The 56,636-nt window shown below is 67.1% G+C and carries 52 protein-coding genes and 1 pseudogene (1 of these 53 running past the window's edge); 31 read left to right on the top strand and 22 right to left on the bottom strand.

Annotated features, from left to right (window positions below):
- Positions 1-1,252, bottom strand: partial view of a serine--tRNA ligase gene (gene serS, locus AC3A3W_RS18500; protein WP_487444452.1) — the 5' portion only. 29 nt of this gene lie to the left of the window's left edge; only the first 1,252 of its 1,281 coding nucleotides appear in the window; the start codon lies at positions 1,250-1,252; its stop codon lies off the left edge, out of view.
- 66 nt (positions 1,253-1,318) lie between these two features.
- Here serS and AC3A3W_RS18495 point away from each other — a divergent pair, with 66 nt between their 5' ends.
- Positions 1,319-2,398: a diacylglycerol/lipid kinase family protein gene (locus AC3A3W_RS18495; protein ID WP_487444450.1), complete on the top strand. Its 1,080-nt coding sequence runs from the start codon at positions 1,319-1,321 to the stop codon at positions 2,396-2,398.
- Here the strand turns inward: AC3A3W_RS18495 and AC3A3W_RS18490 are convergent.
- The 3 genes from AC3A3W_RS18490 to AC3A3W_RS18480 all read right to left on the bottom strand — a co-directional run bounded on the left by AC3A3W_RS18490 (position 2,395) and on the right by AC3A3W_RS18480 (position 4,074).
- The gene (locus tag AC3A3W_RS18490; protein WP_487444448.1) at positions 2,395-2,613 is read right to left on the bottom strand and encodes a hypothetical protein; all 219 of its coding nucleotides are present in this window, start codon (positions 2,611-2,613) and stop codon (positions 2,395-2,397) included. The two genes, AC3A3W_RS18495 and AC3A3W_RS18490, sit on opposite strands and share 4 nt — an antisense overlap.
- 93 nt (positions 2,614-2,706) lie before the next feature.
- Entirely contained in the window at positions 2,707-3,687 is a 981-nt protein-coding gene (gene pheA / locus AC3A3W_RS18485; protein WP_487444446.1) for a prephenate dehydratase, read from the bottom strand.
- Between the two features lie 60 nt (positions 3,688-3,747).
- Complete coding sequence (locus AC3A3W_RS18480; RefSeq protein WP_487444444.1) at positions 3,748-4,074, bottom strand: rhodanese-like domain-containing protein; 327 nt, start codon at positions 4,072-4,074, stop codon at positions 3,748-3,750.
- A 113-nt stretch (positions 4,075-4,187) separates the two neighbouring features.
- On the opposite strand from AC3A3W_RS18480, the gene AC3A3W_RS18475 reads away from it, so the two are divergent.
- Positions 4,188-5,690, top strand: a complete 1,503-nt coding sequence (locus AC3A3W_RS18475) for an amidase (protein ID WP_487444443.1) — start codon at positions 4,188-4,190, stop codon at positions 5,688-5,690.
- 75 nt (positions 5,691-5,765) lie between these two features.
- Positions 5,766-6,626 (top strand): phosphotransferase, encoded by an 861-nt coding sequence (locus AC3A3W_RS18470; protein ID WP_487444441.1) that lies wholly within the window; start codon positions 5,766-5,768, stop codon positions 6,624-6,626.
- 24 nt (positions 6,627-6,650) lie between these two features.
- Here AC3A3W_RS18470 and AC3A3W_RS18465 read toward each other — a convergent pair whose 3' ends face one another.
- On the bottom strand, positions 6,651-7,121 hold the full coding sequence (locus tag AC3A3W_RS18465) for a DUF4190 domain-containing protein (RefSeq protein ID WP_487444439.1): 471 nt from the start codon (positions 7,119-7,121) through the stop codon (positions 6,651-6,653).
- 124 nt (positions 7,122-7,245) lie between these two features.
- Positions 7,246-8,046, bottom strand: coding sequence for an NERD domain-containing protein (locus AC3A3W_RS18460; RefSeq protein WP_487444437.1), 801 nt, complete (start codon positions 8,044-8,046; stop codon positions 7,246-7,248).
- Between the two features lie 321 nt (positions 8,047-8,367).
- On the opposite strand from AC3A3W_RS18460, the gene pgm reads away from it, so the two are divergent.
- Positions 8,368-10,029, top strand: coding sequence for a phosphoglucomutase (alpha-D-glucose-1,6-bisphosphate-dependent) (gene pgm / locus AC3A3W_RS18455; RefSeq protein ID WP_487444436.1), 1,662 nt, complete (start codon positions 8,368-8,370; stop codon positions 10,027-10,029).
- Positions 10,030-10,195: 166 nt separating this feature from the next.
- On the opposite strand, the gene AC3A3W_RS18450 is transcribed toward pgm, so the two are convergent.
- The gene (locus tag AC3A3W_RS18450; RefSeq protein WP_487444434.1) at positions 10,196-10,801 is read right to left on the bottom strand and encodes a malonic semialdehyde reductase; all 606 of its coding nucleotides are present in this window, start codon (positions 10,799-10,801) and stop codon (positions 10,196-10,198) included.
- Between the two features lie 262 nt (positions 10,802-11,063).
- Between AC3A3W_RS18450 and AC3A3W_RS18445 the strand changes: the two genes are divergently transcribed.
- On the top strand, positions 11,064-12,425 hold the full coding sequence (locus AC3A3W_RS18445) for a uracil-xanthine permease family protein (RefSeq protein WP_487444433.1): 1,362 nt from the start codon (positions 11,064-11,066) through the stop codon (positions 12,423-12,425).
- Positions 12,426-12,593: 168 nt separating this feature from the next.
- Here the strand turns inward: AC3A3W_RS18445 and AC3A3W_RS18440 are convergent, their stop codons facing one another.
- Together AC3A3W_RS18440 and AC3A3W_RS18435 are read right to left on the bottom strand one after the other, a co-directional pair.
- Entirely contained in the window at positions 12,594-13,109 is a 516-nt protein-coding gene (locus tag AC3A3W_RS18440) for a hypothetical protein (RefSeq protein WP_487444431.1), read from the bottom strand.
- Between the two features lie 52 nt (positions 13,110-13,161).
- Complete coding sequence (locus AC3A3W_RS18435) at positions 13,162-14,061, bottom strand: SDR family oxidoreductase (RefSeq protein ID WP_487444429.1); 900 nt, start codon at positions 14,059-14,061, stop codon at positions 13,162-13,164.
- Positions 14,062-14,238: 177 nt separating this feature from the next.
- Between AC3A3W_RS18435 and AC3A3W_RS18430 the strand changes: the two genes are divergently transcribed.
- Positions 14,239-14,736: a DUF6328 family protein gene (locus AC3A3W_RS18430; RefSeq protein ID WP_487444427.1), complete on the top strand. Its 498-nt coding sequence runs from the start codon at positions 14,239-14,241 to the stop codon at positions 14,734-14,736.
- Between the two features lie 34 nt (positions 14,737-14,770).
- Here the strand turns inward: AC3A3W_RS18430 and AC3A3W_RS18425 are convergent, their stop codons facing one another.
- Together AC3A3W_RS18425 and AC3A3W_RS18420 are read right to left on the bottom strand one after the other, a co-directional pair.
- On the bottom strand, positions 14,771-15,895 hold the full coding sequence (locus AC3A3W_RS18425; protein ID WP_487444426.1) for a glycerate kinase: 1,125 nt from the start codon (positions 15,893-15,895) through the stop codon (positions 14,771-14,773).
- Between the two features lie 122 nt (positions 15,896-16,017).
- Complete coding sequence (locus tag AC3A3W_RS18420) at positions 16,018-16,245, bottom strand: DUF6480 family protein (protein WP_487444425.1); 228 nt, start codon at positions 16,243-16,245, stop codon at positions 16,018-16,020.
- A 143-nt stretch (positions 16,246-16,388) separates the two neighbouring features.
- On the opposite strand from AC3A3W_RS18420, the gene AC3A3W_RS18415 reads away from it, so the two are divergent.
- A complete protein-coding gene (locus AC3A3W_RS18415; protein WP_487444423.1) occupies positions 16,389-16,790 on the top strand; it encodes a hypothetical protein in 402 nt (133 codons plus the stop codon).
- A 30-nt stretch (positions 16,791-16,820) separates the two neighbouring features.
- Here the strand turns inward: AC3A3W_RS18415 and AC3A3W_RS18410 are convergent, their stop codons facing one another.
- Entirely contained in the window at positions 16,821-17,573 is a 753-nt protein-coding gene (locus tag AC3A3W_RS18410; protein WP_487444614.1) for a glycerophosphodiester phosphodiesterase family protein, read from the bottom strand.
- 61 nt (positions 17,574-17,634) lie between these two features.
- Positions 17,635-18,453 carry an HAD family hydrolase gene (locus AC3A3W_RS18405; protein ID WP_487444422.1) on the bottom strand — a complete coding sequence of 273 codons (819 nt, stop codon included), beginning with the start codon at positions 18,451-18,453 and terminating at the stop codon, positions 17,635-17,637.
- A 178-nt stretch (positions 18,454-18,631) separates the two neighbouring features.
- Between AC3A3W_RS18405 and AC3A3W_RS18400 the strand changes: the two genes are divergently transcribed.
- The 10 genes from AC3A3W_RS18400 (at position 18,632) to AC3A3W_RS18355 (ending at position 31,127) form a co-directional block, all read left to right on the top strand.
- Positions 18,632-19,675, top strand: a complete 1,044-nt coding sequence (locus tag AC3A3W_RS18400; protein ID WP_487444420.1) for an NAD(P)-dependent alcohol dehydrogenase — start codon at positions 18,632-18,634, stop codon at positions 19,673-19,675.
- A 136-nt stretch (positions 19,676-19,811) separates the two neighbouring features.
- Complete coding sequence (locus tag AC3A3W_RS18395; protein WP_487444418.1) at positions 19,812-20,879, top strand: LCP family protein; 1,068 nt, start codon at positions 19,812-19,814, stop codon at positions 20,877-20,879.
- 211 nt (positions 20,880-21,090) lie between these two features.
- On the top strand, positions 21,091-22,677 hold the full coding sequence (locus AC3A3W_RS18390; protein WP_487444417.1) for an FG-GAP-like repeat-containing protein: 1,587 nt from the start codon (positions 21,091-21,093) through the stop codon (positions 22,675-22,677).
- A 105-nt stretch (positions 22,678-22,782) separates the two neighbouring features.
- Positions 22,783-24,186, top strand: a complete 1,404-nt coding sequence (locus tag AC3A3W_RS18385) for an MFS transporter (RefSeq protein WP_487444416.1) — start codon at positions 22,783-22,785, stop codon at positions 24,184-24,186.
- A gap of 281 nt (positions 24,187-24,467) precedes the next feature.
- Positions 24,468-25,703 (top strand): CaiB/BaiF CoA transferase family protein, encoded by a 1,236-nt coding sequence (locus AC3A3W_RS18380; RefSeq protein WP_487444415.1) that lies wholly within the window; start codon positions 24,468-24,470, stop codon positions 25,701-25,703.
- A gap of 1 nt (position 25,704) precedes the next feature.
- Positions 25,705-26,580, top strand: coding sequence for a hydroxymethylglutaryl-CoA lyase (locus tag AC3A3W_RS18375; protein ID WP_487444413.1), 876 nt, complete (start codon positions 25,705-25,707; stop codon positions 26,578-26,580).
- A gap of 84 nt (positions 26,581-26,664) precedes the next feature.
- Positions 26,665-28,098 (top strand): 2-hydroxycarboxylate transporter family protein, encoded by a 1,434-nt coding sequence (locus tag AC3A3W_RS18370; protein WP_487444411.1) that lies wholly within the window; start codon positions 26,665-26,667, stop codon positions 28,096-28,098.
- Between the two features lie 90 nt (positions 28,099-28,188).
- Positions 28,189-28,728, top strand: a complete 540-nt coding sequence (locus AC3A3W_RS18365) for a gamma carbonic anhydrase family protein (RefSeq protein WP_487444410.1) — start codon at positions 28,189-28,191, stop codon at positions 28,726-28,728.
- A 34-nt stretch (positions 28,729-28,762) separates the two neighbouring features.
- Positions 28,763-30,451, top strand: coding sequence for a thiamine pyrophosphate-binding protein (locus AC3A3W_RS18360; protein ID WP_487444409.1), 1,689 nt, complete (start codon positions 28,763-28,765; stop codon positions 30,449-30,451).
- Between the two features lie 22 nt (positions 30,452-30,473).
- Complete coding sequence (locus AC3A3W_RS18355; protein ID WP_487444408.1) at positions 30,474-31,127, top strand: IclR family transcriptional regulator; 654 nt, start codon at positions 30,474-30,476, stop codon at positions 31,125-31,127.
- On the opposite strand, the gene AC3A3W_RS18350 is transcribed toward AC3A3W_RS18355, so the two are convergent.
- Complete coding sequence (locus AC3A3W_RS18350) at positions 31,124-32,101, bottom strand: LacI family DNA-binding transcriptional regulator (RefSeq protein ID WP_487444612.1); 978 nt, start codon at positions 32,099-32,101, stop codon at positions 31,124-31,126. The genes AC3A3W_RS18355 and AC3A3W_RS18350 overlap by 4 nt on opposite strands.
- A 196-nt stretch (positions 32,102-32,297) precedes the next feature.
- Between AC3A3W_RS18350 and uriH the strand changes: the two genes are divergently transcribed.
- Genes uriH through AC3A3W_RS18335 form a run of 3 tightly spaced genes read left to right on the top strand, consistent with a single transcriptional unit; the run spans position 32,298 to position 35,764 of the window.
- Entirely contained in the window at positions 32,298-33,350 is a 1,053-nt protein-coding gene (uriH, locus tag AC3A3W_RS18345) for a uridine-preferring nucleoside hydrolase UriH (RefSeq protein ID WP_487444406.1), read from the top strand.
- Positions 33,351-34,778, top strand: coding sequence for a uridine transporter UriT (uriT, locus tag AC3A3W_RS18340; protein ID WP_487444404.1), 1,428 nt, complete (start codon positions 33,351-33,353; stop codon positions 34,776-34,778).
- Entirely contained in the window at positions 34,775-35,764 is a 990-nt protein-coding gene (locus AC3A3W_RS18335) for a ribokinase (RefSeq protein ID WP_487444403.1), read from the top strand. Before uriT ends, AC3A3W_RS18335 begins: the two co-directional genes overlap by 4 nt.
- A 30-nt stretch (positions 35,765-35,794) precedes the next feature.
- Here the strand turns inward: AC3A3W_RS18335 and AC3A3W_RS18330 are convergent, their stop codons facing one another.
- The 4 genes from AC3A3W_RS18330 to xylA all read right to left on the bottom strand — a co-directional run bounded on the left by AC3A3W_RS18330 (position 35,795) and on the right by xylA (position 41,052).
- Positions 35,795-37,282 (bottom strand): NCS1 family nucleobase:cation symporter-1, encoded by a 1,488-nt coding sequence (locus AC3A3W_RS18330; protein ID WP_487444402.1) that lies wholly within the window; start codon positions 37,280-37,282, stop codon positions 35,795-35,797.
- 693 nt (positions 37,283-37,975) lie between these two features.
- Positions 37,976-38,242 carry a hypothetical protein gene (locus AC3A3W_RS18325; protein WP_487444400.1) on the bottom strand — a complete coding sequence of 89 codons (267 nt, stop codon included), beginning with the start codon at positions 38,240-38,242 and terminating at the stop codon, positions 37,976-37,978.
- A gap of 93 nt (positions 38,243-38,335) precedes the next feature.
- On the bottom strand, positions 38,336-39,757 hold the full coding sequence (locus AC3A3W_RS18320) for a xylulokinase (RefSeq protein WP_487444398.1): 1,422 nt from the start codon (positions 39,755-39,757) through the stop codon (positions 38,336-38,338).
- Positions 39,758-39,864: 107 nt separating this feature from the next.
- Entirely contained in the window at positions 39,865-41,052 is a 1,188-nt protein-coding gene (gene xylA, locus AC3A3W_RS18315; RefSeq protein ID WP_487444396.1) for a xylose isomerase, read from the bottom strand.
- A 159-nt stretch (positions 41,053-41,211) separates the two neighbouring features.
- Here xylA and AC3A3W_RS18310 point away from each other — a divergent pair, with 159 nt between their 5' ends.
- Positions 41,212-42,402, top strand: a complete 1,191-nt coding sequence (locus AC3A3W_RS18310) for an ROK family transcriptional regulator (RefSeq protein ID WP_487444395.1) — start codon at positions 41,212-41,214, stop codon at positions 42,400-42,402.
- Positions 42,403-42,426: 24 nt separating this feature from the next.
- Here the strand turns inward: AC3A3W_RS18310 and AC3A3W_RS18305 are convergent, their stop codons facing one another.
- Positions 42,427-43,461, bottom strand: a complete 1,035-nt coding sequence (locus tag AC3A3W_RS18305) for a LacI family DNA-binding transcriptional regulator (RefSeq protein WP_487444394.1) — start codon at positions 43,459-43,461, stop codon at positions 42,427-42,429.
- Positions 43,462-43,755: 294 nt separating this feature from the next.
- On the opposite strand from AC3A3W_RS18305, the gene AC3A3W_RS18300 reads away from it, so the two are divergent.
- The 7 genes from AC3A3W_RS18300 (at position 43,756) to AC3A3W_RS18270 (ending at position 51,057) form a co-directional block, all read left to right on the top strand.
- The gene (locus AC3A3W_RS18300) at positions 43,756-45,078 is read left to right on the top strand and encodes an extracellular solute-binding protein (protein WP_487444393.1); all 1,323 of its coding nucleotides are present in this window, start codon (positions 43,756-43,758) and stop codon (positions 45,076-45,078) included.
- Between the two features lie 4 nt (positions 45,079-45,082).
- The gene (locus AC3A3W_RS18295; protein WP_487444391.1) at positions 45,083-45,985 is read left to right on the top strand and encodes a carbohydrate ABC transporter permease; all 903 of its coding nucleotides are present in this window, start codon (positions 45,083-45,085) and stop codon (positions 45,983-45,985) included.
- Positions 45,982-46,884 (top strand): carbohydrate ABC transporter permease, encoded by a 903-nt coding sequence (locus tag AC3A3W_RS18290; protein WP_487444611.1) that lies wholly within the window; start codon positions 45,982-45,984, stop codon positions 46,882-46,884. The genes AC3A3W_RS18295 and AC3A3W_RS18290 overlap by 4 nt, the downstream gene beginning before the upstream one ends.
- An 87-nt stretch (positions 46,885-46,971) precedes the next feature.
- Positions 46,972-48,174: a Gfo/Idh/MocA family protein gene (locus AC3A3W_RS18285; RefSeq protein ID WP_487444390.1), complete on the top strand. Its 1,203-nt coding sequence runs from the start codon at positions 46,972-46,974 to the stop codon at positions 48,172-48,174.
- Between the two features lie 27 nt (positions 48,175-48,201).
- Entirely contained in the window at positions 48,202-49,206 is a 1,005-nt protein-coding gene (locus tag AC3A3W_RS18280; RefSeq protein WP_487444389.1) for a sugar phosphate isomerase/epimerase family protein, read from the top strand.
- Positions 49,207-49,264: 58 nt separating this feature from the next.
- Complete coding sequence (locus AC3A3W_RS18275) at positions 49,265-49,963, top strand: ThuA domain-containing protein (RefSeq protein ID WP_487444388.1); 699 nt, start codon at positions 49,265-49,267, stop codon at positions 49,961-49,963.
- The gene (locus tag AC3A3W_RS18270; protein ID WP_487444386.1) at positions 49,948-51,057 is read left to right on the top strand and encodes a Gfo/Idh/MocA family protein; all 1,110 of its coding nucleotides are present in this window, start codon (positions 49,948-49,950) and stop codon (positions 51,055-51,057) included. The genes AC3A3W_RS18275 and AC3A3W_RS18270 overlap by 16 nt, the downstream gene beginning before the upstream one ends.
- A 64-nt stretch (positions 51,058-51,121) precedes the next feature.
- On the opposite strand, the pseudogene AC3A3W_RS18265 reads toward AC3A3W_RS18270, so the two are convergent.
- Positions 51,122-51,520: pseudogene (locus AC3A3W_RS18265) on the bottom strand (type 2 periplasmic-binding domain-containing protein); the annotation flags it as partial.
- A 105-nt stretch (positions 51,521-51,625) separates the two neighbouring features.
- Here AC3A3W_RS18265 and AC3A3W_RS18260 point away from each other — a divergent pair.
- Both AC3A3W_RS18260 and AC3A3W_RS18255 read left to right on the top strand, forming a co-directional pair.
- Positions 51,626-52,240: a DUF6919 domain-containing protein gene (locus tag AC3A3W_RS18260; protein WP_487444385.1), complete on the top strand. Its 615-nt coding sequence runs from the start codon at positions 51,626-51,628 to the stop codon at positions 52,238-52,240.
- Positions 52,241-52,384: 144 nt separating this feature from the next.
- The gene (locus AC3A3W_RS18255; RefSeq protein ID WP_487444384.1) at positions 52,385-53,551 is read left to right on the top strand and encodes an ABC transporter substrate-binding protein; all 1,167 of its coding nucleotides are present in this window, start codon (positions 52,385-52,387) and stop codon (positions 53,549-53,551) included.
- A gap of 89 nt (positions 53,552-53,640) precedes the next feature.
- Here the strand turns inward: AC3A3W_RS18255 and AC3A3W_RS18250 are convergent, their stop codons facing one another.
- Entirely contained in the window at positions 53,641-54,078 is a 438-nt protein-coding gene (locus AC3A3W_RS18250; protein ID WP_487444383.1) for a hypothetical protein, read from the bottom strand.
- A 135-nt stretch (positions 54,079-54,213) separates the two neighbouring features.
- The gene (locus tag AC3A3W_RS18245; RefSeq protein ID WP_487444382.1) at positions 54,214-54,927 is read right to left on the bottom strand and encodes a GntR family transcriptional regulator; all 714 of its coding nucleotides are present in this window, start codon (positions 54,925-54,927) and stop codon (positions 54,214-54,216) included.
- A gap of 128 nt (positions 54,928-55,055) precedes the next feature.
- Here AC3A3W_RS18245 and AC3A3W_RS18240 point away from each other — a divergent pair, with 128 nt between their 5' ends.
- A complete protein-coding gene (locus AC3A3W_RS18240; RefSeq protein WP_487444381.1) occupies positions 55,056-56,459 on the top strand; it encodes a sugar porter family MFS transporter in 1,404 nt (467 codons plus the stop codon).
- The last annotated feature ends 177 nt before the right edge of the window (positions 56,460-56,636 follow it).

Below are 56,636 nucleotides of genomic sequence, written 5' to 3'. Positions count from 1 at the left end.
CGAGGTACTTCTGCAGCGCTGCCGGCACATTCACGGAGCCGTCCGGGTTCTGGTGGTGCTCCAGGATGGCGACAATCCAGCGCGTGGTGGCCAGAGTGCCATTGAGCGTGGCCACCGGGCGGGTGCCCTTCGGCGCACCGTCCTCGTTCAGGACGCGTTCCCGGATGTTCAGGCGGCGGGCCTGGAACGTGGTGCAGTTGGAGGTGGAGGTGAGCTCGCGGTAGGCGCCCTGCGTGGGAACCCAGGCTTCGCAGTCGAACTTGCGCGCAGCGGACATGCCAAGGTCGCCGGCCGCGGTGTCGATCACGCGGTACGGGAGCTCGCATTTGGCCAGCATTTCCTCTTCCCAGGCGAGCAGGCGCTCGTGTTCCGCGGCCGCTTCTTCAACGGTGGTGTAGATGAACATCTCCACCTTGTTGAACTGGTGCACGCGGATGATGCCGCGTGTGTCCTTGCCGTGCGATCCAGCTTCGCGGCGGTAGCAGGAGCTCTGGCCCGCGAAGCGGATCGGACCCGCCGTGAGGTCCAGGATCTCGTCCGCGTGGTATCCGGCCAGGGACACCTCCGACGTTCCCACAAGATAGAGGTCGTCTTCCGCGAGCCGGTAGATCTCGGCGTCGTGCTTTACATCGAAGCCGGTGCCCTGCATGATCTCCGGGCGGACCAGCGTGGGGGTGATCATGGGGACGAAGCCCGCCTCGACGGCCTGGTCCATTGCCATCTGCAGCAGGGCCATCTCCAGCCGGGCGCCGACGCCACGGAGGAAGTAGAACCGTGAGCCCGAGACCTTGGCGCCGCGCTCCATGTCGATGGCACCGATCAGCTCGCCGATTTCCAGGTGGTCCCTCGGCTCGAAGTCGGGGAACTCGCGGGGCGTCCCGACGCTCTTGACCACCACGTAGTCGTCCTCGCCGCCCTCGGGCACGCCCGCCTCGATGAGGTTGGGCATGACGCGCAGCAGTTCCTCCTGCTTGGCCTGCGCGGCGTCCGCCTCGGCGGATGCTGCCTTCACCGCACCAGCCAGCTCCCGGACCTCAGCGAGCAGCGCCTGCTTTTCCTCACCCTTGGCCTGCGCCACCTTCTTGCCGAACACGTTCTGTTCCGCACGGAGGTTCTCGAACCGGATCAACGCCGCACGTCGCGTGGCGTCGGCATCGATGATCGCGTCCACCACGGTTTCGTCCGCCCCTCGCGCATGCTGGCTGGCGCGGTACTTGTCCGGGTTTTCGCTGAGGTCTTTTACGTCGATCACCACACAAGAGTATCGAATGCGGCGGGCAGCCCGGCGCATCTCCCGGCGGGATAGTGTTGAAGCACCATGAGCGACCTGTTTCTCTACGTCCTGATCGTTGGAGCCCTGGCATTCGCCGTCTCCAGCTGGTGGGGCGTGCGCAGCCTCAAGGCGCTGCATGCGCGAAGCGCGGTGCAGGAGGATCCCCACGCCCATGGCCTGGGGCGCCAGCGCGTGGCGGTGGTTTTGAACCCTATTAAGGCAAAGTCCGCCGAGGCCCGCGCTGCCATCCAGCGCGCCTGCCTCACGGCCGGCTGGGAGGCTCCGCGGTTCTTTGAGACGACGGCGGATGACCCCGGCCACTCACAGGTCCGGGCGGCGCTGGCGTACGGGGCCGACGTCGTCCTCGTGGGCGGCGGCGACGGCACGGTGCGGGTGGTGGCCGAGTCGCTGGCGCACACCGGCGTCGCAATGGGCCTGATTCCGCTCGGCACCGGAAACCTGTTGGCACGCAACGTGGACCTGGACATCTATGACCTGCAGGGCAATGTGCAGACGGCGCTTTTCGGCCATCAGCGCTACATAGATACAGCACGGATGGCCATCGAGAACGCCCAGACCGGCCGCACGTCGAAACATGCCTTCCTGGTGATTGCGGGCATCGGCATGGACGCCGAGGTGGTGGGGGATACAAATGACGGGCTAAAACGGGCCGTGGGGTGGCTCGCCTACACCGAAGCTGGGGTCCGTCACCTGCAGGGGCGCAGAAAGAAGGTCTCGATCTCTCTGGACGGCCAGCCCGAACAGTCACGCAAGATCCGCAGTGTCCTGTTTGCCAATTGCGGACTTGTCCCGGGCGGCATCGACCTGATTCCGCAGGCCATGATCGACGACGGGATGCTGGACGTGGTGGTCATGAGCCCGCGAAGCGCCGTGGGGTGGCTGGCGATGTATGCAAAGATCCTGTTTAAGCACAAACGGCACCTGCCCGTGATGAGCGTGTACCGCTCCGGCAGGGTGGTCATCAAGTGTCCGGAGCCCATGCCCACGCAGCTGGACGGCGACATCACAGGCGAAGCCACCAAGGTGACGGTTCAGGTGGATCCCAGGTCGCTGCTGATCAGGGTCAGGGCGCTGCCCGGCATCGGCGCGGGCGGCGTGGCCTAGGCGGACTTGGCGGTGCCTGTTTGCTTGGCGGCCTCTGCCGCCTTGGCTGCCGCGCGGGCTTCGGACTGCTCGCGGATCATGGCCTGCTCCTCTTCGAAGCGAAGGCGGTCCGCCCGGTCCGCGTCGTCCCCGTCCCAGTCCTGGTTTTCTGCCGTCGGCTTGGGGTTGACGATCATTCCCTGGCCGTCGTTGTCGGTCCTGGCGTTATCTGACATGACCCGCTCCTCTCGTTTGGGCCACCCCCCCTGTTGATCAAGCAAGCATACGCACAGTGCTAGGGGCAGGGAAGTACCGCCAGAAGCATTTGTCTACGCTGTGGGCGAAGCATTCACAGCCATTCCCGACCCCAGAGTTTCCGCAGCCAGAATTTCTGCGACCCAGGCATGCGCGGCACGGAATGCTTCGTCGGAGGTATGGGGTGCCACCACCGGACTTTGGGCGTCTGCGCGCCCGTAGGATCCCAGGAACCGCGTGGCGGGGCTGATGCGGTGCAGCCCGGCGAGGGCGTCTGCCACACGGGCGTCCGCGACGTGGCCGTCGGCGTCGATGCTGAAGAAATAGTGGCCGAGGTACTGTCCCGTGGGGCGTGATTCGATCCTGCTGAGGTTCACGCCGCGGGTGGCGAACTGGTCGAGGATCTCCATCAGCGCGCCGGGGCGGTCCTCGGGCAGCGGCACCACCACGGTGGTTTTGTCGGCACCGGTCCGGGCCGGCAGGACACCGGGACGGCTCACAAGGACAAAGCGGGTGACGGCCCCGGGGTTGTCCCCGATGTTCTCGGCCAGCACATGGAGTCCGGGCTGTTCCGCTGCGACGATGGGGGCGCAGATCGCGGCATCGTAGTGCGGGTCGTCCTCCAGGAGCCCGAGGGCCCCGGCGGCCGTGGAGGAGGCAGGAATATATTCAGCGCCGGGAATATTCGCGTCGACCCACAGGCGGCACTGGGCCCAGGCATGGCCGTGGGTGGAGACCCGGCGAATCTGCGTGATGTCGACGCCGGGACGGGCCACGAGCACGAAGCTGATGGGGACGAGCGCCTCCCGGATGATCCGCAACTCCTGGCCGGTGGCGATGGCATCGAGCGTGGCCGTGACGCCGCCCTCCACCGAGTTCTCGATGGGGACCATGGCGGCGTCGGCCGATCCGTCGCGTACTTTGTCCAGCGCCGTGTTGACGTTGGAGGACGGAATGCGGATGGCTGCGGCCGCATCCGGAACCTGCATCAGCGCCGCCTCCGTGAACGTGCCCTCGGGGCCAAGGAAGGTGTAGGTGGGGCGTGAGGCGGGCATCAATATTCCTTCTTAGTCATGAATGGCCGGCGATCAATGAAGATCAGAAGATCGGAAGAGTCAGAGCACAACGGGCTTGAGGCCATTGTCGGAGACCAGCGGCTTGCCGGACTCGAGCCACTGGTCCATGCCGCCGGCCACATTGACGGCGGAGTAGCCCTGGCCTACCAGCCACTGGGCAGCGCGGAAGGAGCGTCCACCGGTGCGGCAGATGACGTACAGATCCTCGTCGGGGTCCAGCTCCTCAAGGCGGCCCGGCAGCTGGTCCAGGGGAATGTGCAGCGCGCCCTCGGCATGCCCTGCCACCCACTCGTAGTCTTCGCGCACATCCAGGATGGCTGCGTCCGACGGAACATCGTTGACGGTGACAGTTTCATGGTCGCTCATGGGAGTCCTCTCCTTGGCCGCAAGCTTTCAGCACCAGCGTATCGCCAGCGGTCGGGGCCGCGCCCCTTGGGCGGCACGTTACGCTTCTTGGACCATGCAGGAAGCGAGCACCCTTGACTGAGATCCACTGCCTCTCCGCCGTCCGCCTCAGGGATGCGCTGCGGTCCGGGGAAATCTCCGCGCGGGAGGCCGCGGACCACTTCCTCCGACGGATTGAGGCCGCCAACCCCGGGCTGGGCGCCTTCATCACGGTCACTGCGGACATGGCCATGGCCGAGGCTGCAGCCGCGGACCAGAGACATGCACGGCTCGGCCCGGACGAGCTTCCCGCCCTCCACGGCGTTCCGGTTGCCTATAAAGACCTGACAGACGTGGCAGGCGTGGTCACCACGCACGGCTCCGCCGCCCTGGACCAGCGTCCCGCTCCCGTGGACGGCGCCCTCGCGGCAGTCCTGAAGGCCTCCGGCACCATCTCGCTGGGCAAGACTCAGGTCCCGGAATTCGGACTCACCGCGTACAGCGAAAACCGCATCGCGCCGCCGTCGCGCAATCCGCATGCCCTCAGCCGCAGCTCGGGCGGCTCGTCCGGCGGCAGCGCCGCGGCGGTGGCCGCGAAACTCCTGCCGTTCGCCCCGGCATCCGACGGCGGAGGGTCCGTCCGGATTCCCGCAGCGGCATGCGGACTGTTGGGGCTCAAACCCGGACGCGGCCTGGTTCCCGCCGGGGAAAGCAACGGCGATCCGGCTGGCCTGGTGGTCGCCGGGCCGCTCGCGCGTTCCGCCGCGGACGCGGCGCTCCTGCTCGATGCGCTGACGGCCGCCGAGCCCCCGGGCACCAGCGCCGCGAGCGCCGGCCCAGCCCGCGCGGGGTACCTGGAAACCGTCGCGGACGCCCCGCCCAGGCTGCGCATCGGCATGAGCCTGGACAGCCCGTGGGCCGGTATTTTTCCGTTCGCACCCGACCCCGAAGCGCTGGATGCGCTGGCCACCGGCGCCCGGATGCTGACGGCCGCCGGGCATGACGTCGTCGAAACCACCATCCGCTACGACAACCGCTACCCGGACGCCTTCACGACGGCCTGGACAGCCGGCGTCGGAGCGGCCCGGATACCGCCCCAACGCGAGGCTTTGCTGGCACCGCTCACGCGCACCTTCCGCCGCCGGGCACAGCAGCGCAGCGCCTCAAAGCTGAACGAGTCGCTGGCCTTTCTTCGCCAGTTCCAGCGCGACACATTGGCGCAGTACGCTGCCTGGGACCTGATCCTGACGCCGTCGCTCGCGCAGACACCGCGGCCGGTGGGCTGGTTCACGGGTTCCGCCCACGGTGACGGCCACTGGCCGGTGTCGGAGTGGGCCGGCGACGCCGACGGCGACTACCGCAAGCAGTGCGAGTTCGCGCCATGGTCCTCCATGGTGAACGTCTGCGGCCTGCCGGCCGTCAGCATCCCGGTGCACTGGACCGGAGGAACCCCCAGGGCCGGAGGAACCACCGCACCGGCCGGCGGGGGGCCCGGCCTCCGCGGGCCCGGGAACGGACTTCCCATGGGCATACAGCTCATCGGCCCGATGGGTTCCGAAGCGCTGCTGCTGCAGGTCGCGGCGCAACTCGGCTTCTAGGGCGCCGGCTTCTAGAGCGCCGGGTTTCCAGGGAGTGGCTCGCCGCAGGGAAGCCGCCCGGCGTACGCTGTCCAGGTGACACCAGCGATGCGCCTCCCGGTCGAGCAGCGCATGTACATCCCCTTCCCGGGCGAGGCGTCCGACGTCGAACTCTTGCCCGCGGGCGACGTCACCGACGGCGTGCTGCGCGTCGGCGGCACCGTCCGCCGTCCGCACCAGACGCAGAGTTTCGCCGTGGCGGACTATCTGGACTGGCTGGAGAATGCCGGCTTCGAAGGCTCTCCGCGGTTCCTGGGCCGCGACCCGACCGGCCGCGATGTCCTGACGTTTATGCCGGGTGACTGCTCCGCAGCAGTGCCCGAAAAATGGGTGCAGTCGGAGGACCTGCTGGCCTCGGTGGCGCTGCTGCTGCGCCGGTTGCATGCCGCCTCGGCCGGGTTCGTCCCGTCGGAGCATCCGTTTCCGCAGCATCCCGTCCCGGCGGAACGCCTTCACGCGGGGCAGGACAGGCTGGTCTGCCACCTTGACGTAACCCCGCAGAACGTGGTGGTCCGCGGCGGCCTGGCCGTGGGGCTGATCGATTTTGACCTCGCCGGCCCTGCTACCGCCTTCAGGGACTCCTTCAACGCGGCGATGCACTGGGTGCCGTTACGGGATCCTGTTGACGCGTGGTCCGGCTGGGAAACCCTTGATCCGTTCCGGCGGCTCCGCATCTTCGCCGACGCGTACGGCTGGACCGCAGACGAACGACGGCGGCTGCCGGAGTTCGGCGCAGACGCCGCGAGCCTGTCCTACGACCGGATGGAGCACAACGCCGGCACGCTCGGCGGCGGCTGGGCCAGGATGTGGGCTGACGGCGTGGGCGGCATGATCCGCCGCCGCAGTGCGTGGCTGCAGGCCAACAGCGGGCGCCTGGTCAGCGCACTGACCGACTAGGCTCCGGCTGGGCCCCGGCAGGCCTCACGCGGTGGTGTAGGAACTCGTCGCCGCGACGCTGAACAGCAGCGCCAGCCCAATAATGGCCAGCACTGTCAGGGCAATTCCGAGGTACCCCATCACCAAACCCGCGGTGGCGAGCCCGCGGCCCGAGGGTTCGCGGCGCCAGGCCATGTGGCCCAGGATGACGGCTGCAATCTGCGGCAGGAGGAAGAACCCAAATCCCACGAACACGGCGATGCCGCAGCACAGGCTGGCGATGCTCAGCGTTTTCGGCTCCGCCCGCAGGCCGTACTGGGGCTGGCCGTAGGGTCCGGCGTACTGCTGTTCGTATTGCGGGTAGTACTGCTGGCCGTATTGCTGGCCCTGCCGGCCGTAGGGCGTGTAGAGCGGCGGCGCGGGAATGTCCGAACCCTGCGGCGGAATATGCGACGGCGGCTGGTAGCCGCTCGGTGTTGGGTCGCCGTCCGTTCCGTTGTGGCGCTGCTCTGTCATGGGAATCCCCTCTGCAATGTCCTACGCAAAACATTACAGCCGCCCTGCGCCGTCACAGCCTCCGAATTCGATTCGGATGATTTTGCCGGGGCTGTTTTCCCGCTTTGTCTGGCTCTACCCGGATTTATCCGGACAGATACTCCCAGGCGGCCCACAGTGCGGGTGCGAGCAGGGCAGCCGACACGGTACCGGCAACCCAGGCCATGCCCGCCTGGGTTGCATTTCGCCGGCTCCGGCCCGGAGTCGGGTACCTCCCGGAGCGGTGGCCGGTGGCGCCGGGTGCTGCAGGCTTCCGGACAGGACGCCCGGCCGTGCCGGGCACAGCGCGTGCCTGCGAAGGCACCACCGGCACCTCCGGGGCCGGCGGCTCCGTCAGTATCGGGGCGAGCAGGGCATACAGCCGGATTACGGAATCCCGGTCCAGCACCCCTGGCAGTCCGGCAACCGCTGCAACCAGCCGCTCGGTTCCATGGACCTCGACGCCGGATGCGGCCGTTCCGGAAAGCTCCGGCTGCGAGGCCATGCACACCATAGAGCGGACGAAGCGCCGCCGGTTGGCCGGCAGCAGGGCTGCCACGGCGGCGGCCTGCCCCAGCGCCACTTCGATCACCGGGTTCCTGGCATAGCCGTTCTGGCGCAGCACCCCATCGCGGACATCGACGTGCCCGTTCCAGCTCTTGGTGCTGACAACCACCACACCGCCGGGGCCCACCAGCACGTGGTCCAGCCGGGCAAGCGGCCGGCCCGGCCAATGGACATCGTGCAGGAGGAACCAGCCCTCGGGACCCAGCCGGCCAAGCTCGCCTGCCACGAGCCGGTGAGAGCCCGCAGCGGCACATTCTGCTGTGTCGAGGTCCCGTTTTAGCCGGGCAATCCGCTCCGGGGACAACCGCGACTGTTCAAATGCCCGGTCTGCCGCGCCCATTGCCCACCCCCATTCTCCGCAAATCCGGAAGGACAGCGTTCAAACGCCTGCAAACGCCCGCTGCCGGGACGTGCTGCTTATTGCACGCCTTAGCGCACACCCGGCACGTTTTCGTTTGCGGCAATAACCGCCGTCGTCATTGTTTTTTGACCGTAGCAGCCGGCTAAAGAGCCGGTATATAGGTACTTTTGTGCCGACTACTCAGTTTTTCGGCATCGTATTTCCGGTAAGCGCGCAGTGGTTTTCGACTTATCCGCGTCACAGGGACCGGATTTCGGACATTCCGTGTGCCGTCCCGCCGCGGTCTGGCATGCTGGTGCCATGGCTAGCCGCGCGGGCACAGTTGCCCAACCCCAAGACCTTGTTGACCTGACCGCTCTTCTGGATGCGTACTATGACGTCCAGCCTGACCTGGGTGATCCCGGCCAGCGTGTGGCCTTCGGAACCTCCGGACACCGCGGCTCCAGCCTGAAGGCGTCCTTCAATGAGGCGCACATCGTGGCCATCACGCAGGCGATCGTGGAATACCGGGCGGGGCAGGGCATCACCGGCCCGCTGTTCCTGGCCAAGGACACGCACGGGCTCAGCGAACCTGCGCAGAACTCCGCCCTCGAGGTCCTGGCCGCCAACGGCGTGAAGGTCCTCATTGACGCCCGCCACGGCTACACCCCCACCCCGGCCCTCAGCCACGCAATCCTCACGTACAACCGCAATGCCCCGGCCGGCGCCCCGCAGGCTGACGGCATCGTGGTCACGCCCAGCCACAACCCACCCGCCGACGGCGGCTTCAAATACAACCCTCCGCACGGCGGGCCCGCAGACACGGACGCCACCGGCTGGATCGCCAACCGGGCCAACGAACTGCTGGAAAACGGCCTCCGCGGCGTGAAGCGGATCCCCCTGGCCGAAGCCCTCGAGGCCGAGACCACCGGCAAGTTCGACTTCCTCAGCAGCTACGTGGACGACCTCCCCTCGGTGCTGGACCTGAACGCCATCCGCGAGGCAGGCGTCCGGATCGGCGCCGACCCCATGGGCGGCGCGTCCGTGGACTACTGGGGCGAGATCGGCGAGCGCCACCACCTGAACCTGACCGTGGTCAACCCCACCGTGGACCCGCAGTGGTCCTTCATGACGCTGGACTGGGACGAGAAGATCCGCATGGACTGCTCCTCCCCGTCCGCCATGGCTTCGCTCATCAACCGGATGGCCGACTCCGGTTCCGGCAAAGCAGCGTACGACGTTGCCACGGGTAACGACGCCGACGCCGACCGGCACGGCATCGTCACGCCGGACGGCGGGCTGATGAACCCGAACCACTACCTCGCCGTCGCGATCGACTACCTCTACCGCCACCGCACCGGCTGGAACCCGGCGTCGGTGATCGGCAAGACGCTCGTGTCTTCCTCCATCATCGACCGCGTCGCCGAGAGCCTGGGCCGCAAGCTCGTGGAGGTTCCGGTGGGCTTCAAGTGGTTCGTTCCCGGGCTGCTGTCCGGCGAAGGCGCCTTCGGCGGCGAGGAATCCGCCGGGGCTTCGTTCAACAAGATGGACGGCAGCGTCTGGACCACCGACAAGGACGGCATCCTGCTGGCGCTGCTCGCCTCGGAGATCACCGCGGTCACCGGCAAGTCGCCGTCACAGCTGTACAAGGGACTCACGGACCAGTTCGGAGACCCGGTCTACGCACGGATTGACGCCGCTGCCACCCGTGAGCAGAAGGCGGCGCTCGGCAAGCTCTCGCCATCGGATGTCACGGCCACCGATCTGGCCGGCGAGACGATCACCGCGAAGCTGACGGAGGCCCCGGGCAATGGAGCGTCCATCGGCGGGCTGAAGGTGGTCACGGAGAACGCCTGGTTCGCCGCCCGCCCCTCCGGCACCGAGGACGTCTACAAGATCTACGCCGAATCCTTCAAGGGCGCGGACCACCTGAAGCAGGTCCAGGCAGAAGCCAAGGCGCTGGTCGACGGAGTAATTTCGTAGGAGTCAAGCGGGCACATCAGGGCTAAACTTGGACTAGGCCCGGATGCATGCCTTGCAGCTTCGGCTGCAGAAATACTGCCCCGATTGCCTCCGGAATGTCCCCCATGTTGCCGGAGGCAATCGCGCGTCTTGGTGCATTTTTCCGGCCTGAGCCAGGCCGGGCCGATCAGACCGTGCGGACGACGTCTTCGTAGGCGAACTTTGGTTTGGCCTCGCCCCAGGCGTCCGGTCCGGGCTGGCCGATGTTGACCACGAGGAAGCTCTTCTGGTCTCCGGCCGGGAAAAACTCGTTGTCGATGGTGGCAAAGTCCGCACCGGTCATGGGACCGGCGGCGAAACCGAGGGACCGCACGGCGAGGATGAAGTAGCCGGCCTGCAGGTGGGCGTTGTTGTTTCCCGTGGCGGCGGCCAGGTCTGCGGAGGCGTCGTACATGGCCTTGGGAGCGTTGTAGCCGGGCAGGAAGTTGTCCCACTGCTCCTGCCACGAGGTGTCGTAGCTGAGGATGGCAACGAGGGGGGCGGAGGCCGTCTTGGCGCGGTTCCCGGCGGAGAGGCTGTCCACGAGCTTGGCGCGGGACTCGTCCGAGCGCACGTACGTGACGCGCAGCGGCTGGGAGTTGAACGCCGTGGGACCGAATTTGGTCAGTTCATAGATGGCGCGGGCCTGCTGCTCCGTGACCTCGCCGGTGAAGGCGTTGGCTGTGCGGGCTTCGGCGAAGATCGCATCCACGGCGGCGGAATCGATCACGGCTTCTTCATGTGCGATTGTCATTCGTTTCCTTTCGCTGTGCCGCCGTCCCTTCCGGGCGCTGGCAGCTACTCCTGCTGTCCATGGTTGCAACCCCGGGCGGAACCGTGCTCTTCCCGTGACGGCCCGTTACAGGGCGTGAGCTTTGGCACAGTGCCCCGGGACCCTCCAGCGACGCCCGGTTTGAACCGCAAAAGGCCTCTCGCCGGCGGGCACAGCGCGGTATTGTTGCACCGGAAGATCCCAGCCCTCTCCCTCGGGCTACCCCTCTGAAAGGCCCCCGGCAATGAGCATGCTCGGAACCAAATGGAAGCTGCACGGCAACGGCAAGGCTGTCCGGCCCGGCGAAGTGGTGGCCCCCGGTGAGCGGCTCACATGGCCCATCACCATCGGCGTGGGCATGCAGCACGTTGTGGCCATGTTCGGCGCCACGTTCCTGGTGCCCATCATCACGGGGATGCCGCCCGCAACCACGCTGTTCTTCTCCGGCATCGGGACGCTCCTGTTCCTCGTGATCACCCAGGGCCGCGTGCCCAGCTACCTGGGTTCCAGCTTCGCGTTCATCGCGCCCATCATGGCCTCCCAGCAGCAGTTTGGTGTTCCGGGTGCCCTGGGCGGCGTGGTGCTGGCCGGCGCCGGGCTGGCGGTCATCGGTGCGATCGTGCAGAAGTTCGGCGCGGGCTGGATCAACAGGCTCATGCCGCCCATCGTCACCGGCGCAATCGTGGCGCTGATCGGCCTCAACCTCGCCCCCGCAGCCAAGAACAACTTCGACGCCGCCCCGGTCACCGCGCTCATTACGCTCGTAACCATCATCCTGGTGAGCGTCCTGTTCCGCGGGATTATCGGCCGTCTGAGCATTCTCGTGGGCGTGGTGGTGGGCTACCTCGCCGCCATGCTCCGGGGCGAGGTGGATTACGCCAAGATGGACGCTGCGGCCTGGGTCGGCCTGCCCCATTTCCAGACGCCCGAATTCCACCTGGGGGTCGTTGGCCTCTTCGTTCCCGTGGTGCTGGTGCTTGTGGCAGAGAACATCGGGCATGTGAAATCCGTGTCCGCGATGACGGGGCAGAACCTTGACGGGGTCTCGGGCCGGGCCCTCGTTGCTGACGGCGCCGCCACCGTGCTGGCCGGGTTTGGCGGCGGATCGGGCACCACCACCTACGCGGAAAACATCGGGGTCATGGCCGCCACCAAGGTCTACTCCACGGCCGCGTACTGGGTGGCCGGCATTTTCGCCATCCTGCTGAGCTTCTCACCGAAGTTTGGCGAACTGATCGCCACGGTGCCGCCTGGCGTGCTGGGTGGCGCCGCCACCATGTTGTACGGAATGATCGGCATTCTGGGCGTGAAGATCTGGGTCCAGAACAGGGTCAACTTCTCCAACCCCGTCAACCTGACCACCGCCGCCGTCGCCCTGATCATCGGCATCGCGGACTACACCTGGACCATCGGCGACCTGAAGTTCACCGGCATCGCGCTGGGATCCGCCGCTGCCCTGGTGATCTACCACGGCATGAAAGCCATCGCCAAGGCCCGGGGAACGGCGGCCGAGCCGGAGGCCGAGGGGCCGGTGCAGCCCAACCTGCCTCCGGCCGCCAAGGCAGCCATCAACGCGGCAGCCAAGCGCTCGTCCAAGAAGCGGTAGGCCTGGCTGGCTTGCGTATAGGCCCGGCTTCCTGAGCTCAGCCGCCCGCGTTTTTGCACCATTTTCAGTGGCAGCCAGCCCCGGCGCCCTCCGGAATTCCAAGGGCACCGAAGGCTTGCCGCCTCTAAAGCGGTGCAAAAATGCGGCTCTGCGGCCCGGAGACGGGGATTATCCGGCGTCGAACGTTTCGTCCTCGTCGTTCGGGGACTTCTCCTGCGGCAAATCGTTGCCGCTGCCGTCCGGCAGGCCGGCGGCCTCCTGGCCCGGCTCCGAGGAGAACTGGCCCGAATCCGGATCGTCGGCATTGCCCTCGTCGATTTCGGCGTCAGCGGATGGCACTGCGGTATCGGCGTCGCGGGGAACCGGGGACTCTCCGGGAACCGGATCGAAGCCGGGGCTGGAGGCGTCGCCCTCCGCGTGGTGCTGTTCGTCGGTTCCACCAAAGCGGCCCGCCCCCGGTTCGCCGGCGCTGTCCTGGTCCTCTTCCGCAAGATGGCTGAGGTTCGGGGCGCCGGTGCCGTAGGTCTCCCCGTCCGGGCTGTTCTCGTTCAGGCCCGCCGCGTCGAAGTCCTCCTCCTCGCGTGGCTGCGCAAACTGCTTGCCGCCCATCTCCTGCTCCACGGTGGGGGTGCCGTATCCTCCCGCTTCCTCTTCAGGGGCTGCGTGCTGGTTGTCCTGGCTCATGTGTTCCTCCTGATTGGCTGGAAATACAGTTGGCTAAAAATACAGGGGCGGCTCATAGCCCCTTGCCGCCGGTGACGGGAAGCACCGCGCCGGAGATGTACGAGCCGGCGTCGGACGCCAGCAGGACATAGGCCGCGGCGAGCTCGGCAGGCTGGCCGGCGCGCTGCAGCGGCGTGTCCTGGCCGAACGTGGGCAGCTTTTCCGGCCATTCCGTAGCGGGAATCAGCGGAGTCCAGATGGGACCGGGCGCCACGGCGTTGACCCGGATGCCCTTGGGTCCCAGTTCCTGTGCCAGTGCCTTGGTAAACGCCACCTGTGCCGCCTTGGTCATGGCGTAGTCGATCAGTCCGGGGGACGGGTTGAACGCCTGGATGGAGGCCGTGGTGATAATCGCCGCGCCCGCCGTCAGGTGCGGCACGGCAGCGCGCGCCGTCCACAGCAGGGAGTAGAGATTGGTCTGGAAGACGCGGTCAAACTCCTCCGTGGGCAGGGACTCGAAGCTGTCCCGGTTCTTCTGGTAGGCGGCGTTGAGCACCACGACGTCGAGCCGGCCGAACTCTGCCACGGCGTCATCCACGATCTTCGTGCTGAATTCTTCGCTCCGGCCGTCGCCCGCTAGGAGCAGTGCACGCCGGCCTGTTTTGCGGATCCAGTCGGCCGTGTCCCGGGCGTCCTCTTCCTCCTCCGGAAGATAGGAGATGGCCACGTCCGCCCCTTCGCGTGCGAAGGCAATCGCCACCGCCTTGCCGATGCCCGAGTCGCCGCCGGTGATGAGGGCGGCCTTGCCCTGAAGCTTGTCGCTGCCCTCGTAGCTCAGCTCGCCGTGGTCAGGTTGCGGATCCATGGGGGCCGTAAGGCCGGGCTGCTTCTGCTCCTGCTCGGGAAACGGGCCCGAGTGGTAAGTTCCACGGGGATCCCTGGGCTGGTCAGGCTGTTTTGCTGAATCACTCATCGTCCACCCTTCCAAGGCTTCGCCGGGTCCGGCTCTTCGAACCTAACGCAGTGGTGAGGACCAAGTCCACAACCTGGCCCAAAGATAGTCAGCAAACTTAGCACTTGTTGAATTCCGGGGTGGCAAAGCCTAGGTTGGGAGCACACGCCAGCCGTTCGGCCACCTGGAGGAGGATGCATGACAGATCCGGACGCCCCGGCTGGCAGCGGCAGGAACGAGACCCGCGAGGAGCAGCTCGACCGCAACTGGATGGAGCTGTTGCAGGAACTGCGCGTCCTGCAAACGGGCGTACAGATCCTTGCCGGCTTTCTGCTGACGCTGCCGTTCCAGAGCCGTTTTGAAACCCTGGATGACTTCCAGAGGAACCTGTATCTGGTGAACGTGGCCCTGGCCGCCCTGACCACCGCCTTCATCCTGCTCCCGGTCAGCGTGCACCGCCGGCTGTTCCGCAAGCGCCTCAAGGAGACCTTGGTGACAAGCGCGGACAACATCACCAAGATCGCCCTGGGCGGCGTGTCGGCGCTCAGCGTGGGGACGGCCGCCCTCGTCTTTGACGTCACGGCCGGACGGACCGCCGGGCTCACTGCGGGAGGACTCCTGCTGGCGGTGCTCGCCGTCCTGTTGGCCTACGTCCCCCTGCATCTGCACAGGAAGGCCCGGGAGCAGGGAGACTGAGCAGCCCGTCCAGGCAAGGCGCCGGCCAGGAGGGTCAGGCTCCTTCCAGCACCTGGGTGGTGGCCCAGGTCAGGTACTTGCCCGCATTGGCGATGGCTTCCTCCGGGCTTGGTGCGACGTCCAGCAACTGCGCGGCGGCCACCACGCCGTGTCCGGCCAGGTCCTCCGGCGTGACGAGGATCCGCCCGGCCACGACGATCACCGGAATGCCCAGCTCCCGGGCGGCGTCTGCGAGCGCAATCGGCGCTTTGCCGGTGAGTGACTGCGAGTCCATGGAGCCTTCGCCGGTGATGACCAGATCGGCTTCCTTGAGTTGCCCGGCAAGTCCGGTCAGCCCTGCCACGAGCGCGAAGCCGCCTTCCAGCGTGGCCTGCGTGAAGCCCAGGAATGACGCCGGGAAGCCTCCCGCGGCCCCGGCTCCCGGAACGTTGACGTCCCGGCCGGTGGCCTCCCTGAGCAGCGACGCCCAGTTGCGCAGCCCGGCGTCGAGCTTCTCCACGGCGTCCTCGTCGGCACCCTTTTGGGGGCCGAAGACGTGGGCGGCGCCGGTGCTGCCCACCAGCGGATTCCGGACGTCGACGGCGATCCGGAAGTTTACGGCGGCCAGCCGGGGGTCCAGGCCGGAGGCGTCCAGTGCCACCACGTCGGACAGCGCTCCGCCGCCAAGCGGCACCACGTTGCCGGCCGCGTCCAGGGGCTTGAGGCCCAACGCACGCAGGGCGCCGCTGCCGCCGTCCGTCATGGCCGAACCGCCGACGCCCAGCACGATCTCCGTGGCGCCGGCATCCAGGGCCGCGGCGATGAGCTGCCCGCAGCCGTAGCTGTGCGCGCGCAGGGCGTTCTCCGGCGTCGGCTCCATGTGGGCCAGACCGGAGGCCTGGGCCGTCTCGATGACTGCCGTTGCGCGGCCGGCAGCGTCCTTCCGGAACGCCCAGGCCGCGCCGATCGGTGCCAGAATCGGGCCAACGACGGCGTTGAGGCGCTCTTCGTAGCCTGCGGCAACCGCCGCCTCGAGTGTCCCTTCGCCGCCGTCGGCGACCGGGAACTGTGTGGCCACGGCATCGGGATAGACGCGGAGGGCGCCTTCGGCGATGGCGGCGGCTGCTTCAATGGCGGTAAGGGAACCCTTGAACTTGTCCGGGGCGATGAGGATGCGCATGGCACCATCCTGCCAGCAAGCCGTGGGAACGGGCTTGCCAATTCCGCCATTTGGGCATGCAGGCGAGAGCGCCTTCGGTGGCGCCTCACCGCCCCGACGGCAGTCAGCGGGAGCGCAGGCTGCTACTCGCCGTGGCCCTGGTCTCCGCTCATCTGATCCTCGGCCGGAGGCGTTTCGCCCGGGGGCACTCCGCCGCCGGGCTCGAGGCCTGTGATGTTGCCGTTCAGCGGGTCGGGGTTGGGTGAGCTGGCGGAATCTTCCCGCTCGGTTCCCTCCGGCCGCTGTGGGGCGTCGGCGGTTCCGGGCCGGTCAGGGTTGGCGGGGTCGTTTTCGGGATGGTAGCTGCTCATGATTCTGCGATCCTCCATGGTGTGGTTGGTCGGCGAATGGAAACCCGGTGGCACTGGACTAATTGTAAGCATGCTGATAATTCTGGAACAGTCAGATGCCGCGAACTCCGGCCCGAACCGGAGATGATCGAAGGAGCAAGCTGATGGGAATCGGCGACAGCATTGGTAAAGCAGCGGAGAACGCCATGGAGGATCTGGCGGGAACGTCCAAAAAATCGGATGACGCGCACGCGCCGGAACCCGGCTCCGAGGCTGACGACATCCAGGTCCACTCCTCCATCAGCGAAGGCTCCAACGCCATGGACGACGACGGCGATGCCTCACCGGGCGGCGGAACCGGCCGGACGGCTTACACCCCGCAGGGCCCCGGCGCGGAGGCAAGCGGCGGATCCGGCACAGCGTCAGGCGTCAACGAGGCCGACGCCCCTGACGCGCCCGGGGACGTAGCCGGTCCCGCCGGACTCCCCGACCCGGATCCGGACGGGCTCCGGGCGGATCCGTCGGAGGGCGACCAGGACCCGTCCACCGGCATGGGGCGCAGCTAGCCCTGTGTCCGGGCAGCGTCAGTCAGCGCGTCAGGACCAGGCGCCGCGGCTCTCCAGGACGTCCCTCAGCAGGTCGGCACGGTCGGAAACGAGGCCGTCCACGCCGAGGTCCAGGAGCCGGTGCATCTCGGCTGGCTCGTTGACGGTCCACACGTGCACGTAGAGCCCCAGTGAGTGCGCCCGGCGGACGAAGCCGGGCGTCACCACGGGAATGGCGCGGTACCGGACCGGTACCTGCAGGGCGTCCACGTCGCGCAGGACGCGGCCCAGTACGGCCCGCGCCAGGGACCCCAGGCCAGGAACGGCCAGCAACGGCGACAGCGCCACGAACGCGGCGTTTGCCGACGTCCCGGCGGACGACGCGGTGCGACGGCTGAGCAGGCGCAGCACCGCCCGCCGCCGTCGGTCCGAAAAACTGGCGACGAGGACGCGGTCGTGGACGGCGTGCCGTTCGATGGCCTCCGCGAGGCTCCGGACGGAATGCCAGTCCTTGACGTCCAGGTTGAAGCGGGTGTCGGGGAAGGCCGCCACAAGTTCATCGAAGGTGGGCACACCTTCCCGCCCGCCGATCCGGGCCTTGGCCACCTCTTCAGCGGTCAGTTCGGCGATCCTTCCGGCGCGGTCCGTGATCCGGTCCAGTGCGGCGTCGTGAAAGAGGAGGAGGACGCCGTCGGCGGTGGTGTGCACGTCCGTCTCGAGATAGCGGTAGCCATGTCCGACGGCGGCTCGGAACGCTGCCATGGAATTCTCCAGGCCGTCGAGCGAGAAGCCGCGGTGGGCCATCGCAACGGGCCTGCCGGCGCCGCCGCCCGGGGCGGCGAAGAAGGGCAGCGTCACCGTGGGCTTACGGCCGGCTGACGCCGAGTTCGGCGAGCTTTCCCTCAAGAATCTGGGCCACGCCGTCGTCGTCAAAATGCGGCGCCTGCTGGCCGGCGGCGCGGATCGCTTCCGGGTGGCCGCTGGCCATCGCGTAGCCGTGGCCGGCCCAGCGGAGCATTTCGATGTCGTTGGGCATGTCGCCGAAAGCCACCACGTCCCCGGCTTCGATCCCCAGCGAGGCGGCATATTTGGCCAGCGTGACTGCTTTGTTGACGCCGGGAACGGACAATTCCAGCATGGCGACCGTGGGCGCCGAATGCGTCACATTGGCCAGGTCCCCGACGGCGGGAGCCACCGCGGCCAGGAAGTCATCCGCGGTGCCTTCGCGGACGATGGCGAGGAATTTGACGACGGCGTCATCCGCCGCGAGCGTCTCGGAGAGCGGGGCAGGGGTGTACTCGGACAGCAGTTCGCTCGTGTCGTTTTCGATGAAGCCCGGCTCCAGGTGGAAGCCGGTGAGGGTTTCGGCGGCAAACAGCGCGGTCGGACGCAGTTTCTTGATGATCCGGCGGACCTCGAACACGTCCGGGATCGCCATGGTCCGGGCGGAAACCAGCTGACCGGCCTCGAGGTCCCACACCACTGCGCCGTTCGAACAGATGACGGTGCCCGTGTGGCCCAGCTGCTCTTCGAGCGGGTGCAGCCACCGCGGCGGGCGGCCGGTGACAAAGACAAGTTCGACGCCGGCCTCCCGGCAGGCGTGGAACGCACGGACGGTGCGGTCACTGATCTTTCCGTCGTGCCCAAGAATCGTTCCGTCTATGTCACTCGCTACCAACCGCATGGTGCCAGTTTACGTGGGCGGGCGGCCCGGGCCGCGAGGGAGGGTCTGCCAGTACCTGTACCAGCAGGGACTCCCGCAGGCGGAGAAACTCCTGTTGCATGGATAGTGCGCCCTCCTCCCGCGACCGATGCCCACTGAAGCAGGGCGCCAGACCTAACGATCCTTGATCAGGAGACCCATGCTTACCGCCAATGCTTACGCTGCCCCGTCCTCGACCGGGGACCTCATCCCCACCACCATCGAACGCCGCGACGTCGGCCCGCACGACGTCCTCATCGAGATCAAATACGCCGGCATCTGCCACTCCGACATCCACACCGTCCGCGGCGACTGGGGCCCGCAGCAGTATCCGCTGGCCCCCGGCCACGAAATCGCCGGGGTTGTCACGGAAGTCGGCTCCGCCGTCACCCGGCACACGATCGGTGACCGTGTCGGCGTCGGCTGCATGGTCAACTCGTGCCGCGACTGCGAGAACTGCCGCAAGGGTGAAGAACAGTACTGCCTCAACGGCATGACCGGCACCTATGGCGCCGTGGACCGCGATGGCACGATCACCCAGGGCGGCTACTCCAGCCACGTGGTGGTCACCGAAGACTTCGTCCTGCGGATCCCGGACGGCCTCGAGCTCGACGTCGCCGCTCCCCTGCTCTGTGCCGGCATCACCACCTACTCGCCGCTGCGCCACTGGGGCGCGGGCCCCGGCAAGAAGGTCGCCGTCGTCGGGCTCGGCGGACTCGGACACATGGCCGTCAAACTCGCCTCCGCCATGGGCGCCGACGTCACCGTCCTCTCCCAGTCCCTGAAGAAGCAGGAAGACGGCCTGCGCCTCGGCGCCGACAATTACTACGCGACGTCCGACCCCGGCACGTTCGAGACGCTCGCCGGCGCCTTCGACCTGATCATCAACACCGTCAGCGCGTCCATCGACATCAGCTCCTACCTGCAGCTGCTGACCCTCGACGGAGCCCTCGTTAACGTCGGCGCCCCGGCCGAACCGCTTCCGGTGAACGCGTTCGCGCTGATCATGGGCCGCCGGGCCTTCGCCGGTTCAATGATCGGCGGCATCCGGGAAACCCAGGAAATGCTCGATTTCTGCGCCGAACACCAGCTCGGAGCAGAAATCGAAGTCATCCCGGCCGAGAAGATCAACGACGCCTACGAGCGCGTCCTCGCCTCCGACGTCCGCTACCGCTTCGTCATCGACGCCTCGACGCTGGGGTAGCAGCGGGTCCGGCGGTTGCACCCGCTGCGGCGGCGCCGGCCCGGCAGGGTCCGGCGCCGCCGCTTCGGTTCCACGGCATGCACCGCCGCCCGGCGAGTCCATTTTCATTCGGGCCTTTCAGGACCATAGTTATCCCATGAGTGATACGCAACGGCGCGTGCAGCCCAGATTATTGGCCTTCCTCGTGGCACTGGGCCTGCTGGTGCCGCTGCTGGGAGGGCTCTACTTTTGGTCCCAGGGCAGCGCCAACAGCCCCGAGACGGCCCCGAGTCCACCTCCTGTGACGTCCCCAACACCCACCGCAACGCCAACGCCAAAAGCCAAGGCCCCTGCACCGAAACCAAAGCCTCCGGCACCCCCGGTTGACCGCCTCAAAGGGCGGCCCGTCAATATCCTGCTTATCGGCAGCGATACGCGCGAGGACAATGCGAAGGCGACGGCGGGCAGGGTCGCCACCGACCAGCGGGCCGATGCCCTCTTCCTGATCCACGTCAGCGCCGACCGCAAGAACGTCTACGGCGTCTCCGTCATGCGCGACCTCTGGGCTGAAATCCCCGGCTACGGCTACTCCAAGATCAACGACGGCCTGGCATTCGGCGGAGTACCCCTGATGCGGGAAACCGCCAGTGCCTTGTTCGGGCAGCGCATCGACCACTCGATCCTGATCGACTTCGGCAAATTCAAGGGACTGGTCGACGCCCTCGGCGGAGTCAGGGTTAACGTCACCACGCCCTTCACGTCGACGCACGACGGGCGCCACACGTTCCGGCAGGGCGTGCAGAACCTCAACGGCGCCCAGGCCCTGGAGTTCGTCCGGGAGCGCTATGCCTTCGTCGACGGCGACTACCAGCGTGTGCGGAACCAGCAGACCTTCCTGAAGGCGCTGATCGCCGAACTCGTGAGCCCCAAGACGCTGACCAACCCGGTGACGCTCCGCAAGACGGTGGGCTACCTCTCGTCGCTGGTCCCCGTCAGCACCGGCCTTGACCAGTCGGCCATGGCGGGCCTCGCTTACAGCCTGCGGAGCGTCCGGCTGCAGGATGCGGTGTTCCTCTCCTTGCCCACCTCGGGCGTCGGCACGTCTCCCGACGGACGCTCCATCGTCCTCCAGGACACGGTCGCGCTGGCGCAGCTGCGGTCCGCCCTGGCCCGTGACCGCGTGGGCCAGTTCATCAGGGATCGGGGAATCAAGGACCTCCGCTGAGGCAGGCGGACCGCCCACCATTGCATTTAGGCCACACTCCGGGTCCCGCCGGAGCCGTCCGCCGCCCGCGAAAGTAAACTGATGGTGGCAAAGGAGCGGCGGCGATGGACGCTACAGTTCATCATTCGGGGCTGGTTCTTCCGGGCCTCACAGGCACCGAGGGGATCACCGGCAGCTGCCCTGTGGCCGCAGACGGAAGCGGGTGCCTGGCATGACCACGGCACGGGCCCTGCGCCTTCTGACCGCGGTCCTTGTGTTCCTCGCGTTGATCGTGGGGGCCGCACCGGGCGCGCCTCCTGCGCAGGCCGTGTCGCTGCGAGGCCATGACATCTCCTGGCCGCAATGCCCGACGGCGGTGGGCGGCTTTGGCCTGCCCCTTCCGCCCGCTTCGTCCCAGTTCGTCGTCATCGGCCTGACGAAGGGGCTCCCCTTCACCGAAAACCCGTGCCTGGCCAGCCAGCTGAAGTGGGCCACCGACAACCGCAAGCCTGCCCAGGCGTACACCATGGCTGCCTTCCCCACCGCCGCCCAGCTCGCCACCTACAGGACGCAGGGACCCTGGTCATCCGCCACCCGCGCAGGGCAGCTGTCCAACGTGGGCTACGCCGAGGCGCGCTTCGCGATCGCCAGCCTCGTCAAGACGGGCTTCGCACCCCGAGTGGTCTGGATCGACGTCGAACCCCGGCCCGCCCAGCCCTGGCCCACGGCCACGGCAGTGCAGCAGCGTGAAAACCGGTACCTCATCGAAGGCCTGATGCGGGGCCTGCGGGATGCCCGCTACTCCTACGGCCTCTACTCGTTTACCTCCGGCTGGGCAAGCATCACCGGCTCGTGGCGGCTCCCCGGAGTGCCGGTCTGGGCCACTGCCGGCATGCTCGACTACCCGAACGAAGCGCTGGACCGCTGCCGCCAGCCGAGCTTCTCCGGCGGGCGCGTCTATATTTCCCAGTGGTACGACAACACACGGGACTACGACCTCACCTGCGATCCCTACGCGTTCACGCCGCTGCCTATCCCGGCGTCAACGCTCTCGGGCGCAACAGCCGACTTCAACGGGGACTGGAACAACGACATCCTGGCCCGGTATACGGCCCGGGCTGAGCTGTGGATGTACCGCGGTACCGGGCAGGGCGGCAGGCTGGCCGGCGTCCTGATCGGAACGGGCTGGAACGGCTTCGCCCTTGAGACACCCGGGGACTTCAACGGCGATGGCCCGCTGGATGTGCTCGCCAGGGAGACTTCCACGGGCGTGCTGTGGCTGTACAGGGGAAACGGCACCGGCGGCTTCCTGCCGCGCCTGCGGCTCGGCGCCGGCTGGAACGTCATGAACTCCATCGTGGGCCCCGGCGACTTCAACGGCGACCAGCGCGTGGACGTCCTGGCAAGGGAAACCGCCACCGGCGACCTGTGGCTGTACCGGGGAAACGGCACCGGCGGATTCCTGCCGCGCATCCGTGTGGGAACCGGATGGAACACCTTCAACGCCCTGGTGGGCCCCGGCGACTTCAACGGCGACGGCGCCGCGGACGTTCTTGCGAGGGAGACCGCCACGGGGACGCTGTGGCTCTACCGCGGAAACGGCACCGGCGGCTGGCTCCCCCGCACGAGGGTGGGCGGCGGCTGGAACGTCATGACCGCCGTCGTGGGCCCCGGCGACTTCAACGGCGACCGCAGGACCGACATCCTCGCACGCGACAGCTCCGGCGTGCTGTGGCTGTACCCCGGCAACGGCGCCGGCGCCCACCTCCCGCGGGTTCAGGTGGGTCCCGGCTGGAACGGCTTCTCGCCGCTGTTCTGAGCCGCAGCCGCGCAAGCGGGCCTGCCGCAAGCAAGGTGGGGTGACCGTGGGGTGACCGTGCGGTAACCGTGTCCACGACGGCCCGTTGTCATTACACTGGGACGCATGACCGAGCAGGAACCGGCCCCGGTCTGGGCCGATCCGGACGCCGTCGACACTTCCTTGCGCAGTCCGGCACAGCGGTCCCGCACCTTCGCCGGGATCCTGGTCAACACTGCGCTCGCCAACGTCACCACCAGCTATCTGTGGTTCGCCCTGACGTTCTGGGTGTATTTGGAGACGCGCAACGTCATCGCCACCGGAGTGGTCGGCGGCGCCTACATGCTGCTGATCGCCCTTTCCAGCATCAGCTTCGGCACCTTCGTGGACCGCTACCGCAAGCTGGCCGTGATGCGCTTCGCCGCCGGCTTCACCCTGGTGATGTTCGTTTTGTCGGGAGTCATGTTCCTACTGGCACCCACCACCTGGCTGCTGGACCTGACACAGCCGGGGTTCTGGCTGTTTACGCTGATCATCCTGGTCGGCGCGGTGGTGGAGAACATGCGCAACATCGCGCTGTCCACCACGGTCACCATCCTCATCGAGCCGGACCGGAGGGCCAATGCCAACGGGCTGGTGGGCATGGTGCAGGGACTGATGTTCATCGTCACTTCGCTGCTCTCCGGGCTGTCCGTGGGGCTGCTGGGCATGGGGTGGACGATCGTCGTCGCCCTGGTGCTCACCGCCTTGGCATTTGCGCACCTGCTCACTCTGCGCATGCCCGAGGAGGTGCGCGCCGCCGCCACAGATGCGCAAGGCGGATTCGATCTGCGCGGTTCACTCGCTGCCGTGCTTGCCATAGCCGGGTTGTTCGCGCTCATCCTGTTTTCCACGTTCAACAACTTCATCGGTGGCGTCTACATGGCGCTCATGGATCCGTACGGACTGGAGATGTTCTCCGTGGAGATGTGGGGTGCCGTCTTCGCTCTCGGCTCCACCGGGTTCATCGTGGGCGGGGCACTGATCGGCAAGTTCGGGCTCGGCGCCAACCCGCTGCGCACCATGCTCATCGCCGTGGCTGTGATGGGGCTACTCGGTGCGGTGTTCACGCTGCGGGAGTGGGCCTGGCTGTACGTCGCAGGCATCTGGCTGTACCTCGTCCTGGTGCCGTTCGTGGAGGCCGCCGAGCAGACTGTCATCCAGCAGGTGGTGCCCCTGCCCCGCCAAGGCCGCGTGTTCGGATTCGCCATGGCCTTCGAGTCCGCCGCGGCACCGGTCACCGCGTTCCTCATCGCCCCGATCGCCCAGTTCTGGATCATCCCGTATGCGCGGTCCGCCGACGGCGCCGCCCAGCTTGCCCCACTCCTGGGCGAAGGCACCTCCCGCGGCATCGCGCTGGTGTTCCTGGTGGCCGGCATCATCATGATCGCGGCCGCGCTGCTCGCCTTCCTGACCCCGGTCTACCGCCGGGTCTCGGCATCGTACGCGCAGGCTGCTGCAGAGGCACCCCTCAGTGACCCTGCCCTTTGAACGGTCCCGCTTGGACCAGGTTGCCCGCGGCAATTAAACGAAGCAACCTCCGCACATGGGGGATATGCGGAGGTTGCCGCCTCAAAGATACTGGCTGGTAGGTTTCGCACTCAAATTGATAAGACCCGGCCCTGCCGGTCACCCGCGCAATTCGACCGTCACTTTCGCCCACTCAAGGGTGTTGCGTCGGTCACAGTGTCCTGCTATCGTCTATCCGCCCAATGACAAGCATCTCCCACCAGGTGGGAAGTCTTGCACTCAAAGACGCAGGCAGGAATCACATGACGCAGGAACTTCATCCGGAGGGCAACTCCCTCCCGCTCCAAGGCATTCGCGTGCTGGAGCTCGGCAGCTTCATCGCGGCGCCGTTCGCCGCCCGGCTCTTTGGTGACTTCGGTGCCGAGGTCATCAAGATTGAAAAGCCCCAGGGCGGCGACGAGCTGCGGGACTGGCGCAAGACCCGCGGCACCACGTCCATGCTGTTCCGCACCATCGGCCGCAACAAGAAGTCGGTAGCCCTGGACCTCCGCTCCGAAGCCGGGCGCGAGGCGGTCAAGAAGATCGCGACCCAGTGCGACGTGGTCATTGAAAACTTCCGTCCCGGCACGCTCGAGAAGTGGGGCCTTGGCCCCGACGTGCTCCAGGAACTCAACCCGGACGTGGTGATGGTTCGCATCTCCGGCTACGGTCAGACCGGTCCGTACAAGAACCGCGCCGGCTTCGGCAGCTCCGCAGAGTCCTTCGCTGGGCTGCGGTACATCACCGGCGAGCCGGACCGGCCCGCCGGCCGCGCCGCCGCGAGCATGGGTGACACCGTCGCCGGACTCTACGGGGTCATCGGCGCCCTGATGCTCATGCTGCAGAAGGCCCGAGGACTCGGTACCGGCACGTCCCAGGTGGTCGACGTCGCCCTCTACGAAGGTGTCTTCAGCCTGCTCGAATCGCTGGTACCGGACTACGACGCGTACGGCATGGTCCGGCAGCGCACCGGCGGCGCGCTGCCCGGCGTCGTACCCACCGGTTCCTACCTCTGCGGGGACGGCCTGGAGGTGGTCATCGGCGGCAACTCCAACTCCGTGTTCATGCGCCTGATGCGGGCGATTGGCCGCGAGGACCTCGCCGGGGACGAAACCCTCCTCGCCACGGAGGCCCGCGGCGCCCGGGAGGAAGAACTCAACGGCGCCATCTCCGCCTGGACCGGCAGCATGCCCCTCACCGAGGTGCTGGACAAGCTGGACGACGCCGGGGTCCCCGCCGGTCCCGTCTACGACGCCCCGAGCATCGCCGTGGACAAGCACTACCTTGCCCGCGACATGATCCAGACCCACGAGGTGGTCATCGAGGACGAGCCCGAGCTGATCCGCTTTCCAGGCGTCGTACCGAAGATCCCCGGCCATGAGGGCCGCGTGAAATGGATCGGCCCGGAGCTGGGCCAGCACACCGCAGGGGTCCTGCAGGAGCTCGCCGGCATGGACGCCGACGAGATCGCCGCGCTCGGACTGCAGGAGGTGCGCTGACATGCGGGTGGAAATCACCGACGTCTTCCTGCGCGACGGACTGCAGGACGAACCCGTCATCGTGTCAACAGCGCACAAGCTGGAGATTGCCGAGGCTCTGGCCGCCGCCGGTGTGAAGCGCATCGAAGCGGCCTCGTTCGTGAACCCGAAGCGGGTGCCCCAGATGGCCGACGCCGCAGAGATCATTTCCTCCTTGCCGGCAGTCCCGGGAGTCACCTACACCAGCCTGGCGCTCAACGGGAAGGGCATCGAACGGGCCGTCGCCGCCGGGGCAACAGACATCCAGGTGGTCACCTCGGCCAGCCAGGCGCACAGCAACGCCAACGCAGGGCAAGCCATCGAGGATGCCCTCGCCAGCCTCGGCGCGGCTGTCGCCGGGTTCCCGCACGCCCGCTTCTTCGCAGGCATCTCCACCGCCTTCACCTGCCCCTTCGAAGGCAGCATCGACCCCGGCCACCTGCTGCGCGTGGTCCGCGCCTTCAAAGACATGGGCATCACCGACGTCGGGCTCGCTGACACGCTCGGCACCACACCCACCGAACAGGTGATGGCCAGCCTGCAGCACGTCCGCGACGCCGAACCGGAGCTGACCTACTACCTCCACCTCCACAACGCCCACGGCCAGGCGCTGGGAACGGCGGGCGCAGCGGTGGACGCCGGCGTCGTCCGTTTTGACGCCGCACTGGGCGGATACGGCGGCTGCCCGTTCGCCCCCGGGGCGCACGGCAACATCGCCACCGAGGAACTGGTCCGGCACCTGCACAGCAGCGGCCACGACACCGGCGTTGACGAGGACCGCCTCGCCGATGCCGTCCGGCTGGCCCGCGACGTGGTGATGCACTCCCCCGCCGCCGGGCTGCTGGACCCTGCCCGCTAAAACCTGCCCGCTACGGGCTTTCCACCCCAGCCCTCAAACAACCGATCAAATTAAGAATTCCTACTCACCGTTTTGGAGACGATGATGTCTACAAGCCCACGCACCACGGAACTCACTGACGACCCAACGGACACTGCCATGAGCGAGACCTCCCCCGGCCCCGCCGGCGGCATCGAACATCCGGTAACCCGCACCGCGGGTCCGCGGCCCGGCACCCACTACTCCGGCCGGCCGGGATTCCGGATCGCCAGCGTCCCGGCGCCCCTCTACCTCGTCCTCGCGGGCCTGGTCCTTGCCGCCGCCCTCACGGGCAACCTTCCGGACACCATGGTGGCCGGCTTTGCCACCACCATCCTGCTCGGCGGACTGTTCATCTGGATCGGCAACCTGTTCCCGATGATCCGGGACTTCGGGCTCCCCACCGTCCTGTGCACGTTTGCACCCGCCACCCTTGCCTTCTTCGGCCTGATGCCGGAGAACATCATCACCGTTGTGCAGAACTTCGTGGATGGACAGGGTTTCCTGGACTTCTTCGTGGTGGGCATCATCGCCGGCTCGATCCTTGGCATGCCCCGGGCACTGCTGCTAAAGGCCGGCCCACGCTTCGCCGTGCCCCTAATCGGCTGCCTCATCGCCACCTTTGTTTTGGTGGGTCTGATCGCCGCGCTGACCGGCTTCGGGTTTGTCGAAGGCATCCTCTTCATTGCCGCCCCCATCATGGCCGGCGGCCTCGGCGTCGGAGCCCTGCCCATGTCCGAGATGTACGCCTCGGCAACCGGCGGGGACTCTGCCACCTTCATGGGGGACCTGATGTCCGCCGTCGTGATGGCCAACGTGGTCTGCATCCTCATCGCCGGCATCTACAACGGGCTGGGCAAGCGCAAGAAGCAGCTCTTCATCGGCTTCAACGGCCACGGCCAGCTGCTGCGGATCAGCGGCCGCCCCGATGAGCTGGCCCTGCCGCCCAAGCGCGACACGTCCTCCTTCATCGCCCTGGGCAAAGGACTCCTCATCGCCGGCAGCCTCTTCATCTTCGGCAACCTCGCGGCCGCGTTCCTCCCCGGGCTGCACCCCTATGCCTGGACGATCATCGCCGCGGCCGCCGTCAAGATCTTCGGACTGCTCCCGCAGGACGTCGAAGACTCCACTGCCGACTGGGGCGACCTGATCGGCGCGGTCCTGGTCCCCGCGCTCCTGGTGGGCGTCAGCCTCACCTACATCGACATCACCGAGGTCCTGGCCTCGCTGAGCAACCCGCTGTTCATCCTGCTCACCGTGTGCACCGTCATTATCGCGACCCTGACCTCCGGCGTCCTCGGCTGGCTGGTGAAGTTCAACTTCGTGGAAGCGTCCATCACGCCCGGCCTGGTGATGGCGGACACCGGAGGCAGCGGTGACGTGGCCGTCCTGAGCGCGGCCAACCGACTGCACCTCATGCCGTTCGCGGCCCTGACCAACCGCCTCGGCGGTGCGCTGGTCCTCTTCGTGACCTCGCTGATCGTCCCGTTCCTCGCCTGACAGCCTTTACACAAGCAGCAATGGATTACGACGGCGGTGCCCTGCCACTACTGCGGGGCACCGCCTCCACACCCCACCCAAAGGACCACCATGATTGACAACGTCCTGGCCGTTGACGGCCGCACACCCGCCATTTCCGGCAACGCCTGGGTAGCCCCCACGGCCACCGTCGTCGGCTCCGCAACCATCGGCGCGGGCACGGGAATTTTCTACGGGGCTGTGGTGCGGGCGGACATGGAGGCCATCAGCATTGGCGCGGACAGCAACATCCAGGACGGCGCTGTTGTCCACGCCGATCCGGGCTACCCGGCACGGATCGGCAGCCGGGTCAGCGTGGGGCACGGAGCCGTGCTGCACGGCTGCACCATCGGTGACGGCGCGCTCATCGGGATGAATGCCACCGTCCTGAACGGCGCCGTCATCGGCGCCGGCTCGCTGATCGCCGCCAACGCACTGGTGCTGGAGGGCACAGAGGTTCCGCCGGGATCCCTGGTGGCAGGCGTCCCCGGCAAGGTGCGCCGCCCCCTCACACCCGAAGAAATCGAGCACTGCAGCCAGAACGCCGCCACCTATACCGGGCTGGCCCGGAAGCACCGCGGCGCCGTGCCGCTGGCCCCGTCCGTCCGATAGAGCCTTGCCCGAAGACAGAAAGATAAGAGAAGCCATGACGAGCACCAGTACCCAACTTCCAGCCGGCGGCAAGGCGGCTGCCCTGCCGGACGACGGCCATGTGTCCGCGATCGTCGCCGACGTGGTGGCCGTGCGCGCAGGCCACCTGTTCGGGCTGATGGGCAACGGCAACGCCCACCTCATCAGCCGGCTCACCCGCCGTGGTTTTCCCTTCACGTCGGCCCGGCACGAATCCGCAACCGTCGCCATGGCAGATGCCTACCATCGGGCCACCGGGGGTGTGGCGGCCGCCACCACCACCTACGGCGCGGGCTTCACCAACGCCTACACCACCCTCGCCGAGGCACGGATCGCCCGGATCCCGCTGGTCCTGGTGGTGGGAGATGCACCCTCCAGCGGTCCCCGGCCGTTCGATATCGACCAGACGAAGGCGGCTGACGCGGCCGGCGTGGTTACCCTCATGGCGGGCCCGGGCAACGCCGCCGCCCTCACGCACCGTGCATTCGACCTCGCCCTGCAGACCGTCCAGCCCGTGGTGCTGGCCATTCCCTACGACTGCGCCACCGTCCAGGCCTCGGACCCGGAACCGCTCGAACCCCTGCCCGCAAAGCCCCTGTGGCCCGCGGAACCGGCCCAATTGGACCGCGTGGCGGGCCTGCTCGCCGCGGCGGAACGGCCGTTGATCCTGGCAGGGCGCGGCGTCCTTCTGGGCCAGGCCACTGAACCCCTGCGAGACGTGGGCGACCGGCTCGGAGCCCTCTTCATGACCTCGGTCATGGCAGCCAACGCCTTTGGCAGTCCCTGGGATTTGGGCATCGCCGGCGGATTCACCCGCAGCCACCGCCTCGACGTCGCACGCCAGGCCGACCTCGTCCTGGTGGTGGGAGCCAGCCTCAACACCTTCCAAACGCGCTACGGAACGCTGTTCCCGGCCGGAACCCGTATCATCCGCGTGGACAACGAACCGGACCCGGGACACCCCGCGGCGGAGTACATCCGCGCCGACATCCGCCCGTTCATCGAGGGACTGCTGGAACGGCTCCCAACAGCCACCTCCACCTGGCGCGCCCGGGTCCCGGAAGTATCCCAGGCCGAGTTCCGGTCATCCCGGCCCAGCGAGGACCCCGACGAGTTCGGCCCCGACGGACGCCTGAACCCCCGGGCGGTCGTCGCCGCCCTTGACCGGATCCTGCCGGCGGAACGTTCGGTGGTGATGGACGGCGGGCACTTCATCGGCTGGGCGCCGATGTACCTTTCCGTACCGGACCCGCACGCCATGGTCCTGGTCGGCACCGCCTTCCAGTCCATCGGCCTGGGCTTCGGCTCCGCCGCCGGCGTGTCGGTGGCCCGGCCGGAACGCACCACCGTCCTGGTCAGCGGCGACGGCGGCGGACTGATGGGTTTGTCCGATTTCGAGACCTTCCTCAGGGCCACCCGCAAGGGTGTGGTCGTGGTGCTCAACGACTCCGCCTACGGGGCAGAGCTGCACCAGTATGCCGCCAAGGGGCTCCACGACCAGGCGATGCTGATTGACGAAGTGGACTTCGCCGCCGTCGGACGCGCACTGGGCGCCCACGGCACGAAAGCCCGCACGCTGGCGGACCTGGACCAGCTGCGCGAGTGGCTCACCACCCACGAGGAGGGCGTGTTCGTTCTCGACGTGGCCATTTCGCAGAAGGTGGTGGCCGAGTTCATGGCGGAGTCCGTGGCCGCCAGCGGCTAAGCGGACACCATAAGCTGGCCCCATGCCGTCTACTGACACCAACGGAAGCAACCGGACCCTGGAACGCGCCGCCGCCATCCTTGATGCCGTGGGCCGGTCCGCCGTCTCAGCCAGCGAGCTATCCCGGCGGACCGGACTGTCGCTCTCAACCGCGCACCGGCTGGCGCTGCAGCTGGCCGACTACGACTTCCTGCGCCGCACCGACAGCGGCGCATTCCGGCTCGGGGACCGGTTCGTCCGGTCGGCACTGGAGAATGCGGGCATACCTGTCCTCAATGACCTGCGGGACCACACCGGTGAGACTGCGCAGCTCTGGGTGCGGCGGGGCGACGAACGCGTCTGCCTGCTCAGCGCCGACAGCCGGCACGAACTCCGTGCCACCCTGCCGCCCGGCTCCCGGCTGCCGCTGCCCCAAGGTTCCAGCGGCCGCCTTCTGGCCGCCGAAGAGGAGGCCCTGGCCGAGCTGGCGTCAGTGGGCTGGATCGAGTCGGTGGGTTCCCGCACGCCCGGGCTGGGCTCCGTCAGTGCCCCCGTACGCACGGACGAAGGGATTATCGCCGCGGTCTGCCTGGCCATGCCCCTGGCCCGGGTATCCGAATCTCCCGGCAAGGACCATGGCGGCCTCGTGGTTCGGGCAGCAGAGCGGATCGCCGAAGCTGTGGAGCGACGCAACTAGCCCGTCGAACCCCTGACCACCAGCGAGCTGTCGAGCGTTACATGCGGTTCCTCCAGCTCCAGTCCCTCCATGAGCGCCCGGAGCTGCTGGCCGGCCTTGCGCCCCAGCGGCATCCCCGGCAGATGCACGCTGGTCAGGCCGGGGTTACTCGTTGCCGAGTAGGGCAGGTCGTCGAATCCCGCGACGGCCAGTTCCTGCGGAATGCGGACACCGGCCACACGCGCCTCCTGCAGCACACCGTAGGCGTGTGTGTCGGTACCGCACACGACGGCGGTGACGCCCGAACGCTGCCACTGCGGCCAGGCCCGGGCGAACGCCTCGGCAGCCGCCCCGACGTCGATCGTGGTGCTCATGATGCAGTCCGACGGCACTGAAACCCCGCGCCGCCGGGCCTCCTCCAGGAACGCGTTGCGCCGCACGTCGAAAGTGGCCGTGCCGGTCACGCTGTCGATGTAGGCCGCACGCGTGTGCCCCGAATCGGCCAGGTGCGCCGCCAGTTCACGTGCGCCATGCGCGACGTCCAGGTTGACGGAGGCGGCGTAGCCCTCCAGGCCGGGTGCATCAAGCAGCACCAGGGGCCCGGCCACGGAGAGTTCGTCGAGGAAGCCGGCGCTGGGGGCATCCACCAGGAGGCCGGCGGGCCGGAGCGCCATGAGCTTCCGGACGTCCTCAGCCTGCGGAAATTCCCCGGCGTCCGTGACGGACAGCAGTAGCTGATACGAGGCGCCGAGCGATTCCCGCACTCCGGCGATCACCTTGGCAAAAAACGGGTTGGAAATGTCCGGGGCCACCAGGATCACGATCGAACTCACGCCCTTGGCCAGCGAGCTTCCGATGCCGTCCACCACGTAGCCCAGCTCGGAGATGGCCGCCCGCACACGCGAAATGTTGTCCTCAGACACGCGCCCCCGGGTCTTCCCGTTGGCCACCAAGGACACCGTGGCGGTGGAAACGCCGGCGCGTTCGGCCACCATCGCGGCCGTGACACGGGGCGCCCGGGCGTTGGGCCGATCGATGGTGTCCATGTATCGATCGTAGCCAAGGTTTCCCGCTTTCAGGCATCCCATGGCATCAAGCGCTTGACGCAATCCACGTTAAGCGCTTGACGTTCGCCTCGGAAGGATGCGAGGATTCCCGTGAACGCTTTACCCCAATGACGTGGAGACAACCATGGAACCCCAGCCCCTGACCCCGGCACCCAAGAAGATCATTCTTGACTGCGACCCTGGACATGACGACGCCGTGGCATTGCTGCTGGCCCACGGCAACCCGGATATCGAACTGCTCGCCGTCACAACCGTGGTGGGCAACCAGACCCTCGAAAAAGTCACCCGCAACGCGCTCTCGGTGGCCACGATTGCCGGCATTACCGGCGTCCCGTTCGCCGCAGGCTGCGACCGCCCCCTGGTCCGCACCATCGAAACCGCCCCCAGCATCCACGGCGAGACCGGCATGGACGGCCCCGACCAGCCTGAGTCCGCCATCGAGCTGGACCCGCGCCACGCCGTCGACCTGATCATCGAAACTGTGATGGCGCATGAACCGGGCACGGTCACCCTGGTCCCCACCGCGGGCCTGACCAACATCGCCATGGCGGCCCGCAAGGAACCGCGCATCGTGGAACGCGTCAAGGAAGTCGTCCTCATGGGTGGCGGCTACCACGTGGGCAACTGGAGCGCCGTCGCTGAATTCAACATCATCATCGACCCCGAAGCCGCACACATCGTGTTCAACGAAAAGTGGCCGGTGGTGATGGTCGGCCTCGACCTCACGCACCAGGCACTCGCCACGCCGGAGATTGTTGGCCGGATCGCGGCCATCGGCACCAAGCCGGCCACGTTCGTGATGGAACTGATGGAGTTCTTCACCAAGACCTACAAGGACGCGCAGGGCTTCGACTACCCGCCGGTCCACGATCCGTGCGCAGTTGCCTACGTCATCGACCCCACAGTCATGACCACCCGCAAAGTCCCGGTGGACATTGAGCTGCAGGGGAAACTGACGCTCGGCATGACCGTGGCCGACTTCCGCGCGCCGGCCCCGGACGACTGCCACACGTCCGTCGCGGTGGACCTTGACCACCAGAAGTTCTGGGATCTCGTCACCGATGCGATCGTCCGGATCGGAGAGCCCGACGGCGGCGCTCCCGCCGCCACGGCAGCGGAGGCCACCGCCATGGCCGGGGCCGTTACCGCAGCCGCCGCAGCAGGAGGGGCCAAGTAAATGACCACCTTGATCGCCGACACCAAGTCCACCCGCGCCAACGTCACGGCGCTCGTCGTCGCACTGCTGGCCGCCTGCGTGGCGTTCCAGCTCAACGCCTCCATGCTCAGCCCGGCCCTGGTCACCATGGGCAACGAGCTTCACACGGACCAGGCCGTCATCGGCCTGTCCCAAACGTGGTTCTTCACAGCGGCGGCCTTGTTCTCGCTCTTCCTCCCGCGCCTCAGCGACATCGTGGGCCGCAAGAAGATCCTGCTGGGCATGATGCTGCTGATGGCCGTCGGTTCCGTCATCGCTGCGCTCGCGCCCGACGTCACATGGCTCTTCGTGGGCCGCATCATCCAGGGCGTCAGCGGCCCCACCGTACCCCTGTGCCTCATCATGCTCCGCTCCGCCGTCAGCAACCCGCGGCAGTACGGTGCCCTCATGGGCCTCATCACGGCGGTCAACGGCGGCGTGGCCGGCGTCGACTCGTTCGTCGGCGGCTACTTTGCCGAGAACTTTGGATTCCGCAGCATCTTCTGGCTCATGGTCATCCTGGCCCTGGCGGCAACGGTCCTGATTGCCGTCCTGGCCGGAGAGAGCAGGCCGGCCGCAGGCACCAGCATGGACTGGCTGGGCGTGTTCTTCATCGTGATCGCGGTGGGGGCACTCCTGACCGCACTGAACGAAGGTTCCAAGCTTGCCACGGCCTTCTCCAGCGGCACCCTGACGCTCGCCGTCGGCCTGACCGTGCTGGCAGCCGCCGCGTTCTGCGCGTTCTGGACAGTGGAGAAACGTGCAAAGTCGCCCATGGTGGAAACCGTGCACCTTCGCCAGCGCTCCACCTGGGCGCCGCTGCTCACCACTACGCTCACCATGACCGGCATTTTCGCCGTCATCAACGGCATCGTTCCGGCGTACGTCCAGGCGGCCGACCCGGGCTTCGGCGTCGGCCCCACCGAAATGTCCCTGCTCATCCTCACGCCGTACGCCCTGCTGGGCTGGCTCTTCGGACCGATCAGTGGCCGCCTGGCCCCGGTCTTGGGCTACACAAAGGTCCTGCGCATCGGCCTGCTGGGCAGTCTGGCGGCCTTGGCGATCATCGCGTTCCTCGGCCTCAACAACCTGCCGATGATGATGGTCGGCACGGCACTGCTGGGGATCACATACGCCGGCACGGTCAACATCATGCTGAACGGGCTCGGTGTGGTTCTCTCGCCGCCCGGCAACCCCGGCTTCCTTCCGGGCATGAACGCCGGCGCCTTCAACCTCGGCGCCGGGCTGAGCTTCCTGGTCCTCCCGGCCGCGCTCGTCGCGACGTCGTCCCTGGCGGACGCGAAGGCGTCCTACCTGACCGTCGTGGTCGTGGGCCTCGCCATCACCACGGCAGCCTTCGCCGCGTCCCTCCTGATCCCCAAGCCCGTCGACGCCGAGGTCACCGCATGAGCACCGCAGCCAGCACTAGCGCTCCAGCGTCGAGGATCGTCGTCGTTGGTTCCCTCAATGCCGACCTCACCATCTACTGCGACCGGCTCCCCCAGCCGGGCGAGACGGTCCACGGCAACGGCTTCGCCGTCAACCCGGGCGGCAAGAGCGCCAATCAGGCGGTGGCCGCCAGCAAACTCGGCGGCCAGGTCAGCCTGGTGGGTGCCATCGGCGACGACCCGAACGGCGCCATGCTCCTCGAGTCGACGGAACGCGCCGGGGTGGACGTCTCTCGCGTCCGCCGCGCCGCCGATGCCGCCACCGGCGTCGCCATCATTTCGGTCGATGCCGCCGGCGAGAACAGCATCATCATCTCGGCCGGCGCCAACGGCAGCCTGTCCCCCGCGGACGTCAAGGCCGCCGCTGACGTTTTCGACGACGCCGCAGTGGTCTGCCTCTGCCTGGAGGTCGGCCTCGACACGGTTGCTGCCGCCGCCCAGGCAGGGCACGACGCCGGCGCAACGGTCCTGCTGAACCTTTCGCCCTACGCCGAGGTCTCCCAGGCCCTTGCCGGACTGAGCGACGTGCTGCTGGTGAACGTGCATGAGGCCTCCCTATTCCTGGGGAAGGACGCCATGCCTGGCGCGGATGCGGACGCCGCCGAATGGGAGCCGGTGCGGAAGCAGTTCGCTGACCGTGGCCTGCAGCGGGTGCTGGTGACGCTGGGTGCCCACGGTTCCGTCGTCTTGGACTCCCAAGCCGCGGGCACACACCACATCACCCGGATTCCGCCCACCAAGGTCGTCGCGGTGGACACCACCGGCGCCGGCGATGCCTTCACGGGCGCCGTGGCCGCGCGGCTGGCTGCCGGGGAATCCCTGGACGAGGCGGCCGCGTTTGCCTCCGTAGCTGCGGCCCTGGCCGCCACCAAGAAAGGCACCCAGACCGCATACCCTGACACCGCCGAGGTACAGCTCTTGCGTAACACCCAGTCCCGCAGGAGCTGATGCTCAGAGCCGCTTTCCCTGCCCAGGCGCTCAGCGGGCCTGCGGAATGTGCGTCTCTGTCCCACCCGGCTCAGCTGTATCCTCGGCGGCGGCGGCCGTGATCGACTCGGCCAGGCTCCGGTCATGGCGCGAGATGAAGTAATGGACCACGGCCGCCACGGTTGCTCCGATGAACCAGGAGAACGCCGACATGGCGCCAAATACGGGAACAAGTGCGAAGACCACGGCCGGGACAGCCGAGACGAGGAACGAAATGACCGCCTTCTGGTTCCAGCCGCCCGTGTACGTGTAATAACCCTCTTCCCGGAAGAGGTCTCGAACCAGCACGTGCTGCTTGCGGAGCACATAGTAGTCAACCATGATGATCCCGAACAGCGGCCCGAGCAGGGCGCCGAGCCCTCCGAGGAAAAGGTTGATCACCACAGGGCTGTTGAAGAGGTTCCAGGGCGTAATGACGAGCGCGATCATTGCCGAGATCAGGCCGCCGCGCTTGAAATCGATCCGCGAGGGCCAGGCGTTCGCAAGGTCGTAGGCCGGCGAGACGAAGTTTGCCACAACGTTGATTCCCAGCGTTGCGACCGCGAAGGTGACGGCGCCGAGCAGAAGCGCCCAAATGTTGTCGATCCGCCCCACAATCTCCACCGGGTCATAGATGTGCTCCCCGTACACCTGGAACGTTCCGGCCGTGACGACGACGGAGACCACGGAGAACGCGATGAAGTTCACGGGCAGCCCCCACACGTTCGCCGTGCGCACGGCCTTCCGGGACGGTGCAAACCGGGAAAAGTCGCAGAAGTTGAGCATCAGGGTGGAGAAATAGGTCACTGTCAACGCCACGGCGGCCAAGAAGGCATGTGCTACTCCCCATTGCGCCTGTCCGCCCGGCAGTTCGACGGAAATCTGCCATCCGGCGTGGATCAGGATGTAAACGACCAGCACTCCCATCACCGCCCACACCGCGGGACCGGCCCAGTCCTGGAACCTCCGGATCGTCTCCATGCCGTTCCGCAGGAGAAGAAGCTGGAGCGACCACATCAACACGAAGGCCAGCCAGCCCAGCGTCGATTCGCCCAGGAAATTGTTTTCCGTCAGGACCGCCAGGTCGGGCCAGATCTTCAACGCGATGATGATGACGGCCCGGGAGGCGAGCCACGTCTGGATGCCGTACCAGGCGATGGCCACGAGTGCACGAAGAAGGGCGGGCAGATTGGCCCCAAACGTTCCAAACGAAATCCGGGCGAGCACGGGATAGGGAACACCGGTCTTCTGGCCGGCGTATCCGGAGCAGTTCATCAGGAAGAAAACGATGACAATCCCCGCCACCAGCGCAAGAAACACCTGCCACGCACCCAGGCCCAACGCGAAAAGACCGGCCGCGAAGGTGTATCCGCCGAGCGAATGGATATCGGACATCCACATGGCAAACAGCGAATAGAAGCCCCACGTACGATGTTCGGCCGGTGCGAGGTCTTCGTTGTAAAGCCGCCGGCTGGCCCCTGGTGGAATTGCGTGAGACACCCGATCCTCACTTCCCGGACTTTCCACATGCGGAGAGAAAGTTCAGCCCCGGAGGGCCGACCAGACCTACCCATTGCTGTCAATATACCCAGCAGGGCATCGTCCGGGTAGCAGCCGGCTGAAATGCCGAAAGCTGGCTCCAGGCGTGCTGAGACCATGGAGCCAGCCTTTTCCGGCGAGTGCCCTCAGAGATGAGGCCGTTCAAGCCTCCCCCCAACAAGGTTTGAAGAACACTGCCGAGACACAGGCTATTCGCATGCGGAGAAGCAGGCAACGGGCGCGGGACATGACGTTTCCTGCAGCCGGGGCCGGGACCCGCCCGTGCGTCAGCACGTTAGTCAGCCGCTTCGCGGCCTGAGGTCCTTCGCGAACGCCAGCCGTCCGATGGTCTCGGGATCGGCGGACAGGTCAAAGTGCGGGGTGTACCCGGCGTTCAGGTACAGGTGCCTGGCTTCCGGCTGGCGCGGGCCGGTGCTGAGGTAGATCCTGCTGTACCCCCTCGCGGCGGCGAGCTGTTCCAGCTCCGCCAGGACCCAGCGGTGTTGGTTCCCGGTCGGGCGAACGCGCCCGCACCCCAGCCGGACGTCCCCGGTCCCACACCGAACAGCCGGCGCGGGACCTTCCCTCCGCGACCCACAGGGTCGTGCCCGGAGGAGACGAGGAGCCGTCCTGTGGACTGTGCACCCTCGGACGTCAGGAGGTGCGCTCAGTCCCGATTCCGGAGGAGTGCAGTGACCGAAGCAGCGGATTGGCGGAGCGCGCCACCTCCGGTCCAGGGAGCCTGGCCTCAATGAAGGCCTTGGCTCGGATCGTCACATCCGACTGCGGCGATGTCGCCACAAAATGCCCGGGCATCCCGTCCGCGGCAACCGTCAGCCCGGGCCCGAGGAACTGCAGCAGCCCTGCCCTGTGCAGCGCCAGCATCTCCCGCAGCCGCCGGGGCGGCGGACCGGAATCCACGAAGCTAAAGAAACCGTGCCACCAGCCCTGGACGTCCTGGTGGCCGGCGAACCGCCGCCCGCCAAAGGGCCGGTCCAGCCTTCGGGCCGGCCGTTACCGAAACTGCCTGCCAGCGGCGGCGCGGTAGCGCCCGAGCACGTCGGGGGCCGGGGTCGCGGTTACGACGGCGGCCCTCGTGGCCTGCCACTCAGGGAAGGCGCCCAGAAGCACGCCGGCAGCCTGCCGGGCCGCGCCGTCGGCCACGTACTCCCCCGGCTCCGGCACCACGACGGGCAGGCCGAAGATGGCCGCCGCGACCTGCTGGACGGCCGCGGACCGCGCGCCTCCGCCAACGAGGATGATCCGCGCTGCGGAAACCCCCAGGTCCGTAAGCGCCTTCAGCCCGTCCGCGAGGGAGCAGACAATTCCCTCGACGGCGGCGCGGGCAAGGTTCTCCGGCGTGAAATTCTGCAGCGTCATTCCGTGCAGCGAACCCGTCGCGTCCGGAAGGTTGGGGGTCCGCTCACCCTCGAAGTACGGCACGAAGGCCAGGTCGCCGGCGCCGGGGCCGGCCGAGAGCGCGAGCTCGGAAAACCGCGGCAGGCTCACCGAAAGCAGTGCCGCGGTCGCATCCAGCACGCGGGAGGCGTTGAGGGTGCACACCAGGGGCAGGTAGTGCCCCGTTGCGTCAGCAAAGCCCGCAACAAGGCCGGCGGGATCAGCCGTGGGCCTGTCGGCGACGGCGAAGACCGTGCCGGATGTTCCGATCGAAACCACGACGTCGCCCACAGCGGCGGCCACGCCGAGCGCCGCCCCGGCGTTGTCCCCCGCGCCGGGGCCGATCAGGGCGCCGGCGGGCGTGGCGAAGTCACTGGCGAGTGGTGCCAAGACCGCAGGCAGGACGGGAATGTGCCGGAGCGTGCTCTCGAGCACCTCGGGGAGGTAGGCGCCGGTAGCGGGTGACCAGTAGCCGGTTCCGGAGGCATCCGAGCGGTCCGTCCGCAGCGCGGCCAGGCCCTCCGCGCCGCTTCCGGGTCCGAACCCGGCCAGCCGCCAGCTAAGCCAGTCGTGCGGGAGGCAGACGGCGGCCGTGCGGGCTGCGTTGTCCGGTTCGTTCTCGGCCAGCCATCGCAGTTTGGTGGCCGTTATCGAAGCGACCGGCACCGTGCCGGTGGTTCTGGCCCAGTGCAGCCTGCCGGCGTCGTCGCTCCCCCGTCCGGCTTCCTTGATCAGGGCCGCCGCAGACGGGGCGGAACGCGTGTCGTTCCACAGCAAGGCGGGGCGGACCACGTCGCCGGAAGCGTCCAGGCAGACCATCCCGTGCTGCTGGCCGCCTACCGAGATCGCGGCAACGCCGTCGAGGCCGCCTGCCTGGGCGATCGCGGCCTGAAGCGCCTCCCACCAGGCGTCGGGGTGCACCTGGGTGCCTCCCGGATGCGGGGCTGACCCGTGGCGCACCAGCGCACCGGTCTCTGCGTCACGGATGACGATCTTGCAGGATTGGGTGGAGCTGTCCACTCCGGCGACCAGGGGCATGGGGCTGTTCTTTCAGTCGGGTCCCCCGCCGTGGCGGGGGCCGTGGCAGGAGGCTGGTGCCGCCGGGCCCGGAGGGGCGGGCCCGGCGGCGGTTCAGGATTCCGTTGTCAGCGGGCGCCGAGCAGGTGCTCGATGGCCAGCTGGTTGAGGCGGACGAAGGCGAACGACCGCTGGGCGGCCGCGTCGGCGTCGAACTCCGCGAAAGCGGACGCGTCAGCCAGCAGATCCGCGGTGGTCTCGCCGGCCGCGAGCGTGGGTTCGCCGAGTTCGAAGACGCCGGAGGTCTTCAGGGCCTCCTGGACGTCGGGGTCGGCACGGAACGCCAGGGCGCGTTCCTTCAGCAGCAGGTACATGGCCATGTTGGACTTTGCGGATTCCCAGACGCCGTCGTAGCCGTCGGTGCGGGATGGCTTGTAGTCGAAGTGCCGCGGGCCGTCGTACTTGGGGCCGCCGTTGGGGAAACCGTTCTCGAGCAGGTCCACCGTGAAGAACGCGCTGGTCAGGTCGCCGTGGCCGAACACCAGGTCTTGGTCATACTTGATGCCGCGCTGGCCGTTGAGGTCGATGTGGAAGAGCTTGCCCGCCCACAGCGCCTGCGCAATGCCGTGGGTGAAGTTCAGGCCGGCCATCTGCTCGTGGCCGGTTTCCGGGTTGAGGCCCACAATGTCCCCGTGTTCCAGCTGGGCGATGAAGGCCAAGCCGTGGCCCACCGTGGGCAGGAAGATGTCGCCGCGGGGCTCGTTGGGCTTGGGCTCCAGGGCGATCCGCAGGCCGTAGCCCTTTTCTTTGATGTAGGCAGCGGCTGTGTCCACACCCTCCTTCATGCGGTCCAGCGCGGCTGAGAGGTCTTTGGAACCGTCATATTCGCTGCCTTCGCGTCCGCCCCACATGACGAAGGTTTCGGCGCCCACCTCGGCCGCCAGGTCGATGTTCTGCAGGACCTTGCTGAGCGCGAACCGGCGGACGGACCGGTCGTTGGAGGTGAAGCCCCCGTCCTTGAAGACCGGATGGCTGAAGAGGTTGGTGGTCACCATCGGGGTCTTCAGGCCGGTCTCGGCGAGGGCTGCCTTGAAGTTCTTCAGGATCAGTTCGCGCTCGGAGGACGTGGCATCGAAGGGGACCAGGTCGTTGTCGTGGAAGGTGATGCCGTACGCGCCGAGTTCGCTGAGCTTGTGGACGGCCTCAACGGGGTCCAGTGCGGGGCGGGTGGCGACGCCGAAGGGATCGGCGCCGGTCCAGCCGACGGTCCACAGGCCGAAGGTAAAGCGGTCTTGCGGGGTTGGCGTAACAGCCATAGTGAGCACCTCATTGGGCTAGCAGGAGTGTGGTTTCGGAAAGGAAAACGAATTAGTTTGGAATCTGAACTATATGGCTTGTGATGAACTTGGGTCAACAGTTTTTGGCACTGAGCCGAAAAGAAACAGCGGAAGGGCAGAAGATGCGCGGGGCAAACAGTGCAGGGTGAGGCTCCCGGCCGGGTGCAGGACGTGCGGCGGCAGAACCTGGCCGTGGCATTGGGCGCCATCCAGCGGACGGAACGCTCCACCCGCGCCGAGATCGCCGCACGCACGGGCCTGACCAAGGCGTCGGTTTCGAGCCTCGTCGCGGGCCTGCTGGAAACCGGACTGGTCGAGGAAGTGGGGGTAACCCGCGACGGCGAGCGCGGCCGGCCCGGCAGCGGACTCGTGCTCAACCGGCAGCGGGGGGCGCTGGGCGCAGAGGTCAACGTTGACTATCTGGCCGCCGGCGTCGTGGACCTGCTCGGTGAAGTCCGCGTCCACGAAGTGGTCGAGCGGCAGGCGGGCGGCAGACCGGAAGAGGTGCTCGGGGAACTCCGTACACTGGCGCGTCGGGTCACCACGGCAGCCGAGACTGACGGGATGGTGCTGCTGGGCGGAGGGCTGGCGGTGCCCGGCCTCGTGGATCCGGCACACGGACTCGTCCTGACCGCGCCCAACCTCGGCTGGCGAAACGCCGAGCTGGCGCAGCATCTGGAGGCCCTGCTCCCCGGGGCGCCGCTCGGCGTCGTCCTCTCGAACGAGGCCAACAGCGCGGCCATGGCCGAACTCTGGTACGGCCACGGCTCCTCCTTCCGGGACTACCTCTACGTCTCGGGTGAAGTCGGCGTGGGCGGCGGACTCATCTTCGGGTCCGAGCTCTTCACGGGCCCTAACGGGCATGCCGGCGAGGTTGGGCACCTCGTTGTCCAGCCCGATGGCCAGCAGTGCAGCTGCGGGGGCCGCGGATGCCTGGAGACGGTGGCCGGACAGCACGCGATCTTCTCCGCGGCGGGCATCGACGGCACCTCGACTGCCGACCGGATGGCCGCGCTGCTGCGGGCTCTCGACTCGGGCTCACCGGAGGCGGCCCGGGCCGTGGAAACGGCCGGCCACTATCTGGGCGTGGCCCTCGCGTCCGCCGCCCGCATGGTCAATGTGTCCGCGGTGATCCTGGGCGGGCATTTCGCTGGCCTGCAGAAGTGGATCAGGCCAACTTTGCTGCGGAGCCTCGGCAGCTACGCCCCCGGCGTGGTGCCCCCGGACGGCGTCGCCTTCTCCGACCTCGGGCAGACGGCGGCGCTGCGCGGGGCAGCGGGAGGCAGGCTGCGCGAGGTGTTTGCCAGTCCGCATGACCTGCTGACCTGACCGTTCAGGGCGGAGCCGCCGTCGTCAGCGGGGTGGAGCAGTCGACTCGCGGACCACAAGGTGGGTGGCCAACTCCACGCGGCGGGAGTCCAGCAGCTCACCGCGGGCCTGCCTCAGCACGAAGCGCAGCGCAGCGCGCCCCATTTCCTGCAGGGGCTGCGCCACGGAAGTCAGAGCGGGCACCGCCTCCTCGGCCTGGAACGTGCCGTCGAAGCCCGCGAGGCTGAGATCGTCAGGAATGCGGATGCGCTGCCGGCGGGCCTCGGCAAGGACGCCCAAGGCAATGCTGTCGCTCGCGGCAAAGATCGCGGTGGGACGTTCATCCAAAGCCAGCAGTGTCCGCAGGCCCCTGGCGCCATGCTCCGGACGGAATATGCCCGGGATGATGTACTCGTCATTCACCGCCACGCCGCTCGCCATCAGTGCGGCCATGTAGCCGTGCAGGCGGGCCTGGCTGCACTCGGCTTCCGAGGGGCCGCCCAGGTAGGCGATCCGGCGATGCCCAAGTTCCAGCAGGTGGGCAGTGGCGGACTTTCCCCCCGCCCAATTGCTCGCCCCGACGCTCACCACATCGCCCGGGGGCGGGTTGAGCGGATCGATGACGACGACGGGAATGTGCCGCCGGTAGAACGCGTCCAGCTGCGCCTCCCCAAACGCAGAAGTCACAACGATCAGGCCCACGCGGCCTTCGTCCAGGATGCGCTGCGCCCGCCGCTCGGGGGTCAGGTGTGATGCCGACTGTTGCTGGGTGACGTTCAACAAGACCTGGACATCCTCAGCGGCGGCGTGTTCCATCACACCATTGAGGACCTCCACGGCGTAGGCGGAATTGAGTGAATCGAAGACCACTTCCACGGCTGGGGTCCGGCCCTCGGCCGTCTTGCGCTGCAAGGGAGACTGGTACCCCGTCATCTCAAGCGCGGCCAGGACCCTGGCCCGTGTGCCGGCCGCCACGTCTTCCCGCCCGTTGATGACCTTGGAGACGGTGGGAGTCGACACCCCGGCTTCCCGCGCGACGGCAGCAAGCGTTGGCCTGCCTGCACCCTGAACTGTTGACACAAGTACTCCCAGAAGTTTCGAAAAGTTTCGACGTCAACAGTTTGTCCCGCACGCGCCGCTGGGTCAACAACTAGATAGTCAACGTTCTAAACTTTTTTGCCTTTTTGTCTTGACCCGTGATCTGTATCACGGATACTTTGGGTTGCACGAGCCACAGGATTTACGAAAGTTTTCGAAACCAGCGGCCTCAGAAATCATCATCAGCGGCGGAGCGGCCTCCACTTGGACGGCCAGCCTGCCAGCTCTCACACCCGGGCAATCAGCGCCGACCCCGGAGGACGGATGAAAGACCAGATGAAAACCCGTAAGTTGCGCACCGCCGTCATGGCCATCTCTGCCGCAGCGCTCTCCGTCAGCTTGGCGGCGTGCGGTTCCAGCGGCCCCGCAGGTTCCACCTCCGCAGGCTCCGGCACGGCCACCATGTGGGGCCTGACCGGCGGCAACCAGCCCGTGTTGGACAAATCGGTGGCGGCATGGAACAGTGCGCACGCCGATCAGTCCATCAAGCTGGACTTCTTCGCCAACGACGCCTACAAGACGAAGGTCCGCACAGCCGTGGGCGCCGGCGAGGGCCCCACCTTTATCTACGGGTGGGGCGGCGGCGTCCTGAAGTCCTACGTGGATGCCGGCCAGGTGGAGGACCTCTCCCAGTTCATTAAGGACAACCCCGCGGTCAAGGACCGCTACCTTCCATCCGTCCTGAAGAACGGTGAAATCGACGGCAAGACGTACGCCTTGCCGAATAACAACGTCCAGCCCATCGTCCTGTACTACAACAAGGAAGTGTTTGAAAAGGTCGGCGCCGAAGCGCCGAAGACGTGGGACGAACTGATGGCACTGGTTCCCAAGTTCAAGGAGGCCGGGATTGCCCCGTTCTCCCTGGGCGGCCAGTCCAAGTGGCCGGACCTGATGTGGCTCGAGTACCTCGTTGACCGCATTGGCGGCCCGGAGGTCTTCGCCAACATCGCTGCAAACAAGCCCGACGCCTGGTCCGACCCCGCAGTGGTCGAGGCCCTCACCAAGATCCAGGAACTGGTAGACGCCGGCGGCTTCGTCAACGGCTTCTCCTCCATCGCCGCAGACAGTAGCGCCGACCAGGCTCTCCTCTACACCGGCAAGGCGGCCATGATCCTTCAGGGCGGCTGGATCTACCAGGGCATGAAGAAGGATGCCGGCGATTTCGTCACTAGCGGCAAGCTCGGCTTCACCACCTTCCCCACGGTTGAAGGCGGCAAGGGCGATCCTGCCAACGTCGTGGGCAACCCGTCCAATTTCTGGTCGATTTCATCGAAGGCCACCGACGCGGAGAAGAAGGCGGCACTCAGCTACGTCAAGGACGGCATGTTCACGGACGCAAACGTTCAGGACCTCATCAACTCAGGAGCTGTTCCCGTGGTCCAGGGCATCGAAAGCAAGCTTGAGGCCTCACCGGACAAGGAGTTCCTGACCCACGTCTATGGCATGGCCAAGAACGCCCCGGACTTCACCCTCTCCTGGGACCAGGCCCTGAGCCCTGGACAGGGCGACGCGATGCTGACCAACCTCGACCAGATCTTCCTCAAGAAGATCACCCCGGAGCAGTTCGTCTCCACGATGAACGCCACGATCGGAAAGTAACGACGTGACAACCACCAGTTCCCTCCGCCGGGGGGTCCGCGACGCGGGCCCCTCGGGGTGGCTGGCCGTGCCAGCCCTCGTTTTCTTCCTGGTGTTTGCAGTTGTCCCGCTGCTCGGCGTGGTATTCCTCAGCTTCACCTCCTGGGACGGCCTGCGGGAGATCAAGCTCAGCGGGCTCTCCAGCTGGACCACCGTACTCACCGATCCCGTCACCGGCAATGCGCTGCTGGTGACGGCCAAGATCATGTTCTTCTCCTTCATGGTGCAGGCACCGATCAGCCTGCTGCTGGGCGTCTTCACGGCGGGCGGCCAGAAGTACCGCGCTGCGCTTGCAGTCCTGTACTTCCTGCCCCTCCTGCTTTCATCAGCGGCCGTTGCAATCGCCTTCAAGGCGCTCCTCGACCCGAACTTCGGCTTCGGCGCCGGGCTCAAGCTGCCCATCCTGGCCCAGGACTGGCTCGGCAACTCGGACCTGGTGCTGTTCGTGGTGGTGTTCGTCATCGCCTGGCAGTTCGTGCCGTTCCACACGCTCATCTACCAAGGCGGCGTGCGGCAGATCCCCACATCCCTCTATGAGGCGGCGGAAATCGACGGCGCCGGACGCTTCCGGCAGTTCCTTAACATCACCCTGCCGCAACTGAAGTACACCATCATCACCTCCTCCACCCTCATGGTGGTGGGCAGCCTCGCGTACTTCGACCTCATATTCGTCCTCACAGCCGGAGGCCCCGGTTACAGCACCCGCCTGCTGCCCCTGCACATGTACCTCACCGGTTTCAAGGCCAACGACATGGGAGCCGCCAGCGCCCTTGGCGTCATCCTGATCGTCATAGGGCTGGCCCTTGCCCTGCTCCTGCAGCGGCTGGGCGGCAAGAACCGGAACGCAAGCCAATTGGAAGGTGCCTGATGGCTACAACACAGCTACCGGTCCCGCCGTCAGCCCCGGCCCGCGCGGAAGCAGCTCCCCGCCCCAGGATCAAAGGCCCGGGCCGGAAGCGGCCAAACATCCTAGGCGGCCTTGGAGGCTGGCTCTGGCTCGCGATCATCATCGTGCCTATCTACTACGTGGTAATCACTAGCCTGAAGAACCAGGCCGGCTTCTTCACCAGCAACCCGATGGCACCGCCCAACGAGCCCACGCTGGCCAACTTCCAGCTGGTGCTCGAAAACGAGTTTGCGCGCTACTTCGCGAACAGCCTCATCGTCACGGTGGGCACCGTGCTCCCGGCCCTGTTTGTCTCATTCATGGCGGCCTACGCCATTGTCCGTGGCAGGGGCCGGTTCCTGAACTGGACCAACAATCTCTTCCTGCTGGGACTGGCTATTCCCCTGCATGCCACCATCATTCCGATCTACTGGATGATCACCCGCGCCCACCTGTACGACACCCTGCTGGCGCTCATCCTGCCATCCATTGCGTTCGCCATTCCGGTCTCGGTGCTGATCCTCTCCAATTTCATGCGCGACGTGCCCAATGAACTCTTCGAGTCAATGCGGCTGGACGGCTGCTCCGACTGGGCCATGCTGTGGCGGCTCGCCCTGCCGATGACCAAGCCGGCCGTGATCACGGTGGGAATCTACAACGCCCTGCACGTCTGGAACGGCTTCCTCTTCCCGCTGATCCTGACCCAGAGCCCGGACACCCGCGTGCTGCCTCTCTCGCTGTGGACCTTCCAGGGCGAGTTCAGCGTCAACATTCCCGCGGTGCTCGCGTCCGTGGTGCTGGCTACCCTGCCGCTGCTGGTGATCTACGTCGTCGCCCGGCGCCAGCTCCTCAGCGGCCTCACCGCCGGCTTCAGCAAGTAGACGTCCCGTGGTCAAGCTGGTCGAGGCCCGGCTTCGCCAAGCTCAACCATCGGACGCTCAAGCAACGACCAACCGAAAGGACCACCCTTGACTGACATAAAGCCGCTGCGGGTCGGCATGGCCGGCTACGCGTTCATGGGTGCTGCCCACTCACACGCCTGGCGGACCGCACCCCGATTTTTCGACCTGCCCCTGCAACCGCAGCTCACGGCCGTTGCCGGCAGGAACGCCGACGGCGTCCGGGCTGCCGCCGCGAAACTGGGCTGGGAGTCGGCCGAAACTGACTGGCGTCGCCTGATTGAACGCGATGACATCGACCTGGTCGACATCTGCACCCCCGGCGACACCCACGCCGAAATCGCGATCGCCGCCCTTGAGGCCGGCAAGCATGTGCTGTGCGAAAAGCCGCTGGCCAACTCCGTGAACGAGGCGGAGCGGATGACTGCCGCAGCCGAAGCGTCAGCAAAGCAGGGGGTTTTCGCGATGTGCGGATTCAGCTACCGCCGCACGCCTGCGCTTGCGCTGGCCAAGCGGATGGTGGAAGAGGGCCGGCTGGGAACCATCCGGCACGTACGCGCCCAATATCTGCAGGACTGGCTGACCGACGAGAACGCGCCAATGACCTGGCGGCTGGACAAGAGCAAATCCGGCTCCGGCTCCCTCGGCGACATCGGCGCCCACAGCATCGACATGGCCCAGTGGCTCACCGGCCAGAAGATCAGCGGTGTTTCGGCGCTCCTGGAAACGTTCGTGCCCGAGCGGCCCCTTGCCGGGGACCTGGTGGGGCTCGGCGGGCAGGGCGACGCCGGCGCTGATGCGCCCCGCGGAGCCGTGACCGTTGACGACGCCGCCATCTTCAGCGCCCGCTTCGACGGCGATACTACTTCAGCTGGCGCCGTCGGCGCCGTCGGCGTCTTCGAAGCCACCCGGTACGCCTTGGGCAGGAAGAACGCCATGCGCCTGGAGCTGAACGGCACCAAGGCATCACTCGCCTTCGATTTCGAAGACATGAACGTTCTTTCCTTCTACAACGCCGCCGAGTCGCCCGACGCCGGATTCCGCCGGATCCTCGTGACCGAGCCGGAGCACCCCTATGTGGGCAAGTGGTGGCCCACCGGCCACGGCCTGGGCTACGAGCACGGATTCACCCACCAGGTGGTGGACCTCGTCAACGCCTTGGCGGAGCAAAGGCAGCCGGAACCGTCGTTCGCGGACGCCCTCCAGGTCCAGCAGGTGCTCGCCGCCGTGGAATCCAGCGCCGCCAATTCCAGCCAGTGGCAGAAGGTCTAAGCCCGTGAACACAGAACAGGAATCATGATGACCCGACCCATTACGCTATTCACCGGCCAGTGGGCCGACCTGCCGTTCGAGGAGGTGGCCCGGCTCGCAGGCGAGTGGGGCTTTGACGGACTGGAAATCGCCTGCTGGGGTGATCACCTTGACCCGCGCCGCGCTGCCGAGGACGATGGCTACGTCCAGGACCGGCTGGACATCCTGGAAAAGAACAACCTGCAGGTCTTCGCCATCGCCAACCACCTGACCGGCCAGGCGGTGTGCGACGACCCGATCGACCAGCGCCACCGGGACATCCTCACTCCGGAGATCTGGGGCGACGGCGATCCGGAAGGCGTCCGTTTCCGAGCCGCGAGCTCCATGATGGACACCGCACGCGCCGCGGCCCGGCTGGGGGTGAAGACCGTCACCGGCTTCACCGGCTCCTCCATCTGGAAAGCCGTGGCGATGTTCCCGCCCGCGTCCGAGGCCATGATCGACGGCGGGTACCGGGACTTCGCGGACCGTTGGAACCCGATCCTTGACGTGTTCGATGAGGTTGGAGTGCGCTTCGCCTTGGAAGTCCACCCCTCCGAAATCGCCTATGACTACTGGACCACCAAGCGCACCCTCGAGGCCGTCGGGCACCGGCGGGCCTTCGGGCTTAACTTCGACCCGTCCCACTTCATCTGGCAGGATCTGGATCCCGTGATGTTCCTGCAGGACTTCGCCGAGCACATCCTGCACGTGCATGTGAAGGAATCCGTGCGCCAGCTCGACGGCCGCAACGGCCGGCTTGGCTCGCACCTGCCCTGGGCCGACCCGCGCCGTGGCTGGGACTTCGTGACCGCCGGGCACGGGGACGTGCAGTGGAACAGGATTTTCCGGACGCTGAACGCGATCGGCTACGCGGGACCCACCAGCATCGAATGGGAAGATGCCGGCATGGACCGGCTCACGGGGGCACCGCAGGCCCTGGCTCTCGTCAAGGACCTCGCTGCCATCGCCCCGCCGGCCGCCGCATTCGACGCCGCGTTCGCCACCCGTTGACCACCGCGCGCTGACCATCTTCCGCCGGCCACCGTCCGGCGCTCATCAAAGGAACCCCATGACAGAACGTAAGACCGCCCTTGTGGTCCGCGGCGGCTGGGACGGGCACCAGCCCTTCGAAGCCACCGAACTTTTCATTCCCTACCTCAAAGACAACGGCTACGAAGTCCGCGTCGAGGAGTCGCCCAAGGTCTACGCCGACGCGGCCTATATGGCAGGCGTCGACCTGATCCTGCAGTGCATGACCATGACCACCATCGAAAAGGAGGAGTTCGCGGGCCTGCGGACCGCCGTCGAAAATGGCACCGGCCTGGCCGGCTGGCACGGCGGAATCGCCGACTCCTACCGCAACAACTCGGACTACCTGCACCTCATCGGCGGGCAGTTCGCCTGCCACCCCGGCAAACACCCGGACGAATGCATCGGGGAGCAGTCCGACAACTATGTGCCCTACACGGTGAACATGCTTCCCGCCGCCGCCAGCCATCCCATCACCGAAGGCATCTCCGACTTCGAACTGGTGACCGAACAGTATTGGGTGCTGTCCGACGACTACATTGACGTTCTCGCCACCACCACCCAAAAAGTCCGCGAATGGGACCCCTGGCACCGCGAAGTCACCTCACCGGCAATTTGGACGCGGCACTGGGGTGAGGGCCGGATCTTCGTTGCGACCCCCGGCCACCGCGTGGAAATCCTCCAAGACCAGAATGTTCGAACCATCATTGAAAGGGGCCTGCTGTGGGCAAGCCGTTGAAAGTAGGAATCATTGGCTGCGGGGCCATCATCGCCCAGTACCTCACTAATTTCCGCCGGCTGGACCAGATCGAATTGGTAGCCGTAGCGGACCTGGATCCCGCCCGCGCCCAGGCCGTCGCCATGGATTACGAGGGCGTCCGTGCCGTCTCCGTGGAGGAACTGCTGGCCGCCGACGACGTCGAACTGGTGCTTAACCTGACCATCCCCGCCGCGCACGCCGAGGTTGCCCTGAAGGCCATCGCCGCCGGGAAGGGCGTCTACGGCGAGAAGCCGCTGGCCGCCTCCACCGCCGAGGCGCGGCATGTCCTGGACGCTGCCCGCAAGGCGGGCGTCGCCGTCGGCTGCGCTCCGGACACGGTGCTCGGCACCGGGATCCAGACCGCCCGCAAGGCGATCGACGACGGCCTGATCGGCGCACCTGTCTCGGCCACAGCCACCATGGTGACCCCGGGCCACGAGCGGTGGCACCCGAACCCGGACTTCTATTACCAGCCTGGCGGCGGTCCCCTGCTGGACATGGGCCCCTACTACGTCACCGCCTTGGTGACCCTGCTCGGCCCCGTGGTGTCGGTCATGGGTGCCGCCAGCCACACGCGCAACACGCGCACCATCGGCTCCGGACCCCGCCAGGGCCAAGAGGTCCCGGTAGACATCGACTCCCATGTCACGGGGGTTCTGGTCCACGCCTCCGGGGCGCTCTCCACCTTGTTCATGAGCTTTGACGCCGTAAAGTCCAAGTCGCCCAACATCGAGATTCACGGTGAACTCGGAACGCTGGTGGTGCCGGATCCCAACCACTTCGAGGGCGACGTCCAGCTGTTTTCACTGGGCGCCGACGAATGGGACACGCTGCCCGTCTCGGCCGGCTACGTTGACTCCGGCCGCGGCTTCGGCATCGCCGACCTTGCCTCGACGCCGCCGCGCGAAGAGCCGCGGGCAGGCGGGACGCTGGCGTACCACGTCCTCGACATCATGGAATCAGTTCTCGAGTCCGCCCGCAGCGGCGCGGCGGTAACCATCCAGAGCACCGCTGCTCGGCCACACGCCGTCGAACTGACCGTGCTGTCCAACAAGGCGGTGCTGTCCAACTAGACGCCGGGGCTGACACCAAGAATCCCCGCCGGATGGTTCCGGCGGGGATTCGTCGTCCGTCGGGCTACTTCGAGGGCAGGCCCGCCGGGTTCAGTTCGGACTTCGCGACGGCCTCCGAGGAGAGGCCCCAGCGGTCCAGGATCTTGGCGTAGGTGCCGTCCTCGATCAGGTGGTTCAGTCCCGCCTGGGCGGCGGTGGCGTTGGGTCCAAATGTCAGGTCCGCACGTCCTGACTGAAGGGCCAGGTTTGAGGCGGAGTCGTCGTCGTAATACTGGAACTCCACCGCCTTGAGGCCCTTGGCTTTGTTCTCCTCGTCCCAGCGCAGCAGGATGGCTTCCTGGTTGGTGCCCGAGCCCTCGATGATGCGCTTTCCGGCCACGTCCGCCGCGGAATTTCCCCTTTGCAGGTCGCGGTTGCGGTGGTTGTGGCAGCAACTATCCGGTAGGCAAGTAGCCAGGTCAAAGAGCCCCGAAACCAAGGGAGACACGGCGTCACGGCGGTTCATCCTGCGTCCGCAGCCGTCATGTCCCCTGTCCGGCCGGCGCCTGCCGCGTCTAGGCTCGAGCCTATGAATGATCACTTCACGGACGAACGGGACAGCTACGGGCGGCTCTTGGTGGACAGGGAGGTGTGGCGGCAGGCCAGCACACTTGCGGCCGCCGGAGAGCTGACTGCGCGGTGGCTGGAAGGAAAGAGCGAGTACCAGGCAGGGACGCTGGCCCCCACGTTTGACGACGAGACCCGCTCCATCGCCGGGCAACTCGCCGACATCAACCGCAGCGGGCTCTTCACGAAGGAATCCCAGCCGGGACGCGCGGCGGACACCGGCAACGCCCAGCGGGAGTACGTGACGGGATTCTGCTCCGCCGAGTCGGCGCGGCGGCTCCTGCAGCTTTCGTCCCAGACGGAGTTTGTCACCGTCGCCCACGCACCGGGGGAAATGAGCCGTGCGTCCATTCCGGTGACGCTCGACGGCGACGAGGTGGTCACCGTGCTGGGGACCAGTGAGACGCCCATCGAGTCCGACCAGATCAGGGACTGGGCTGAGGAGAGCAACGAAACCCTGGCGCTCCTCCTTGCTGACTCCTGGTACATCGAAGTCCTCGACCCCGTGTGGGGGCGGAACCAGCACCTCCTGCCTGCCATCCTCGAGGCGCTGAGGTCGGTGCCGGATGGTTTTTGACGCAGTGTGGCCTTCGGTGAACTAACACGACGTTCGATTAACGCCGAAGAACTCACGTGAACCTCCGCGACGGCGGGCGTTGTTTCGGCCCGGCGGGCGTACGTAACCTCGGTCCAACAGCCCGACCAGTCACGAAGGAACACCATGTCGAACTCCCAGGACAACCCCGGGTCCACCCGCATCACGGCGGGAGAGACCCACAGCCCGAAGCGCCCCCGGCGGCTTCAAATCGGCATCGCCGTCGGCGTGCTCGCCCTGCTCGGCGCCGGCGCCGCGGTGGCAACCACGGCCGGCAACACCACCACCAGTACCGCAACGGACTCTGCCGCTGCCTCCACCAGCCCCGCCACTGAGCTGAAGCTGGGCTACTTCGGAAACATCACCCACGCCCCGGCCCTGGTGGGCGTCAACCAGGGCTACATCAAGGAGAACCTGGGCAGCACCAAGCTCACCACCCAGGTCTTCAACGCCGGCCCCGCCGCCATCGAGGCACTGAACGCCGGCGCCATCGACGCCACCTACATCGGCCCGAACCCGGCCATCAACTCGTTCGTCAAGAGCAAGGGCGAGTCCATCAGCATCATCGCCGGCGCGGCCTCGGGCGGGGCGCAGCTCGTGGTCAAACCCGGCATCAAGACCGCCGCGGACCTGAAGGGCAAGACCCTCGCGTCGCCGCAGCTCGGCGGCACCCAGGACGTCGCGCTGCGCGCCTGGCTCGGCAAGCAGGGCTACAAGACCAACACCGACGGCAGCGGCGACGTCGCCATCAACCCGACAGAGAACGCCCAGACGCTGAAGCTCTTCCAAAACGGAAAGCTCGACGGCGCGTGGCTGCCGGAGCCGTGGGCGTCCCGCCTGGTGCTCCAGGCCGGCGCCAAGGTCCTGGTGGACGAGAAGGACCTGTGGGACGGCTCCCAGACCGGCAAGCCCGGCGAGTTCCCCACCACCATCCTGATCGTCAACAAGAAGTTCGCCGCCGAGCACCCGCAGACCGTGGAAGGCCTGCTCAAGGGCCACGTGGCTGCGGTGAAGTGGCTCAACGACACCCCGGCCGCCGAGAAGGCCACCCAGGTGAATGCGGCCCTGAAAGAGGCTGCAGGCAAGGCGCTCCCGCAGGACGTCATTGACCGCTCGCTGCAGAACATCACCTTCACCGTGGACCCGCTCGCGGGCGCCTTCCCCAAGCTGCTGCAGGACGGCGTGGACGCCGGAACCACCAAGCAGGCCGACATCAACGGCATCTTCGACCTCACGGTGCTGAACGGCGTCGCCGGCGAAAAGACGTCCGCCGCCGGGTTGGGCAAGGACTGACCGGCACGAAGCCAGCCATCCACGGCAAAAAGGAGATCCGGCGGGAACGTTCCCGCCGGATCTCCTTTTTTCGTTTTTCGCTTCTATGCTTACAGCGCGCCTTGGAGCTCATCCAGGGGGTGAAACGCCACCGGATCCTTCAGGAGATAGTGGAACACCACGCCGCCGGGCGCCTCCTCGGAGCCGATGAACTCCGCGAGCGTCCATGGCCCGTCGGCCACGGCGCAAGCCCAGGCGTGGGCCTCTTCCCAGTGGACGCCTGCCGCGGAGCGCCCGGCATCAAGACGGAGCCCCACCGTGACGCCCACCGAAGCCGTTCCGTGGGCGGGCTGCCATTCCGTAAATCCCACGATGTCCACCGTGACGCCGGGCGAGGCCAGCGAGGGCCGGCTGGCCATGGCCGTCGCTGCCCCTTCCAGGCCCCCGGTTCCGATGTCCTGCCACACCAGAGCCGATACCTGGTCCCTGAAGACGCTCAGTTCTCCGCTGCACTGGGCGCGGATGCGCTGAGCCAAAGCCGTGATCATCGGGGTCCCCATTCTGTCGATGCCTGTGCACCAAACCAACCACCCGAACGGTTGGTCCACAATGCTTTTGGACATGCACGGACTCCGGACGCAATACGGGTTAACACACCGCAGCACGGCGTAAAGCTGGGCGGGCTAAACGTGCATCCTGGCCACGAAACGGAACCTGTCGCCCCTGAAGACTGATCGGGTCCATTCCACCGGCCTTCCGTCCGGGGTGAAGCCCTGCCGGTGCACGAGCAGCATCGGGGCACCCATTTCAACATCCAGCAGCCGGACTTCATCAGGGCCGGCGAGTTTGGTCTCCACGGTGTCCTCCACTTCGCTGATTCGGATGCCGTAGTCCTCGCCCAGAGCCGAATACAGGGACCCGCGGACCTCCACGTTGTGCGCCAGATCCGGCAGGTCGCCGGCCAGGAACGCTGTCTCGTGGGCCAGCGGTTCGCCGTTGACCAGCCGGATCCGTTCGACGCGGTGGACCGGCGCCCCGGGAACCAGCCCCAGCCGCCGGGCAGTCACGGGATCGGCCGGCACCGAGCCAATGTCCAGAATCCTGGCCGACGCCGTCAGGCCCTGGCTCGCGGCGTCGTCCGAGAACGACGTGAGCTGGCGGACGTGCGTCACCTTCGGCGGCGCGACGAAGGTGCCCCTCCCCTGGGTGCGGTCCAGACGCCCTTCCGACACCAGTTCCCCGATGGCTTGCCGGACCGTGGTGCGCGAGGTGGAGTATTGCTCGGCGAGCGCCCGCTCGGTGGGAATGAGGGTGCCGGGGGCCGCGTCCTCGATGAGGGCAAGGATCTGTTCCTTGAGCACGTAGTACTTCGGCAGCGCGGCGGGGCGGGTCTCCATGACTGCGATATTACCTATTGACAGGAAAATTGGTCTACGCCAAAATGGAGGAAATTGGTTTATACCAATTTCGGCACCCGCCGGAACCCCACCCCATCTCCTCACCACAGGCAGACAAGGACCCAATGATGTCGTTCCTGCAAGACCTACGCCAGACGCCCCGCCTGGGCCTGCTCGTCGGCGGCACTGCCGCCACCATCGGCATAATCTACGGCTACGATCTCTCCAATATCGCCGGCGCCCTCCTCTTCATCACCAAGGAGTTCCAGCTCTCCACGAGCCAACAGGAACTGGTGACCACCGCCGTCGTCGTCGGTGAAGTCCTCGGTGCCGTGCTGGGCGGCTGGCTCGCAAACCTCCTCGGCCGCAAGGCCTGCATGGTGGGCGTCGCCGGCGCCTACGCAGCATTCGCGGCGCTGAGCGCCCTGGCCGCGGACGTCCCGATGCTGCTCATTGCCCGGCTGCTGCTGGGCCTGACCATCGGCATTTCGGTGGTGGTGGTGCCCGTCTTCGTGGCGGAATCCGCGCCCCCGAAGGTCCGCGGCGCCCTGCTCGTCGCCTACCAGGTGGCCACCGTCATCGGCATCATCGTCGGTTACCTGGCCGCCTACGCCTTCTCAGCCACCGAGAACTGGCGCCTGATGCTGGGCCTTGCCGCCATCCCCGCCGTGCTGGTCCTCGCCGTCACGCTCCGGCTCCCCGACACCGCCCGCTGGTACATGATGCGCGGCCGCACCGAGGACGCCCGCCGCACCTTGGCCTCGATCGAACCCCATGCCGACGTGGACGCCGAACTGGCCGACATGCAGCGGGCGATCAGCGAGGAACGGGGCGGCGGCCTGCGCGAAATGCTCCGCTCCCCCTATCTGAAGGCAACCGTCTTCGTGGTGGGCCTCGGGTTCTTCATCCAGATCACCGGCATCAACGCCGTGGTCTACTACAGCCCGCGGATCTTCGAGGCGATGGGCTTCACCGGCAACGCCGCACTGCTCCTGCTGCCCGCCCTGGTCCAGGCCGCCGCCCTGGTTGCCGTCTTCGTGTCGCTCTCCCTGGTGGACAAGGTGGGACGGCGCCCCATCCTGCTTGGCGGCATCGGCATGATGATCGTTGCCAACATCATCCTCGTGGCCGTCTTCATGGTCGGCCGCGACTTCGGCGGCGCGTTGACGGTCATCGGGTTCCTGGGGGTCCTGCTGTTCACGGTTGGCTTCACCTTCGGCTTCGGCGCACTCGTCTGGGTGTACGCCGGCGAGTCGTTCCCCGCACGCCTGCGCTCCCTGGGGGCCAGCGCGATGCTGACTTCGGACCTCGTGGCCAACGTCATCGTCGCGGCGTTCTTCCTGACCATGCTGCAGCGGCTCGGCGGAGCGGGCACGTTCGCGGTGTTCGGCCTCCTTGCCGTCGCCGGGTTCATCTTCGTGCACCGCCTGGCCCCGGAGACCAAGGGCCGGAATCTCGAAGAGATCCGCCACTACTGGGAGAACGGCGCCCGCTGGCCCGAACAGACCGGCAGCACGCCGGCGGCCAAGTAATGCCGCTGGTTCCGGGCCGCCCCACCGGCATGGACCGGGCCCTCGGCCTCGACATCGGCGGGTCCAAGACCCACGCCATCCTGGCGGCAAACCTTGGAAATCAAACGGCCGACGACGGCGCTCAGCCGGCTTCCGAGTGCACCGTCGGCAGTGCGAACATCGCCTCAGTGGGTGAGG

It is taken from the genome of Arthrobacter sp. Soil_N43 (assembly GCF_057655195.1).
The sequence above is the reverse complement of the archived record's forward strand: the minus strand, read 5'-3'. Positions and strand labels throughout refer to the sequence as shown.

Coding starts and splice junctions, on each gene's coding strand:
- AC3A3W_RS18480 (WP_487444444.1), bottom strand. CDS start 4,074: ATGAGCGACCATGAAACTGTCACCGTCAACGATGTTCCGTCGGACGCA.
- AC3A3W_RS18430 (WP_487444427.1), top strand. CDS start 14,239: ATGACAGATCCGGACGCCCCGGCTGGCAGCGGCAGGAACGAGACCCGC.
- AC3A3W_RS18255 (WP_487444384.1), top strand. CDS start 52,385: ATGTCGAACTCCCAGGACAACCCCGGGTCCACCCGCATCACGGCGGGA.
- AC3A3W_RS18435 (WP_487444429.1), bottom strand. CDS start 14,061: ATGAGTGATTCAGCAAAACAGCCTGACCAGCCCAGGGATCCCCGTGGA.
- pgm (WP_487444436.1), top strand. CDS start 8,368: ATGGCTAGCCGCGCGGGCACAGTTGCCCAACCCCAAGACCTTGTTGAC.
- pheA (WP_487444446.1), bottom strand. CDS start 3,687: ATGCCCGCCTCACGCCCCACCTACACCTTCCTTGGCCCCGAGGGCACG.
- xylA (WP_487444396.1), bottom strand. CDS start 41,052: ATGGCTGTTACGCCAACCCCGCAAGACCGCTTTACCTTCGGCCTGTGG.
- AC3A3W_RS18395 (WP_487444418.1), top strand. CDS start 19,812: ATGAGTGATACGCAACGGCGCGTGCAGCCCAGATTATTGGCCTTCCTC.
- AC3A3W_RS18495 (WP_487444450.1), top strand. CDS start 1,319: ATGAGCGACCTGTTTCTCTACGTCCTGATCGTTGGAGCCCTGGCATTC.
- AC3A3W_RS18410 (WP_487444614.1), bottom strand. CDS start 17,573: ATGGCCCACCGCGGCTTCTCGCTCGACGGCCTGGAGAATTCCATGGCA.
- AC3A3W_RS18415 (WP_487444423.1), top strand. CDS start 16,389: ATGGGAATCGGCGACAGCATTGGTAAAGCAGCGGAGAACGCCATGGAG.
- AC3A3W_RS18490 (WP_487444448.1), bottom strand. CDS start 2,613: ATGTCAGATAACGCCAGGACCGACAACGACGGCCAGGGAATGATCGTC.
- AC3A3W_RS18465 (WP_487444439.1), bottom strand. CDS start 7,121: ATGACAGAGCAGCGCCACAACGGAACGGACGGCGACCCAACACCGAGC.
- AC3A3W_RS18445 (WP_487444433.1), top strand. CDS start 11,064: ATGAGCATGCTCGGAACCAAATGGAAGCTGCACGGCAACGGCAAGGCT.
- AC3A3W_RS18360 (WP_487444409.1), top strand. CDS start 28,763: ATGACGAGCACCAGTACCCAACTTCCAGCCGGCGGCAAGGCGGCTGCC.
- AC3A3W_RS18370 (WP_487444411.1), top strand. CDS start 26,665: ATGTCTACAAGCCCACGCACCACGGAACTCACTGACGACCCAACGGAC.
- AC3A3W_RS18335 (WP_487444403.1), top strand. CDS start 34,775: ATGAGCACCGCAGCCAGCACTAGCGCTCCAGCGTCGAGGATCGTCGTC.
- AC3A3W_RS18250 (WP_487444383.1), bottom strand. CDS start 54,078: ATGATCACGGCTTTGGCTCAGCGCATCCGCGCCCAGTGCAGCGGAGAA.
- AC3A3W_RS18405 (WP_487444422.1), bottom strand. CDS start 18,453: ATGCGGTTGGTAGCGAGTGACATAGACGGAACGATTCTTGGGCACGAC.
- AC3A3W_RS18320 (WP_487444398.1), bottom strand. CDS start 39,757: ATGCCCCTGGTCGCCGGAGTGGACAGCTCCACCCAATCCTGCAAGATC.
- uriT (WP_487444404.1), top strand. CDS start 33,351: ATGACCACCTTGATCGCCGACACCAAGTCCACCCGCGCCAACGTCACG.
- AC3A3W_RS18450 (WP_487444434.1), bottom strand. CDS start 10,801: ATGACAATCGCACATGAAGAAGCCGTGATCGATTCCGCCGCCGTGGAT.
- AC3A3W_RS18245 (WP_487444382.1), bottom strand. CDS start 54,927: ATGGAGACCCGCCCCGCCGCGCTGCCGAAGTACTACGTGCTCAAGGAA.
- AC3A3W_RS18420 (WP_487444425.1), bottom strand. CDS start 16,245: ATGAGCAGCTACCATCCCGAAAACGACCCCGCCAACCCTGACCGGCCC.
- AC3A3W_RS18425 (WP_487444426.1), bottom strand. CDS start 15,895: ATGCGCATCCTCATCGCCCCGGACAAGTTCAAGGGTTCCCTTACCGCC.
- AC3A3W_RS18350 (WP_487444612.1), bottom strand. CDS start 32,101: ATGGTGGCCGAACGCGCCGGCGTTTCCACCGCCACGGTGTCCTTGGTG.
- AC3A3W_RS18380 (WP_487444415.1), top strand. CDS start 24,468: ATGACGCAGGAACTTCATCCGGAGGGCAACTCCCTCCCGCTCCAAGGC.
- AC3A3W_RS18355 (WP_487444408.1), top strand. CDS start 30,474: ATGCCGTCTACTGACACCAACGGAAGCAACCGGACCCTGGAACGCGCC.
- uriH (WP_487444406.1), top strand. CDS start 32,298: ATGGAACCCCAGCCCCTGACCCCGGCACCCAAGAAGATCATTCTTGAC.
- AC3A3W_RS18300 (WP_487444393.1), top strand. CDS start 43,756: ATGAAAACCCGTAAGTTGCGCACCGCCGTCATGGCCATCTCTGCCGCA.
- AC3A3W_RS18385 (WP_487444416.1), top strand. CDS start 22,783: ATGACCGAGCAGGAACCGGCCCCGGTCTGGGCCGATCCGGACGCCGTC.
- AC3A3W_RS18390 (WP_487444417.1), top strand. CDS start 21,091: ATGACCACGGCACGGGCCCTGCGCCTTCTGACCGCGGTCCTTGTGTTC.
- AC3A3W_RS18400 (WP_487444420.1), top strand. CDS start 18,632: ATGCTTACCGCCAATGCTTACGCTGCCCCGTCCTCGACCGGGGACCTC.
- AC3A3W_RS18240 (WP_487444381.1), top strand. CDS start 55,056: ATGTCGTTCCTGCAAGACCTACGCCAGACGCCCCGCCTGGGCCTGCTC.
- AC3A3W_RS18365 (WP_487444410.1), top strand. CDS start 28,189: ATGATTGACAACGTCCTGGCCGTTGACGGCCGCACACCCGCCATTTCC.
- AC3A3W_RS18275 (WP_487444388.1), top strand. CDS start 49,265: ATGACAGAACGTAAGACCGCCCTTGTGGTCCGCGGCGGCTGGGACGGG.
- AC3A3W_RS18440 (WP_487444431.1), bottom strand. CDS start 13,109: ATGAGCCAGGACAACCAGCACGCAGCCCCTGAAGAGGAAGCGGGAGGA.
- AC3A3W_RS18460 (WP_487444437.1), bottom strand. CDS start 8,046: ATGGGCGCGGCAGACCGGGCATTTGAACAGTCGCGGTTGTCCCCGGAG.
- AC3A3W_RS18260 (WP_487444385.1), top strand. CDS start 51,626: ATGAATGATCACTTCACGGACGAACGGGACAGCTACGGGCGGCTCTTG.
- AC3A3W_RS18280 (WP_487444389.1), top strand. CDS start 48,202: ATGACCCGACCCATTACGCTATTCACCGGCCAGTGGGCCGACCTGCCG.
- AC3A3W_RS18375 (WP_487444413.1), top strand. CDS start 25,705: ATGCGGGTGGAAATCACCGACGTCTTCCTGCGCGACGGACTGCAGGAC.